The sequence below is a fragment of the Streptomyces racemochromogenes genome (genome assembly GCF_044129415.1).
In the GTDB taxonomy this organism is placed as follows: domain Bacteria; phylum Actinomycetota; class Actinomycetes; order Streptomycetales; family Streptomycetaceae; genus Streptomyces; species Streptomyces racemochromogenes_A.
The window spans coordinates 1-47,083 of record NZ_JBBDHD010000053.1 but is presented as its reverse complement, the minus strand read 5'-3'; the positions used below and the strand labels follow the sequence as shown (position 1 = coordinate 47,083).

Sequence of the window (47,083 nt, the reverse complement as noted above, 5' to 3'; positions counted from 1 at the left end):
CCCCCCCCCCCCCCCCCCCCCCCCCCCCCCCCCCCCCCCCCCCCCCCCCCCCCCCCCCCCCCCCCCCCCCCCCCACGGCGCGACCGCGGATGAGGACCTAGCCGAGGGCCGACTTCACCACGTCCGCGAGGCGCCCGGCGACCGCGCGGGCCTGCTCGATGTCGGCGGCCTCCACCATCACCCGTACGAGCGGCTCGGTGCCCGAGGGGCGCAGCAGCACCCGTCCGGTCGTGCCGAGCTCGCGCTCCGCCTCGGTGACGGCGTTGGCCAGCTCGGCGGAGGTGGAGACACGGGACTTGTCGACGTCCTTGACGTTGATCAGGACCTGCGGCAGCCGCGTCATGACCCCGGCGAGGTCGGCCAGGGAGCGGCCGGTGGCGGCGATCCGGGCGGCCAGCATGAGGCCGGTGAGGGTGCCGTCGCCGGTGGTGGCGTGGTCGAGGATGATCACGTGGCCGGACTGCTCGCCGCCGAGCGCGTAGCCGTGCTCCTTCATCGACTCCAGGACGTACCGGTCGCCGACCGCGGTCTGGACGAGCTGGACGCCCTCGCCCTCCATGGCCAGCTTGAAGCCCAGGTTCGACATGACGGTGGCGACGACGGTGTTCTCGCGCAGCCCGCCGGCCTCGCGCATGGCGAGGGCGAGCACGGCGAGGATCTGGTCGCCGTCGATCTCGTTGCCGTCGGCGTCCACCGCGAGGCAGCGGTCGGCGTCGCCGTCGTGGGCGATGCCCAGGTCGGCGCCGTGCTCGACGACCGCCTGCTTGAGCAGGCCGAGGTGGGTGGAGCCGCAGCCGTCGTTGATGTTGAGCCCGTCGGGCTCGGCACCGATGGTGACGATCTCGGCGCCGGCCCGGGCGAAGGCCTCGGGCGAGACGCGGGCGGCCGCGCCGTGCGCCTCGTCCAGGACGATCTTCAGGCCGTCGAGGCGGTTGGGCAGGACGCCGATCAGGTGGGCGACGTACTTGTCGAAGCCCTCGTCGTAGTCGGAGACCCGGCCGACGCCGGCACCGGTGGGCCGGTCCCAGGGGGCGCCGGTGCGGTGCTCCTCGTAGACGGACTCGATCCTGTCCTCCAGGTCGTCGGCGAGCTTGTGGCCGCCGCGCGCGAAGAACTTGATGCCGTTGTCGGGCATGGCGTTGTGGCTCGCGGAGAGCATCACGCCGAGGTCGGCGCCCAGCGCACCGGTGAGATACGCCACCGCCGGGGTGGGCAGCACACCGACGCGCAGGACGTCCACGCCGGCGCTGGCGAGGCCCGCGACGACCGCGGCCTCCAGGAACTCGCCCGAGGCGCGGGGATCACGGCCGACCACGGCCGTGGGGCGGTGGCCGGCGAAGGTGCCCGCCTCGGCCAGTACGTGTGCGGCCGCCACGGAGAGGCCGAGCGCGAGCTCAGCCGTCAGATCCGCGTTGGCGACGCCTCGTACACCGTCCGTCCCGAAGAGTCGTCCCACTGTTGTCCTCCCGAGTTCACGCATCGCTTGGTGACCGCTAGTGACAGTTGTTTGCCGCTTTTGGCGGTAAACGAACCGCCCCGGCAGCACAGAGAGTGCTGCCGGGGCGGTTTCGTTGCTGAACAGCAGGCGCAGATTAACGCTTGCTGTACTGCGGAGCCTTACGGGCCTTCTTGAGACCGGCCTTCTTGCGCTCGACCGCACGGTCGTCGCGGGAGAGGAAGCCGGCCTTCTTCAGCGCCGGGCGGTTGTTGTCCACGTCCGCCTCGTTCAGCGCGCGGGCCACGCCGAGGCGCAGGGCGCCGGCCTGGCCGGAGACGCCGCCACCCGAGATGCGGGCGATGACGTCGTAGCGGCCGTCGAGCTCCAGGAGCTTGAAGGGCTCGTTGACTTCCTGCTGGTGCACCTTGTTGGGGAAGTAGTCCTCAAGGGTGCGACCGTTGATCTTCCACTTGCCGGTGCCCGGAACGATCCGGACGCGGGCGATGGCGTTCTTGCGACGGCCCAGGCCGGCGGCCGGCTGGGGGTCGCCGAAGCGACCGGCAAGGGACTCGGAGGTGTAGTCGCCCTCGACGACGACGTCCGACTCGGTGGTGTACTCCTCGACGCCCTCGAACTCGTCGACGGGGGTCTCGGCGGTGGTCTCGGCCACGATGCTCCTCAGAATTCTCTGTGTTTAGGGGGTGGCCGGAACTACTGCGCGACCTGGGTGATCTCGAACGGCACCGGCTGCTGGGCAGCGTGCGGGTGCTGGTCGCCCGAGTAGACCTTCAGCTTCGACAGCATCTGACGGCCCAGGGAGTTCTTGGGGAGCATGCCCTTGACGGCCTTCTCGACGGCCTTCTCCGGGTTGTTCGCCAGCAGGTCGTCGTAACGCACGGAGCGCAGACCACCCGGGAAACCGGAGTGGCGGTAGGCCATCTTCTGCGAGGCCTTGTTGCCGGACAGGTGAACCTTGTCGGCGTTGATGACGATGACGAAGTCGCCCATGTCCATGTGGGGGGCGTAGGTCGGCTTGTGCTTGCCCTTCAGGAGGGCAGCGGCCTGGGTCGCCAGACGGCCGAGGACAACGTCCTGGGCGTCGATGACGAGCCACTGGCGCGAGATGTCGCCGGGCTTGGGGCTGTACGTACGCACGCGTATGCCTTCGCTTCTTCAGTGGTGGGTCATCCCACTAGGGCGCTAGCCCTGCGGGAAGGGTCCTGACAGGGTCACCACGGACGATCACGACAGCCCTCGTTCACATCGGGGACGCACCCGAGTGAAAACCGCTGGTCATCGGTCCGGTGGACCGGGCGTAAGGCCCTTTCACGTGAGAATGAGAAAGCCCATACGCATAACAAACCAGCAGGATACCCAAGCAGACCCGTACGGGTCAAAACGCGGTCCGCGATGCCGATTCTGCTGGCGTCGCGGCGCACTCCGGTTCGGTCCTGGGTGGGGACCCCGCAGTTGTTACGGGCTCCAGGATAACCCGACCGGAGAGCAGTGCACGACGCCCGAGCAGAGCGGCGAGCGCGCACAGCGCCACACAGTCCCGGAAGGCCCGCCGCTTGTGCTGCAACTCCGAGGGCCACGGGATCCCCGCCGCCTGCGGCACCAGGGCCGCCCAGAACCAGCCCGAGCGGGGCAGCGAGCCCTCCCGCACCCCCGACGCGAGCAGCAACGGCAGCACCACCAGCAGGTAGTGGTCGAAGGACGGCCGTGAGACGAGGAACACGGCCAGCATCACCATGCAGGCGGTCTCCACCAGCCGCTGCTCGTCCCCCTGCCCCTGCGGATCGGGCCGCCGCCACCGCCGCCAGGCCGCCCACAGCCCCGCCGCCGCCCCTGCGCCCGCCACCGCCACCGCCACCGGCTGCGGCACCCCCAGCCGGGGCAGCACCGCGATCGGCGAGGCGTCCCAGGGCAGCGCGTACCCGTCCTGCCCCTGGAACAGGAACGGCAGCGTCTTGGTGAAGAACAGCGTCGGGCTCGGCATCAGCAGCGCCCCCGCCAGCGACAGCCCCACCGGCACCGCCACCGCCACCGCCAGCCCCCGCCACCGCCGGGCCAGCACGAAGAGCAGCCCCACCGGCACCAGCATCGGCTTGCAGGCGATCGCCAGCCCCACCACCAGCCCCGCGGCCACCCACGCCCTGCGGTGCGCGAACAGCAGCGCCACCGGCAGGGCCGCCGCCGAGATCGCCGTCCAGTTCCCGATCAGCACCAGGTTCAGGTACGGCTTGTACGCCAGCCCCAGCAGCCCTAGCCCGCCGACCGCGAACCGCGAGCACACCGGCACCGAGAACAGCCGCAGCGCCGCCCACCAGCCGAGGCCGACCAGCCCCGACATCCCCGCCGGCAGCAGCCAGCGCAGCACGCCCGTCGGCACCAGCGCCTCCGGCACCGCCATGAGCACGGCACTGGGCAGGTACAGGAAGCGCTTGTCCTCGTACGGGGAGACCCCCTCCAGCAGCGCGTCCGCCGCCTTGACCACGAACGCGTTGTCCGAGCCCCAGTTCGCCCGCAGGCTCGTCGACACCGAGACGCCCAGCAGCACCACCAGCCCCACCGCACGCCAGGACCACGGCGCCGGACCCAGCAGCCAGGCCAGGAGCCGGTCCCCCGTGACCCGCCGGCCCCTGCGCGTCAGCCGGATGCGCATGAGCCAGGTGCCAGGTCGCAACTCCACGACGCCTCCCCCTCGATACGCGCGGGGGTGGTCGGCCCCCTAGCGCTTCCGGTCGACCCTACGTTCGTCCCAGACGGGCTCCTGAGTCTCCCGCACCACACCGTCCGAACCGAAGACCAGAAAACGATCGAATGTCCGTGCGAACCAACGGTCGTGCGTCACACACAGCACCGTCCCCTCGTACGCCTCCAGCCCGTCCTGCAGGGCCTCCGCCGACTCCAGGTCGAGGTTGTCGGTCGGCTCGTCCAGGAGCAGCGCCGTGGTCCCGGCCAGCTCCAGCAGCAGGATCTGGAACCGTGCCTGCTGACCGCCCGAGAGCCTCTCGAACGGCTGCTCCGCCTGCCGCTCCAGCTCGTAGCGGCGCAGCGCCCCCATCGCCTGGCCGAGCGGCTTGGCCGCCTCCGTCCACAGGATGTCGACGAGCGTGCGGCCGAACAGCTCCGGATGGGCGTGGGTCTGCGCGAAATGACCGGGGATCACCCGTGCGCCCAGCTTCCAGTCACCGGTGTGCTTGACGTCCTCGCCCGCCAGCAGCCGCAGGAAGTGCGACTTCCCGGAGCCGTTCGACCCCAGCACCGCAACCCGCTCGCCGTAGAAGACCTCCAGGTCGAACGGCTTCATCAGGCCGGTCAGCTCAAGGTTCTCCACCGTCAGCGCGCGCACGCCCGTCCGGCCGCCCTTGAGCCGCATCTTGATGTCCTGCTCCCGCGGCGGCTCCGGCGGGGGGCCGGCCTCCTCGAACTTCTGGAAGCGCGTCTGCATCGCCCGGTAGCGCGAGGCCATGTCCGGGCTGCTCGCCGCCTGGTTGCGCAGCCGCAGCACCAGGGCCTTCAGCCGGGCGTGCTCCTCGTCCCACCGCCGCTTGAGCTCCTCGAACCGGGCGAAGCGCTCCTTGCGGGCCTCGTGGTACGTACCGAAGCCCGCACCGTGCACCCAGACGTCGGAGCCCATCGGGCTCGCCTCCAGGCTGATGATCTTCTCGGCGGCCTGGGTCAGCAGCTCGCGGTCGTGGGAGACGAACAGGACCGTCTTGCGGGTGGCCCGCAGCTGCTCCTCCAGCCAGCGCTTGCCCGGCACGTCGAGGTAGTTGTCCGGCTCGTCGAGCAGCAGCACCTCGTCCGGCCCGCGCAGCAGCGCCTCCAGGACCAGCCGCTTCTGCTCACCGCCGGAGAGCGTGCGCACCTGCCGGAACTGGGCCTGGTCGTAGGGGATGGCCAGCGCGGCCATGGTGCAGACGTCCCAGAGGGTCTCCGCCTCGTAGCCCTGGACGTCGGCCCAGTCGCTGAGCGCCTGGGCGTAGGCCATCTGCGCGGCCTCGTCGTCGACGGTGAGGATCAGCTCCTCGGCCCGGTCCACGGCCTCGGCCGCCTCCCGGATCCGCGGCTGCGACACGGAGACCAGCAGGTCCCGTACGGTCGTCTCGTCCCGCACCGAGCCCACGAACTGGGACATCACGCCGAGGCCGCCGCTGATGGTGACCCCGCCGCCGTGCGGCTGGAGCTCACCGGAGATCAGCTTCAGCAGGGTGGTCTTGCCGGCGCCGTTCGCCCCCACCAGGGCCACCACCGACCCCTCCCCCACGCGGAAGGAGACGTCGGGGAGCAGGACCCGCCCGTCGGGAAGGTAGTACTCCAGGTGGCTGGCTTCGAGATGTCCCATGCGGGGCATTGTCGCCGTCCGGCGGGGCCGGACCCAAACCGGTTACGGGGTCAGCAGCAGCCCTTGCCCGGCAGGGTGCGCATGTTCCGCGCCTCCTTGCTGCGGGCGGCCAGCAGCTCGTCCGCCGGGTAGCCGACCTCCTCCAGGGTCAGCCCGTGCGGCTTGACCACGTGCACCGAGGAGTCCCGTACGGCCGCGGCCAGGACCCGGCCGGGCCACTCGACGGGCCGGTGCCCGTCGCCGACGTGCAGCAGGGCGCCGACCAGGGAGCGGACCATGTTGTGGCAGAAGGCGTCGGCGCGGACGGTCGCGGTGACGATTCCGTCCCCGCCCCGCACCCAGCTCAGCTCCTGAAGGGTGCGGATGGTCGTGGCGCCCTCGCGCTTCTTGCAGTACGCGGCGAAGTCGTGCTCGCCGAGCAGCGCGCGGGAGGCCTCGTTCATGGCGTCCACGTCCAGCGGCCACTGGTGCCACAGCACGTGCCCGCGGCGCAGCGGGTCCACGCCGCCCTGGTGGTCGCCGACGCGGTAGGCGTAGCGGCGCCAGATGGCGGAGAACCGCGCGTTGAACCCCTCCGGTGCCTCGGCGACCTTCCACACCCGGATGTCGTGCGGCAGCCGCCCCGCGAGGCGCCGCAGCAGCTTGTCGTGGTGCTCGGCCCACACCTCCTCGGCCAGGTCGAACTGCGCGACCTGGCCGCGCGCGTGCACGCCGGCGTCGGTGCGCCCGGCGACGGTCAGCTCGACCGGCTCCGGCAGCCGCATCACGGTCTTCAGGGCCGATTCCAGCTCGCCCTGGACGGTCCGCAGCGTGCGCTGCTTCGCCCAGCCGGAGAAGTCCTTGCCGTCGTAGGACAGGTCCAGCCGTACCCGGACGTGCCCGGGCTCCACCTCGTCACTCACGTGACAGATCCTCTCAGACGCACAGAAATGCAGAACGGGCCCGCCCCGGGAAGGGGCGGGCCCGTTCAGAGCCGATCAAGCAAGCTCGATCCCTTGGCGGGATCAGGCCTCCTTGGTCTCCTCGACAGCCTCGGTCTCGGCGGCCTCGGCCTTGGCCTCCGCCTCCTTGACCGCACGCTTGGTGGCGGCCTCGGCCTCGCCGGTGGCCTGCTGGGCGACCGTGAGGGCCTCGACCAGCTCGATCACGGCCATCGGGGCGTTGTCGCCACGACGGTTGCCGATCTTGGTGATGCGCGTGTAACCACCGGGGCGGTTCTCGTAGCGCGGGGCGATCTCGGTGAACAGCGTGTGCACGATGCTCTTGTCCGTGATCGTCTGCAGCACCAGGCGACGGTTGTGGATGTCGCCCTTCTTGGCCTTGGTGACCAGACGCTCGGCGTAGGGACGCAGGCGGCGGGCCTTGGCCTCGGTGGTGGTGATGCGGCCGTGCTCGAAGAGCGCCTTCGCGAGGTTCGCGAGAAGGTGCTTCTCGTGCGCGGCGGAGCCGCCCAGACGGGCACCCTTAGCGGGACGCGGCATGGTGTTACTCCTTCATATCTGCACCGGCCGTGTCAGGTACCGGTGTCAGTTCCCCCGGGGCGGATGCCCCGGGAAAGTCTTTTCCTAGTACTGCTCGGTCTCGACGAAACCGGCGTCCGCGTCGTCGTCGGCGCCGAAGGCGTCGGCGGCGGCGGTCGGGTCGAATCCGGGCGGGCTGTCCTTGAGGGCCAGGCCCATGCCGGCCAGCTTCGCCTTGACCTCGTCGATCGACTTCGCGCCGAAGTTGCGGATGTCGAGCAGGTCGGCCTCGGAGCGGGCGACGAGCTCACCCACGGAGTGGATGCCCTCGCGCTTGAGGCAGTTGTACGACCGAACGGTGAGCTCCAGCTCCTCGATCGGCAGCGCCAGGTCGGCGGCCAGGGCGGCGTCCGTCGGGGACGGGCCCATGTCGATGCCCTCGGCGTCGATGTTGAGCTCGCGGGCCAGACCGAACAGCTCGACCAGGGTCTTGCCGGCGGACGCCATGGCGTCGCGCGGGCGCATGGCCTGCTTGGTCTCGACGTCGACGATGAGCTTGTCGAAGTCGGTGCGCTGCTCGACTCGGGTCGCCTCGACCTTGTAGGTGACCTTCAGAACCGGCGAGTAGATGGAGTCGACCGGGATGCGGCCGATCTCCTGGCCCACCTGCTTGTTCTGGACGGCGGAGACGTAGCCGCGACCGCGCTCGACGGTCAGCTCCATCTCCAGCTTGCCCTTGCCGTTGAGCGTGGCGAGGACCAGGTCCGGGTTGTGCACCTCGACACCGGCCGGCGGCGCGATGTCGGCAGCGGTGACCAGGCCGGGACCCTGCTTGCGCAGGTACATCACGACCGGCTCGTCGTGCTCCGAGGAGACGACCAGCTGCTTGATGTTGAGGATGATGTCCGTGACGTCTTCCTTGACGCCCGGCACGGTGGTGAACTCGTGCAGGACGCCGTCCACGCGGATGCTGGTGACAGCGGCACCCGGGATGGAGGACAGGAGGGTACGGCGCAGGGAGTTGCCGAGGGTGTAGCCGAAGCCCGGCTCCAGCGGCTCGATCACGAACCGCGAGCGGTACTCGTCGACGACCTCTTCGGTCAGCGAAGGACGCTGAGCGATAAGCATGTCTGTTCCTTCAGTCGTGGACGCCCACTATTTGACGCCCGACATGTACTGCTTGGTACTGCAAGGGTACGGGCGGCACGTCCCCCGGAGGGGTCGTGCCGCCCGGACACTCAAGAACGCACAGGTGCGTCCGCTGCGTCAGACGCGGCGGCGCTTCGGCGGGCGGCAGCCGTTGTGCGGGGTGGGGGTGACGTCCTGGATCGAGCCGACCTCAAGACCGGTGGCCTGGAGGGAGCGGATCGCGGTCTCACGGCCGGAGCCGGGACCCTTGACGAAGACGTCGACCTTGCGCATGCCGTGCTCCTGCGCGCGGCGGGCGGCCGACTCGGCGGCCATCTGCGCGGCGAAGGGGGTGGACTTGCGCGAGCCCTTGAAGCCGACGTGGCCGGCGGAGGCCCAGGAGATCACGTTGCCGGACGGGTCCGTGATCGAGACGATCGTGTTGTTGAACGTGCTCTTGATGTGGGCGTGCCCGTGAGCGACGTTCTTCTTTTCCTTGCGGCGCACCTTCTTGGCAGCGCCCTGACGACCCTTGGGGGGCATCTCTTACTCCTACGGGAGGTGGTCGGTCCTACAGCGCAAGACCGCTGAACAGGACTACTTCTTGCCCGGCTTCTTCTTGCCGGCGATCGCGCGACGCGGGCCCTTGCGGGTACGCGCGTTCGTGCTGGTGCGCTGACCGTGCACGGGCAGGCCACGACGGTGGCGGATGCCCTGGTAGCACTGGATCTCGATCTTGCGGCGGATGTCGCCCTGGATCTCGCGGCGGAGGTCACCCTCGGTACGGAGGTTGGCGTCCACGTACTCGCGGATCTTGACGAGGTCCTCTTCGGCCAGGTCACGAACGCGGGTGTTCGGGTTCACGCCGGTGGAGGCGAGGATCTCCTTGGACCGGGTGCGCCCGATACCGAAGACGTAGGTGAGTGCGATCTCCACACGCTTTTCGCGCGGGATGTCAACACCGGAAACGCGTGCCATTCAATGGCTCCTGTGTGTTCGGGGGTCTGCAACAGAACCGCTCCCGACCGCCGACCACCCGTATGGGTGATGGTACGTCCGGGTCCCCGGCCCCCGCCGGAGGTACCGCCGGCCCCTGGGGGCTGGGCGGGTTCTGCTTATGTACGTTTTCTTACGTCGCGCGAAGAACTGCGTTAAGGCAGGTCGGTCGGCGTGCGTCAGCCCTGGCGCTGCTTGTGGCGCAGGTTGTCGCAGATGACCATGACCCGGCCGTGACGGCGGATCACCTTGCACTTGTCGCAGATCTTCTTGACGCTCGGCTTGACCTTCATGTTGGTGAGGTTCTCCGGGTCAGTGCCACCACCCGCGCCGGAGCGGGGTGCGGGGGCAAGATCTACTTGTATCGGTAGACGATCCGGCCACGCGTCAGGTCGTAGGGAGACAGCTCCACAACGACCCGGTCATCGGGAAGGATGCGGATGTAGTGCATGCGCATCTTGCCGCTGATGTGCGCGAGGACCTTGTGACCGTTCTGGAGTTCCACCTTGAACATGGCGTTCGGGAGGGACTCGATCACGGTGCCCTCGATCTCGATGGCACCTTGCTTCTTGGCCACGCTTCGCCTTTCGAATCGGCTACCTTGATCGGCTCACGGACATGCGAATGCACGTAAGCCGACGAGTCAGTCTACGTCAGGGCACCCAGAAAGACGAATCCGGAAAGTTTGCCCCAGAGTCTAGATCATTAACCGACGGCTACCCGAGGGGGTCCGGCGCCGTGGTGACGCCGTACTCCGCGAGCTTCGCCTTGCCGCAGTCCGGGCTGGTCAGAACGATCGGACCGGCCTCGGTGAGGGCCACCGAGTGCTCCCAGTGCGAGGACCAGGTGCCGTCCGTGGTGATGACCGTCCAGTCGTCGGCGAGTACCTCCGTCTGGGCGGTCCCCAGGGACACCATCGGCTCGATCGCCAGGCAGACGCCCGGGACCAGCTTGATGCCCTTGCCCCGCTTGCGCGAGACGTAGTTCAGCAGGTGCGGGTCCATGTGCATCTCGGTGCCGATGCCGTGGCCGCCGTAGTCCTCGATGATCCCGAACTTTCCGAGGCTGTGCTCACCGGTGGCCGGGCGGGGCTGGCGCTTGATGTAGCCCTCGATCGCCTTCGAGATGTCCACCAGGCGGTTGCCCGCCTTCATGGCCGCGATACCGGCCCACATGGACTCCTCGGTCACCCGGGACAGCTCGACCAGCTCCGGAGCGTGACCAGTGCCCACGAAGGCCGTGTACGCCGCGTCGCCGTGCCAGCCGTCCACGATGGCACCGGCGTCGATGGAGATGATGTCGCCGTCCTTGAGGACCGTCTTGTCGTCCGGGATGCCGTGGACGACGACCTCGTTCACCGACGTACAGATGGTCGCGGGGAAACCGCCGTAGCCGAGGAAGTTCGACTTCGCCCCGGCGTCCGCGATGACCTTGCGGGCCACCATGTCCAGGTCCCGCGTCGTGGCGCCCGGAACGGCCGCCTCACGGGTCGCCGCGTGGATCGCGGCGACGACCAGCCCTGCCTCGCGCATCTTCGCGATCTGCTCGGGGGTCTTGAGCTGAACCATGGACGGACCTTCCACCTTCGAAAACGGGTCGCTTCAACAGTACGGCCGCGATGTCCTGGGGACACCGCGGCCGTACCGGCACTACTGGGGGGTGACTACTTCTTCAGGGCGTCCATCGCCCGCTTGGTGATCTCGTGCACCTCGCCGAGGGCGGAGATGGTCACCAGCAGACCCTGGGCCTTGTAGTAGTCGATGATCGGCTCGGTCTGCGTGTGGTAGACCTCCAGCCGGTTGCGGACCGTGTCCTCGGAGTCGTCGCCCCGCTGGTACAGCTCGCCGCCGCACTGGTCGCAGACGCCCTCGGTCTTCGGAGCCGCGTAGATCACGTGGAAGACGTGCGCGGAGTTCTGGCGGCAGATCCGCCGGCCGGCGATGCGCTTGACGACCTCGTCCTCCTCGACCTCCAGGTCGAGGACCGCGTCCAGCTTCATGCCGGCCTCGGTGAGCATCGCGTCCAGAGCCTCGGCCTGGGCGACGTTGCGCGGGAAGCCGTCGAGCAGGAAGCCGTTCGCCGCGTCCGGCTGCTGCATCCGGTCCTTGGCCATGCCGATGGTGATCTCGTCCGGGACGAGCTCGCCGGCGTCCATGAACGCCTTGGCGCGCACGCCGAGCTCCGTGCCCTGGCTGATGTTGGCCCGGAAGAGGTCGCCCGTGGAGATGTGCGGGATCGACAGGTTCTTGGCGAGGAACGCGGCCTGCGTTCCCTTGCCCGCCCCGGGGGGTCCGACGAGGACGATTCGCATCAGCGGAGGAACCCTTCGTAGTTGCGCTGCTGGAGCTGGCTCTCGATCTGCTTCACGGTTTCCAGACCCACACCCACGATGATCAGGATGCTCGTCCCGCCGAACGGGAAGTTCTGGTTCGCTCCGAAGCCGGCCAACGCCATTGTCGGCACTAGAGCGATGAGACCCAGGTACAGCGACCCCGGCCAGGTGATCCGGTTGAGTACGTAGCTCAGGTACTCAGCGGTAGGCCGGCCGGCGCGGATGCCCGGGATGAACCCACCATACTTCTTCATGTTGTCGGCAACTTCCTCGGGGTTGAACGAGATCGCCACGTAGAAGAACGCGAAGAAGACGATCAGGAGGAAGTAGGCGGCGATGTAGTACGGGTGGTCGCCCTTGACGAAGTGCTTCTGGATCCAGGTCGCCCAGCCGGCGGTCGAACCGCTGAACTGCACGATCAGGGCCGGGATGTACAGCAGCGACGAGGCGAAGATGACCGGGATGACACCGGCCTGGTTCACCTTGAGCGGGATGTAGGTGGACGTGCCCCCGTAGGCACGGCGGCCGATCATGCGCTTCGCGTACTGGACGGGGATCCTGCGCTGGGCCTGCTCGACGAAGACCACCAGGGCCACCATCGCGAGACCGACGAGGATGACGACGGCGAACTCCACCCAACCGTCAGCGATCTTGCCCTGCAGCTTGATCGTCCAGAGGGCGGAGACGAAACCGGCGGCGATCGAGATGAACATCAGGATCGACATGCCGTTGCCGATGCCGCGGTCGGTGATCAGCTCACCGAGCCACATGACGATGCAGGTACCGGCGGTCATGGTGATCACCATGGTGATGGTGGTGAAGATCGAGCGGTCCGGGACGATCTCGCGAGCGACCGGGCAGGTACCGAACAGGGCGCCGGTACGCGCGGTGGCGACCAGGCCGGTGCCCTGGAGGATCGCGAGCGCGACCGTCAGATAGCGCGTGTACTGAGTGATCTTCGCCGTGCCGGCCTGTCCCTCTTTCTTGAGGTTCTCCAGCTTCGGGATGACCACGGTCAGCAGCTGCAGGATGATGCTCGCGGTGATGTACGGCATGATCCCGAGCGCGAAGATCGTGATCTGCAGCAGCGCACCGCCGCTGAACATGTTGACGAGACCGAAGAGGCTGTTGCTGCTCCCCATCTGGTCCACACAGATCTGAACGTTCTTGTAGCTCACGCCGGGTACCGGGATGTGGGACCCGAGCCGATACAGCACGATGATGCCGAGCGTGAAGAGCAGCTTCTTGCGCAGGTCGGGCGTCTTGAACGCCCGGGCGAACGCGGTGAGCACGGTGCCTCCTGCGACCCCCGCGCTACTGCGTCAGAGGTGACGGTCTGAGGATCGACGAATACGTACAAGCAAAGGTGCAGGCCACCTTACCGGCGACTGCGCCCCCCGTGGAACGACCGACCGGGGATGCCCCATATGTGAGGCATCCCCGGTCGGGTTTCTAGCTATTTGTCACAGAGTTCGTCTTAGACGAGCTCGGTCACGGTGCCACCAGCGGCGGCGATCTTCTCCTTGGCGGAGGCGGAGACGGCGTCAACCGAAACCGTCAGCGCCACGGAGATCTCGCCCTGGCCCAGGACCTTGACGAGGCTGTTCTTGCGAACCGCGCCCTTGGCGACCAGGTCGGCCACCGTGACCTCTCCACCCTCGGGGTAGAGGGCACCGAGCTTGTCCAGGTTGACCACCTGGAACTCGGTGCGGAACGGGTTCTTGAAGCCCTTCAGCTTCGGCAGGCGCATGTGGAGGGGCATCTGCCCACCCTCGAAGCGCTGCGGAACCTGGTAGCGGGCCTTCGTACCCTTCGTACCACGACCAGCCGTCTTACCCTTCGACGCCTCACCACGACCGACACGGGTCTTCGCGGTCTTGGCACCGGGGGCGGGACGGAGGTTGTGGGCCTTCAGCGGGCTGTTCTCAGCCATGATTAGTCAACCTCCTCAACCGTCACGAGGTGGCGGACGGTGTGCACCATGCCGCGGAACTCGGGACGGTCCTCCTTGACGACGACGTCGTTCAGGCGCTTGAGCCCGAGCGAACGCAGCGTGTCGCGGTGGTTCTGCTTGCTGCCGATGTACGACTTCGTCTGCGTGATCTTGAGGCGAGCCATCACACACCCGCCCCTGCACGCGCACGGAGCAGAGCCGCGGGGGCGACGTCCTCAAGCGGCAGACCACGGCGAGCCGCGATCTCCTCGGGACGCTGCAGGCCCTTGAGGGCCTCCACGGTCGCGTGCACGATGTTGATCGCGTTGTCGGAGCCGAGCGACTTCGACAGGATGTCGTGAACGCCGGCGCACTCCAGAACGGCGCGCACCGGGCCACCGGCGATAACACCGGTACCGGGGGAAGCAGGCTTCAGCAGGACAACGCCGGCCGCCTTCTCGCCCTGGATCGGGTGCGGGATGGTGCCCTGGATGCGGGGAACCTTGAAGAAGTTCTTCTTGGCTTCCTCGACGCCCTTGGCGATGGCCGCGGGAACTTCCTTGGCCTTGCCGTAACCGACACCTACGGTGCCGTCACCGTCACCCACCACGACGAGCGCGGTGAAGCTGAAGCGACGACCACCCTTGACAACCTTGGCGACGCGGTTGATCGCGACAACGCGCTCAACGTAAGCGGTCTTCTCGGCGGCAGCGCCACCGTCGCGACCCTTCCGGTCCCGCCGCTCGCCGCCACCGGCACCGCTGCCGCGGCGCTGGGGTCCAGCCATTGGATTACCTCTCTCTGTTACGTCCGTTAGTCCCGGAACCGGGGCTTAGAACTTCAGCCCGGCTTCGCGGGCGGCGTCAGCCAGAGCGGCAATGCGCCCGGCGTATCGGTTGCCACCACGGTCGAACACGACGGCCTCGACACCGGCAGCCTTGGCGCGCTCGGCGACCAGGGCGCCGACCTGCTTGGCCTGCGCGGACTTGTCGCCCTCGCCACCACGGACCGACGCGTCCAGGTGGGACGCCGACGCCAGGGTGTGACCCTTGAGGTCGTCGATCACCTGAGCGGTGATGCCGCGGTTCGAACGCGTCACGACGAGGCGCGGACGCTCCGCCGTACCCGACATGTTCTTGCGAATGCGGATGTGGCGGCGCGCCTTCGCAGCGCGCTTGTAAGCGTCGCCCTTGGCGATCTTCACACCGTATGCCATGGCTTTACTTACCAGCCTTTCCGACCTTGCGGCGGATGACCTCGCCGGCGTACTTGACGCCCTTGGCCTTGTACGGGTCGGGCTTCCGCAGCTTGCGGATGTTCGCCGCGACCTCGCCGACCTTCTGCTTGTCGATGCCCTCGACCGAGAACTTGGTCGGAGACTCGACCTTGAAGGAGATGCCCTCGGGCGCCTCCACCAGGATCGGGTGGCTGTAGCCGAGCTGGAACTCCAGGTCGGAGCCCTTCGCGGCCACGCGGTAACCGACACCGCTGATCTCAAGCGCCTTGGTGTATCCCGTGGTCACACCGGTGATCATGTTGGCCACCAGCGTGCGGGACAGGCCGTGGAGGGCCTTGTTCTGACGCTCGTCGTTCGGACGGGTGACGTTCAGAACGCCGTCCTCGCCCTTAACGATCTCGATGGGGGCGGCGACGGTGTGCGTCAGGGAGCCCTTGGAGCCCTTGACGGTGACCGTGCGGCCATCGATGGTGACGTCCACGCCGGCGGGAACCGGGATGGGGAGCTTGCCGATACGAGACATAGCTTTTCCTCCGTTCCCGACTACCAGACGTAGGCGAGGACTTCCCCACCCACGCCCTTCTTCTGCGCCTGCTGGCCGGTCAGGAGACCGTGGGACGTGGAGATGATCGCCACGCCCAGGCCGCCGAGGACCTTCGGCAGGTTGGTGGACTTCGCGTAGACACGCAGACCCGGCTTCGAGATCCGCTTGATGCCGGCGATCGAGCGCTCGCGGTTCGGGCCGAACTTCAGCTCAAGGACGAGGTTCTTACCGACCTCGGCGTCCTCGACCTTCCAGCCGGTGATGAAACCCTCCTGCTTGAGGATTTCCGCGATGTGCGACTTGATCTTGCTGTGCGGCATCACGACCTGGTCGTGGTACGCCGAGTTTGCGTTACGCAGACGAGTCAGCATGTCTGCGATCGGGTCAGTCATGGTCATGAATCGGCCTTCGGCCTCTCTCGCCGGGGTTTCCTGTATGCGCCATCCCTCTCCCCACACATGGGCGGGACGGGTGCGGCGCGGGGACCTACGGCGTAGTAAGTCGACGGGCGGCGGACGCCCAACCCCACTAGCCTACGGCATGGGGGATGGGCCTCCGCCGACCCAGATGCTTACCGAGAGCGTCTGGAAAACCTCAACACCCAAAGGGTGAAGGGATTTACCAGGAGCTCTTGGTCACGCCCGGCAGCTCGCCACGGTGAGCCATCTCACGAAGGCACACGCGGCACAGGCCGAACTTGCGGTACACGGAGTGGGGGCGACCGCAGCGCTGGCAGCGGGTGTACGCACGCACACCGAACTTGGGCTTGCGGGCAGCCTTCGCGATGAGAGCCTTCTTCGCCATCTCGCTTACGCCTCCTTGAACGGGAAGCCGAGGTGACGGAGGAGCGCGCGGCCCTCAGCGTCGTTGGTCGCCGTGGTCACCACGGTGATGTCCATACCCCGGACGCGGTCGATCTTGTCCTGGTCGATCTCGTGGAACATGACCTGCTCCGTGAGACCGAAGGTGTAGTTGCCACGGCCGTCGAACTGCTTGGGGGACAGGCCGCGGAAGTCGCGGATGCGCGGCAGCGCGAGCGACAGGGTGCGGTCCAGGAACTCCCACATGCGGTCGCCACGGAGGGTGACGTGCGCACCGATCGGCTGACCCTCGCGCAGCTTGAACTGCGCGATGGACTTGCGGGCCTTGGTGACGGCCGGCTTCTGACCGGTGATCGTGGTGAGGTCGCGGATGGCGCCGTCGATCAGCTTCGAGTCACGGGCGGCGTCGCCGACACCCATGTTCACGACGATCTTGACGAGGCCGGGAATCTGCATGACGTTCTCGTAGGAGAACTCTTCACGCATCTTGCCCGCGATCTCCTCGCGGTACTTCGTCTTCAGACGCGGAGTGGTAGCCATCAGATGTCCTCACCCGTGCGCTTGGCAACGCGGATCTTGTTGCCCTCGTCGTCGAAGCGGTAACCGACGCGGGTGACGACCTTCTTGCCGTCCTTCTCCACGACCAGCTGGACGTTGGAAACGTGGACGGGGGCCTCGGTGATCACGATGCCGCCGGCCTGGTTCTGCCCAGCCTTGGTGTGCTTCTTGACCCGGTTGACACCCTCGACGAGGACGCGGGACTCGGTCGGGAAGGCCGCGATGACCTTGCCCTGCTTGCCCTTGTCCTTACCGGTGATGACCTGGACCAGGTCGCCCTTCTTGATCTTCATGCTTACAGCACCTCCGGCGCGAGCGAGATGATCTTCATGAACTTCTTCTCGCGCAGCTCACGGCCGACGGGGCCGAAGATACGGGTGCCGCGAGGGTCGCCGTCGTTCTTCAGAATGACGGCGGCGTTCTCGTCGAAGCGGATGTACGAGCCGTCCTGGCGGCGGCGCTCCTTGACGGTGCGAACGATGACCGCCTTGACGACGTCACCCTTCTTCACGTTGCCACCGGGGATCGCGTCCTTGACGGTGGCGACGATGACGTCACCGATGCCCGCGTAGCGGCGGCCCGAGCCACCGAGAACACGGATGCAAAGGATCTCCTTGGCACCAGTGTTGTCGGCGACGCGAAGCCGCGACTCCTGCTGGATCACGTCTATCTCCTGTTTGTCTGCCGGTTCCCGGCCGGGGCCCTGCGTGAGGGCCCCGGCCGAGCCTGGCGGAACGAATCCGAGGGAAGGCCCCTCGGACTAATTACTTGGCCTTTTCGAGGATCTCGACGATGCGCCAGCGCTTGCTCGCCGACAGCGGACGCGTCTCCATGATGAGGACGCGGTCGCCGACGCCGGCAGCGTTCTGCTCGTCGTGAGCCTTGAGCTTGTTCGTACGGCGGATGACCTTGCCGTACAGCGCGTGCTTGACGCGGTCCTCGACGGCGACGACGACGGTCTTGTCCATCTTGTCGCTGACGACCAGGCCCTCACGGGTCTTGCGGAAGCCGCGCTCGGTCTTCTCAGTCACGTTGTTCTCGCTCATCAGGCGTTCTCCACCGTCTCGATACCGAGCTCACGCTCGTGCATCAGGGTGTAGATGCGAGCGATGTCCTTACGGACGGACTTGAGCCGGCCGTTGTTCTCCAGCTGACCGGTGGCCGCCTGGAAACGGAGCTTGAACAGCTCTTCCTTGGCCTCGCGAAGCTTGGCAACGAGCTCCTCGTTGCCGAGCTCGCGGAGCTCGGACGCCTTGGTTCCCGTCGCCATCACGACTCACCTGCCTCGCGCTTGACGATGCGGCACTTCATCGGCAGCTTGTGGGCCGCACGAGTGAGAGCCTCACGCGCAATCTTTTCGTTCGGGTAGGACAGCTCGAACATGACCCGGCCCGGGTGCACGTTCGCGATCCACCACTCGGGGGAACCCTTACCGGAACCCATGCGGGTCTCGGCGGGCTTCTTCGTCAGCGGGCGGTCCGGGTAGATGTTGATCCAGACCTTGCCGCCACGCTTGATGTGGCGGGTCATCGCGATACGAGCCGCCTCGATCTGGCGGTTCGTCACGTAGGCGGGGGTGAGCGCCTGGATGCCGTACTCGCCGAACGAGACCTCAGTACCGCCCTTGGCCATACCGCTGCGCTTCGGGTGGTGCTGCTTGCGGTGCTTGACCCTACGAGGGATCAGCATGTCGGTCAGGCCTCCGTTCCGGTGCTCTCAGCCGGAGCGGCGGCGGGAGCGTCGGCCTTGGGGGCCTCGGCACCAGCAGCCTGCTGCGGCTTGCGGCCACCACGGCCGCCGCGCTCGCCACCACGGCCACCACGGCCGGCGGGACGGTCGCCAGCGCCGGCACCACGGGCCGGGCGGTTACCCGCACGGGCCGCAGCGTTCTCGGCGCGAACCTCGGCGATGTTCTTGACGTCGCCCTTGTAGATCCAGACCTTCACGCCGATCCGGCCGAAGGTGGTCTTGGCCTCGAAGAAGCCGTAGTCCACGTTCGCGCGCAGCGTGTGCAGCGGCACACGACCCTCGCGGTAGAACTCGGAGCGGGACATCTCGGCGCCGCCGAGACGGCCGCCACACTGGATCTTGATGCCCTTGGCGCCGGCCTTCATCGTGCCCTGCATGCTCTTGCGCATGGCACGACGGAAGGAGACGCGGGAGGAGAGCTGCTCGGCAACGGCCTGAGCAACCAGCTGAGCGTCGAGCTCGGGGTTCTTGACCTCAAGGATGTTCAGCTGGACCTGCTTGCCCGTGAGCTTTTCGAGGTCACCGCGGATGCGGTCGGCCTCGGCGCCACGGCGGCCGATGACGATGCCGGGACGGGCGGTGTGGATGTCCACACGCACGCGGTCACGGGTGCGCTCGATCTCAACCTTCGAGATGCCGGCGCGCTCCATGCCGGACGTCATCATCCGACGGATGGCGACGTCTTCCTTGACGTAGTCCTTGTACAGCTTGTCGGCGTACCAGCGGGACTTGAAGTCCGTGGTGATGCCGAGTCGGAACCCGTGCGGGTTTACCTTCTGGCCCATTACCGGGAACCTTCCTTGCTGCTGACGACCACGGTGATGTGGCTGGTCCGCTTGCGGATCCGGTAGGCACGGCCCTGGGCACGCGGACGGAACCGCTTCAGGGTCGGGCCCTCGTCCACGTACGCCTCGCTGATGACCAGCGTGGAGGCGTCCGGGTGGTTGTAGTTGTGCGCGGCGTTGGCGATGGCGCTGTCCAGCACCTTGCCGACCGGCACGCTCGCGGCCTGCGGGGCGAAACGCAGGACCGCCTGAGCCTCCGTGGCGTCCATGCCACGGATGAGGTCCACCACGCGGCGGGCCTTCATGGGCGTGACGCGGATGTACCGCGCCTGGGCCCTGGCTTCCATGGTTGTCCCTTCGGTGTTAGTCATAGTCGTAACCACCCCGCGATTAGCGGCGCTTCGACTTCCGGTCGTCCTTGACGTGGCCGCGGAAGGTGCGAGTCGGCGAGAACTCGCCGAGCTTGTGGCCGACCATCGACTCGGTGACGAACACCGGGACGTGGGTCTTGCCGTTGTGCACCGCGATCGTGTGACCCAGCATGGCCGGGATGATCATCGAGCGACGGGACCAGGTCTTGATGACGTTCTTGGTGCCGGCTTCGTTCTGGGCGTCCACCTTCTTTACGAGGTGGTCGTCGACGAAGGGCCCCTTCTTGAGACTGCGCGGCATCTAAACCCGCTCCTAGCGCTTCTTGTTCGTCTTGCGGCGGCGGACGATGTACTTGTTCGAAGCCTTCTTCGGCGAACGAGTACGACCCTCCTTCTGACCCCACGGGGAGACCGGGTGGCGACCACCGGAGGTCTTGCCCTCACCACCACCGTGCGGGTGGTCAACCGGGTTCATCGCGACACCGCGGACGGTCGGGCGGACGCCCTTCCAGCGCATGCGGCCGGCCTTGCCCCAGTTGATGTTCGACTGCTCGGCGTTGCCGACCTCGCCGACCGTGGCGCGGCAGCGGGCGTCGACGAGACGGATCTCACCGGACGGCATGCGGAGGTGGGCCATCACGCCCTCCTTCGCGAGCAGCTGCACGGAGGCACCGGCCGAACGCGCGAACTTGGCGCCGCCACCGGGGCGGAGCTCGATCGCGTGGATGGTGGTACCGACCGGGATGTTGCGGAGCGCGAGGTTGTTGCCCGGCTTGATGTCGGCCGTCGGGCCGTTCTCGATCCGGTCACCCTGCTGCAGACCGCGCGGCGCGATGATGTAGCGCTTCTCGCCGTCGGCGTAGTGCAGCAGCGCGATGCGCGCGGTGCGGTTGGGGTCGTACTCGATGTGCGCGACCTTGGCCGGCACGCCGTCCTTGTCGTGACGACGGAAGTCGATCACGCGGTAGGCGCGCTTGTGGCCACCGCCCTGGTGGCGAACGGTCACACGACCGGTGTTGTTACGGCCGCCCTTGCTGTGCAGGGGGCGGACCAGCGACTTCTCCGGCGTGGACCGCGTGATCTCGACAAAGTCGGCGACGCTGGAGCCACGACGGCCCGGGGTCGTCGGCTTGTACTTGCGGATACCCATTTCTCAGTCCTCGTCCGATTCCGGACGACTAGACCTCCGTTAGGAGGCCTGGCCGCCGAAGATGTCGATACGGTTGCCCTCGGCAAGGGTCACGATGGCGCGCTTGGTGTTGGCGCGCTTGCCGAAACCGGTCTTGGTGCGCTTGCGCTTACCCTGACGGTTGATCGTGTTGACCCCGGTGACCTTGACCGAGAAGACCGCCTCGACGGCCTGCTTGATCTGGGTCTTGTTGGCGCCGGGCGCGACGATGAACGTGTACTTGTTCTCGTCCAGCAGCGCGTAGCTCTTCTCCGAGACGACCGGCTTGATCAGCAGGTCGCGCGGGTCGGTGAAGGTCTTGCTGGTAACGGTCGCCTCAGACATCAGGCCTCGTTCCCTTCGGTCTCATCGGCCTTGGGGCCAGACACGAAGGACTCCAGCGCAGCCTGGGTGAAGACCACGTCGTCAGAGACGATCACGTCGTACGTGTTCAGCTGGCCCGGCTCCAGGATGTGAACCTGGGGCAGGTTGCGGGCGGACAGCCACGCCAGCTCGTCAGAGCGCTCGGCGACCAGGAGCAGGTTCTTGCGCTCCGAGATCTTGCCGAACAGCGTCTTGGCGGCCTTGGTGGAGGCGGCACCCTCGACCACGCCGGTGACGACGTGGATGCGGGAGTGACGCGCGCGGTCCGAGAGGGCACCGCGGAGAGCGGCGGCCTTCATCTTCTTCGGGGTGCGCTGCGAGTAGTCACGCGGCACGGGGCCGTGGACGACGCCACCGCCGGCGAACTGCGGAGCGCGGGTCGAACCCTGACGGGCGCGGCCGGTGCCCTTCTGGCGGTACGGCTTCTTGCCACCACCACGGACTTCGCCACGGGTCTTGGTCTTGTGCGTGCCCTGACGGGCAGCGGCCAGCTGGGCGACGACGACCTGGTGGATCAGCGGAACGCTGGTCTTCGCGTCGAAGATCTCCGCGGGGAGCTCGACGGTACCGGCCTTGTCGCCTGCCGGCGAAAGGATGTCAATGGTGCTCATTACCTCAAGCCCCCTTGGCCGCGGTACGGACCAGGACGAGGCCGCCGTTCGGACCGGGGACCGCGCCCTTGATGAGGAGCAGACCCTTCTCCGCGTCAACCGCGTGGATGGTCAGGTTCTGGGTGGTGACGCGCTCGTTACCCATGCGACCGGCCATGCGCATGCCCTTGAAGACACGCCCAGGGGTGGCGCAGCCACCGATCGAACCGGGGGAGCGGTGCTTGCGCTGCACACCGTGACCGGCGCCGAGGCCCCGGAAGTTGTGGCGCTTCATGACACCGGCGAAGCCCTTGCCCTTGCTGTTGCCCGTGACGTCAACCTTGACGCCGGACTCGAACACGGCGGCCGTGATCTCCTGGCCGAGCGTGTACTCGCTGGCGTCGGAGGTACGGAGCTCCACCAGGTGGCGGCGCGGGGTCACGTCGGCCTTGGCGAAGTGGCCCTTGAGGGGCTTGTTCACCTTGCGCGGGTCGATCTCGCCGAAGGCGATCTGGACCGACTCGTAGCCGTCGGTGTCGTTGGTACGGACCTGGGTAACGACGCAGGGCCCGGCCTTGACGACGGTCACCGGGACGACACGGTTGTTCTCGTCCCAGACCTGGGTCATGCCGAGCTTCTCGCCCAGGACGCCCTTGATCTGCTTAGCCATCTTCTCGACGCCTCTCAGAGCTTGATCTCGATGTCAACGCCGGCCGGAAGGTCCAGGCGCATCAGCGAGTCAACGGTCTTGGGCGTCGGGTCGAGGATGTCGATCAGGCGCTTGTGCGTGCGCATCTCGAAGTGCTCGCGCGAGTCCTTGTACTTGTGCGGCGACTTGATGACGCAGTACACGTTCTTCTCAGTGGGCAGCGGCACCGGGCCCGCGACCGACGCACCAGTGCGGGTCACCGTCTCGACGATCTTCTTCGCCGAGGAGTCGATGACCTCGTGGTCGTAGGCCTTGAGCCGGATGCGGATCTTCTGTCCCGCCATGGCTACTCCGTAGTCCTGTCTCTATGTGGAAACGCTCTGGCGCCCGGCCGGCTGCGGAACGGGGTTCCGCGGCCTCTCCTCCGACCCACGCGGTCGGGCGTGTCGCACTCCCTCCGAGAAAATTCCCATACGGGATTTCCCTCATCCAAGGGGGTGCGGTCCTGGACCGCGCATCGGGGGGAGAAACACCCACCGAGTGCCTGGTGCGCACCGTGCAGACGCTTCCCAGAAGATTCCCGTACGTCCGCCCTCATTGCTGCCCCGAGAGGCAGATTAAGGACGACGAGTACTGTGGGACTCGCTTCCGGTCCTCCCGGCGGGAGGCGCGCAGCATCGGCACACAGCCGAGCAACTTGAGTAGTCTGCCATACGAGACACGTACCTGGCCAATCGGGCCGAAGAGAATACCCCTCCGGGCGATCACGTCAAACCGCGGGCCCCCTCGGCGCGCCGGAGTTCTCCCAGGCCAGAGGGACCTCTCCCGGCCCGCCACCGGCCCCTCGCCGTCCTCCCGGCCCGCGGCACCGCCACGTGGCCCCCCGAGGCGCCCCCCGTACGCGGAAGGGCCCCTTCCCCGCCGCCGGAGCGGTGGGGAAGGGGCCCTTCCGTCAAACATGGTGCCCGCTGGTGCGAGCTACCAGGTCAGAACACGAATTACTTCGTGATCTTGGTGACCTGGCCGGCGCCGACCGTACGGCCACCCTCACGGATGGCGAACTTCAGGCCCTCCTCCATGGCGACCGGCTGGATCAGCTGGACGGACATGTCGGTGTTGTCGCCCGGCATGACCATCTCGGTGCCCTCGGGGAGGGTCACGACGCCGGTCACGTCCGTGGTACGGAAGTAGAACTGCGGGCGGTAGTTGTTGAAGAACGGGGTGTGACGGCCACCCTCGTCCTTCGACAGGATGTACGCGGCGGCCTCGAACTCGGTGTGCGGCGTGACCGAACCGGGCTTGATGATGACCTGACCGCGCTCGACGTCCTCGCGCTTGATGCCACGGAGGAGCAGACCGACGTTCTCACCGGCCTGGCCCTCGTCGAGCAGCTTGCGGAACATCTCGATGCCGGTGACCGTGGTGGTGGTCTTCTCCTGCTTGATGCCGATGATGTCAACGGTCTCGTTGACCTTCAGGACACCACGCTCGATGCGGCCGGTGACGACGGTGCCACGACCGGTGATCGTGAAGACGTCCTCGACGGGCATCAGGAACGGCTTGTCGGTGTCACGCGGCGGGGTCGGGATCGCGGCGTCCACGGCGTCCATCAGGCCGAGGAGCTTGTCACCCCACTCCTTGTCGCCCTCAAGCGCCTTCAGCGCGGAGACCTGGACGACCGGCAGGTCGTCGCCCGGGAAGTCGTACTCGGAGAGCAGCTCACGGACCTCGAGCTCGACGAGCTCCAGGATCTCCTCGTCGTCCACCATGTCGGCCTTGTTCAGGGCGACGACGATGTACGGAACGCCGACCTGGCGGGCCAGGAGCACGTGCTCCTTGGTCTGCGGCATCGGGCCGTCGGTGGCGGCGACCACGAGGATGGCGCCGTCCATCTGCGCGGCACCGGTGATCATGTTCTTGATGTAGTCCGCGTGACCCGGGCAGTCGACGTGGGCGTAGTGACGCGCCTCGGTCTGGTACTCGACGTGCGCGATGGAGATGGTGATACCGCGCTGGCGCTCCTCAGGAGCCTTGTCGATCTGGTCGAACGCCGACGCCGCGTTCAGGTCCGGGTACTTGTCGTGCAGCACCTTGGTAATGGCGGCCGTGAGGGTCGTCTTACCGTGGTCAATGTGACCGATGGTGCCGATGTTGACGTGCGGCTTAGTCCGCTCGAACTTCGCCTTCGCCACGGGGGTCCTCCTGAGAGTGGTTCTGTACGCCTTGATGATCGTCGGCGCCAGGTGATCTTTGCTGGATAGCCGGTTCCCCCGGGGCAACGGGAGGGTTGCTCCTGTTGCCCCAGAGGCTCCGGTGGCAAGCCTAAAGCGTGTACTCGGAAGAGTTACTCGCCCTTGGCCTTCGCGATGATCTCCTCAGCGACGTTCCGGGGAACCTCGGCGTAGGAGTCGAACTGCATCGAGTAGCTGGCGCGACCCGAGGTCTTGCTGCGGAGGTCTCCGACGTAGCCGAACATCTCCGAAAGCGGCACGAGGCCCTTGACGATCTTGGCTCCGTGACGGTCCTCCATGGCCTGGATCTGGCCACGGCGGGAGTTGATGTCACCGATGACGTCGCCCATGGACTCCTCGGGCGTGGTGACCTCGACGGCCATCATCGGCTCAAGGAGCACGGGAGAAGCCTTGCGCGCGGCCTCCTTGAAGGCCTGCGAACCGGCGATCTTGAAGGCGAGCTCGGAGGAGTCGACCTCGTGGTAGCCACCGTCGAGAAGCGTGACGCGGACGCCCGTCATCTCGTAGCCGGCCAGGATGCCGAACTGCATGGCCTCCTGCGCACCGGCGTCGACCGAAGGGATGTACTCCTTCGGCACGCGGCCACCGGTGACCTTGTTCACGAACTCGTACGCCGGACCATCGGCGTCCGTGATCGGCTCGATCGCGATCTGCACCTTGGCGAACTGACCGGTACCACCGGTCTGCTTCTTGTGGGTGTAGTCGTGACGCTCGACGGCCTTGCGGATCGTCTCACGGTACGCGACCTGCGGCTTGCCGACGTTGGCGACGACCTTGAACTCGCGCTTCATACGGTCGACCAGCACCTCAAGGTGCAGCTCGCCCATACCGCCGAGGATGGTCTGGCCGGTCTCCTCGTCCGAGTGGACGTGGAACGACGGGTCCTCTTCCGCGAGGCGCTGGATGGCGACACCCAGCTTCTCCTGGTCGCCCTTGGAGGCGGGCTCGATGGCGACCTGGATGACCGGAGCCGGGAAGTCCATGGACTCCAGGATCACGGGCGCCTTCTCGTCGCACAGCGTCTCACCGGTGGTGGTCTGCTTCAGGCCCATGACGGCGACGATGTCGCCGGCGCCCACCGCGTCGATCTCCTCACGCTTGTTCGCGTGCATGCGGTAGATCTTGCCGATGCGCTCCTTCTTGCCCTTGACGGAGTTCAGCACCGCGGTGCCGGCCTCCAGGCGGCCCGAGTAAACCCGGACGAAGGTGAGCTTGCCGAGGTGCGGGTCGCTCATGATCTTGAACGCGAGGGCGGCGAGGGGCTCCTCGTCCGACGGCTTGCGCTTCACGACGACCTCGGCGTCCTTGACGTCGTGGCCCTCGATGGCCTCGATGTCGAGCGGCGACGGGAGGTAGCGCACGACGGCGTCGAGCAGGGGCTGGACGCCCTTGTTCTTGAACGCCGTACCGCAGAAGACCGCGGTGATCGTGGGCTCGCCCTTGCCCTTGCCGGAGCCGAGGATGATGCGGCGCACGGCCGCGTGCAGCTGCTCTTCGGTGGGCTCGGTGCCCTCCAGGAACAGCTCCATCATCTCTTCGTCGTTCTCGGCGACCTGCTCGACGAGGGTGGCGCGCCACTCCTCGGCCAGCTCGGTGTGCGAGGCCGGGATGTCGACGACGTCGTACATCTCGCCCTTGGTGGCCTCGGCGGACCACACGAGGGCCTTCATGCGGACGAGGTCGACGACGCCCTTGAAGTCCGCCTCGGAGCCGATCGGCAGCTGCATGACGATCGGAACCGCGCCGAGGCGGTCCTTGATCATGTCGACGCAGCGCATGAACTCGGCGCCCGTACGGTCGAGCTTGTTGACGAAGCAGATGCGCGGGACGCCGTAGCGGTCCGCCTGACGCCAAACGGTCTCGGACTGGGGCTCGACGCCGGCCACACCGTCGAACACGGTGACGGCGCCGTCGAGGACGCGGAGCGAACGCTCCACCTCGACGGTGAAGTCGACGTGACCCGGGGTGTCGATGATGTTGATGGTGTGGTCGACATCTTCGAGCGGCCAGTGGCAGGTGGTAGCGGCAGACGTGATGGTGATACCACGCTCCTGCTCCTGCTCCATCCAGTCCATCGTCGCGGCGCCGTCGTGGACCTCACCGATCTTGTACGACACACCGGTGTAGAACAGGATGCGCTCGGTGGTGGTCGTCTTGCCCGCGTCGATGTGGGCCATGATGCCGATGTTGCGCACCTTGGCCAGGTCAAGCGAAGTGGTAGCCATAAGGCTTCAGTCTTCTCTCGGTCTCGATGTGGGTTGCGACTACCAGCGGTAGTGCGCGAAGGCCTTGTTGGACTCGGCCATCTTGTGCGTGTCCTCGCGCTTCTTGACGGCCGCACCGAGGCCGTTCGAGGCGTCGAGAAGCTCGTTCATCAGGCGCTCGGTCATGGTCTTCTCGCGGCGGGCGCGGGAGTAACCCACGAGCCAGCGGAGGGCCAGGGTCGACTGGCGACCCGGCTTGACCTCGACGGGAACCTGGTAGGTCGCGCCACCGACGCGGCGGGACTTGACCTCAAGCGACGGCTTGACGTTCTCCAGCGCGCGCTTCAGCGTGATGACCGGGTCGTTGCCGGTCTTCTCGCGGAGGCCTTCCATGGCGCCGTAAACGATGCGCTCGGCGGTGGAGCGCTTGCCGTTCAGGAGGATCTTGTTGATGAGCGACGTCACCAGAGGAGAGGCGTAGACCGGGTCGATGATGACCGGGCGCTTCGGGGCGGGGCCCTTACGAGGCATTCTTACTTCTCCTTCTTGGCGCCGTAGCGGCTGCGGGCCTGCTTGCGGTTCTTGACAGCCTGGGTGTCAAGCGCACCGCGGATGATCTTGTAACGAACACCCGGCAGGTCCTTCACACGGCCACCACGCACGAGCACGATCGAGTGCTCCTGCAGGTTGTGACCCTCACCCGGAATGTAAGCGGTGACCTCGATGCCGGAGGTCAGACGCACACGCGCGACCTTACGGAGCGCCGAGTTCGGCTTCTTCGGGGTGGTCGTGAACACACGCGTGCAGACACCACGACGCTGGGGCGAAGCCTCAAGCGCGGGGGTCTTCGTCTTCTCGACCTTGTCCTGCCGGCCCTTCCGGACCAGCTGCTGGATCGTAGGCACTACTTCTCCGGTTTCTGTGTGCCGTGTAGTGAAGCTAACCTGGAACTTTTCCGACCCACGCGGTCGGGTGTGTCGGATCCGGCGGAGCTCCTCGCAAGCGTGGAGACGCATGAATCTCGGTGGCCGATGCGGCTCGCCGTGCGGTTGATGGACACGCACAGGAGCCCAGGCACACCCCAGGCACAAGGTCTGAGCGTACCCACCGCATCCACTCCGGTCAAAACATAGGCCCCGCCGCCACCGCCCGCGCGGCCGCGCAGCTCAGACGCCCCTTGGGTGTGGCCCTCCCGAGCCGGGGCGGCCGCGCGCAGGCCACACCGGCGTGGTAGGGCGGGCGAACTACACTGCCCAGCGAATCCCGCGAGTCAGTTCAAAAACGTACGAGCGCCAGGAGCAGGACATTGGGGACGGTCACCTCGGAGCCGACGACGGCCGGATCCCCGCCCTCCGGCGCCGTGCCACGGCGGCGCGCCGCCCTCTCGCGCCTGTACGGGCCCCTGCTCGCCTTCCTCGTCACCTCGGGCGCCTTCTGCGCCGCCTGGGCGGCCCGCGGCAGCTTCCCGTTCGGCAACACGGGCCGGGCCGTCAACGACCAGGCCAACCAGTACGTGCCGTTCCACCGCGCCCTGTGGGACCTGGTGCACGGCCAGGCCGCCGGCGACGTCGTGTTCAGCTGGCGCGGGGGCTTCGGACAGCAGTTCCTGTCCGACTACTACACCTACCTCGGCAACCCGTTCTCCTGGCTGGCCGTGCTCGTCCCGCGCGCCCACGTCGACCTGGCCGTCTTCCTGATCACCCCGGTGACGATGGGCGCGGCCGCCGCCCTGATGACGGTCTACCTGGGCAGGCTCCAGGCCGGCCCGTGGTGGCAGCGCGGGGTCCTCGGCGCCTGCTACGGCCTGTGCGGGTGGGCGCTGAGCGACGCCTCGTACATTCCGATGTGGCTGTGGGGCCTGGTCGCCCTCCCCCTCCTCGGCATCGCCGTCGAATGGTGCCTGGAGGGCCGCCGCTGGCCGGGGGCCGCCCTCCTGGTCGCCCTCGCCTGGTACGGCAACTTCTACACGGCGATGATGGCCACGATGGCCGCCTGCGTGCTGCTGGCCGTCCGCCTGCTGACCCTGGAGATGACGGGGGCGCAGCGGATGCGGGCGCTGTGGCGGGCGGCCACCGCCGCCGCGACGGGCATCCTCCTCACCCTCCCCCTCCTCCTGCCTTCCTTCCTCTCCAGCGGCGCCTCGCAGCCGACGAAGGCCGCGGCCTTCGACCCGGTGCGCATCGACGTCTTCCTGGCCGGCATGCTCCCGGCCACCCACCTGTGGGGCGGCCGGCCGCGTCTGTACGTGGCCTCGCTGGGCCTGATCCTGGCGGGGAGCTTCCTCCTCGACAGCCGCATCGCCGCCCGCACCCGCCTGGTCTGGGGCGCGGCGACGCTCCTCGTCCTGCTCTCCTTCCAGTTCCCCCCGACCCAGTACGTCTGGCACGGCCTGGCCGTCCCGAACGGCAACCCCTACCGCGAGACCTTCGTGTTCAGCGGCATGGTCGTGGTCCTGGCCTGGCTGGCCCTGGCCCACCGCCCCCGCCCCCTCCACCTGGCCCTGGCGGCCGGCCTGCTCGTCGTCGCCACCTTCGTCCTGCGCCACACGAACGACTTCGGCGGCTGGACCTGGCCCGCGGTCCTGGCCGGCGGCGCCCTCTCCCTCCTGGCCCTGACGCTGCTCTCCCTCTCCGGAAAGCACCGGGCCCTCCTCCCGCTCGCCGCACTGCTCATGATCGGCGTGGTCTTCGCCGAATCCACGGTCGCGGCGGCGAACGCGGACGCCCGCCGCTCCCGCGAACGCTGGGCGGCGCCCGCCCCGACCTCCAACCGCTCGATCACGAACCACTACGAAGCGGTCCGGAAGGTGGACGGCTGGCCCGCGTACCGGACGGATTCCGGCGCGCCCCAAACCTCGTACAACGACGCCCTGGCCCTCCGGGCCGAAGGCCCGCAGTACTACAGCAGCTACCTCCCGGAGGCCACGTACCGGGCGCTGGAGCCCCTGGGATACGGCTACAAGAACGACGGCCGCACCTTCTTCGGCGCCGACAACCCGGTCCTCGACGCGATCTTCTCCATCGGCGCCCGCGTCCGCCCGGGCACGGCCGCCGGGACCTGGACGGCGACGAAGCAGCCGGCCCCTCCCCTGGTCACGGTCCGCCCCACCACCCCGTACACCTCCCCCAACCCGGCGGCGAGCGTCTACGCCCGCCAGGAGACGGTCCTGGGCGCCACGGTCTACGAGGTCCCCGCGACCACCCGTGCCGGCTCGCAGACCTCCCAGACGTACACGGCCACCTGCACCCCGGGCTCGGAGGCCTACTGGTACTCCCCCGAGCTCTACGGCACCCTCCGCACCGACGGCGACCGCTCCCTCCCCCTGGAGGACCGCATGACCGGGGTCGTGCCCCTGGGCCCGGTCCCCGCGTCCGGCACGGTCACCGCGACGGTCGAGACCCGCACCGAAAACGCCACGGCCGGCCCGAACCCGATCGGCTGCCTGAACCGCACGGCCCTGGACACCCGCGTCCGGGACCTCACCACGACGGGCGCCACCGCGGTCCACATCGGCGGCCACACCATCGAGGCCACCCTCCCGACGACCGCCACCGGCACGGCCGTCTTCGCGATGACGGACATCCCCGGCTGGCAGTGCTCGGCCCCCACGACGGACTTCCACGGCCTCCTGGCCCTCCCCCTCACCCCGGGCACCCGCCACCTCTCCTGCACCTACACCCCCAAGGGCCTGACCCCAGGCCTGGCAGCAGCCACCCTGGCCCTCCTGACCCTGACCTCGGTCACGACAGCCGGCTACGTCCGCCGCCGGCGCGAGCGCGCATGACCGCCGGAGGGACCCGTCGTCCGGGTGCCAATCCCGCCGTTTCCGCAGCCCGGAGGCCCCTCGGTCAGTAGATTGACCGCCCGCGATTGATCGGGGGGCCACATGGATCCGGCATATCTCCCGGGCGACGGAGGACTGGACGACCGCGTCCCGTTCCTGGCCCGCCTGGAGAACGAGGACAGCACGGCGTTACGCAAGCTGGGGCGCGAGCTGCAGTTCGCCCCGCGCTCCCCGTTGATCCAGCAGGACGAACCGTCGACGCACGTCCTGCTCATCCTCACCGGCTGGACCAAGGTGACCGCCTCGGCGCCCACCGGCTATCAAGCCCTCCTGGCGCTGCGCGGGCCCGGTGACATCGTCGGCGAATCGGCCGCCGTCACGGGCAGCCCACGGTCGGCCACCGTCACCGCCCTGGAACGCGTCAGGGCGGTGGCCATCGACCACCGCGCGTTCCGCGCGTTCCTGGCCGACTGTCCGTCGGCCGCCTTCACCCTCCTCGGGCTGACCGCCGAGCGGACCCGGGCGTCGGACCGTCGGCAGCTGGCGCACGCCTCGACGAGCGTGCGCGAGCGCCTGGCGACGCTGCTGCTCGACCTCGCCCGTACCCACGGCCGCCGCAGCACGGGCGGGGTGGAGATCGCCGTGCCGCTGACCAAGCAGGAGCTGGCCGGTGCGGTCGGGGCCTCGCGCGAAATGGTCCAGCGCGCGCTCAAGGACCTCCGCGACCGGGGCGTCGTCTCCACGGGACGCCGCACGGTGGTGATCGCCCGTCCGGACGTCCTGCGGCGGATCGGCCGCCTCGACGCCTGAGTTCAGTGCACACGGTCACAGTCGCAGTGCGTCATCTGCCCTCACACCGTGCCCGGCCGCGCCCCCACTCTGGTGCGGCACCGGCACACGACCCGTGAGAGGCAGTCATGACGCACCCGCTCAACCGCACCCTGCTCCTGCTCGACATCGAGAAGTTCAGCGACCGCGACGACGTGGAACAGACCTATCTGCGCCGCATGCTCTACGACGTCGTCGAACGCGTCCTCCAGTCGGCCGGCATCGACCAGACCCTCCACCTGCGCGCCGACCGGGGGGACGGGGTGCTGGTGATGATCGACGCGAACGCCTCGCTGCCCCTCCTGCTGCGCGTCCTGCTCACCGAGGCCCCGGCCCGGCTGAGGGAGGTCAACCGGATGGCGTCGAGCGCGGCCCAGATCAGGCTGCGCGCGGTGGTGGCCACCGGCTTCGTCACCGTCGATGCCATCGACGGCTGGGTCGGCACAGACCTCAACCAGGCCTGCCGCCTCCTGGACGCCGACACCCTGCGCGCCGCACTGCGCGAGGGCAACTCGGACATCGCCCTGTGCGTATCCGAATCCGTGCACGCGGGGATCGTGCGCCACGACCACCAGGGCATTCCGGCGGACGCCTTCCACCCCATCACGGTGCAGAGCAAGAACGGCCCCCTGAAGGCCTGGCTCCACGGCCCCGTGCCCGCGGCCGCCGCCACCGCCCCGCCTGCGCAGGAGCCCACGCCCGCGCGGCAGCAGGAACGGGCAGCCGCCGAGGGCGGTGGCGCGGTCGAGTTCCACGGCACGAACAGCGGGGTGGTCGCGGGCCGGATCAACGGTCCGATGATCCAGGGCGGGGTGATCAACGGCGGAGTCACCTTCCACGGGAACCCGGGTGACGGCCGATGACCACGCCCGCCCCGGCAGATCACACCGACTCCAGGACCGAACCGGGCAAGCCGGCCGAACCCGCTGATCAGGACGGCCCGGACCAGAGCTCCGACGAGAAGGGCACCCCCAGGCGGGAGGAAGCCCCGCCGCAACGCGCCTGGGACACACTGCGCGACATCACCCGGCACGCCCCGGCCTCCGCCCGGTTCACCGGCCGCAACAGCGGGGTCGTCGCCGGCGAGATCAACGGCAACGTCACCAAGACCGAGCACCACTACTACGGCTCCTCCGGCCCCACCCGGACCTCCGGAGAGATTCCGGCTGACGAGCTGGACCGGCTGGCCCTCACGTTCGTCACCGAGAACACCCCGTTCGAGGAGCTCGTGGAGCGCCTGCGCAAGGAGCGGGTCCTGGTACTGACCGGCGTTCCCTTCACCGGACGACGTACCGCCGCACTGATGCTGCTGCGGCGGGCGGGTGCGACCCCAGTGCACGCGATCGACCGGGAGACGAGCCCGGGCACGCTCCTGGAGCAGATCCAGAAGGGTGAGGCCCCCGGCCACGTGCTGTGCGACCTGGTGACCTCCCGCGAGGAGCCGCTCCGCGAGACACATCTGCTGTCGCTCCACGACCACCTCCTGAAGCACGACGGGCACCTCGTGATCACCACGGGTCTGCGGCCCTGGACCGAGGAAGACGTCCGCACCTGGTCCTGGACCGCACCGAAGACCGAGGTGCTCCTGCGTTCCCACCTGGAGCGGGCCGTCGGCGAACCCACCGCACACCGGCTGCTGGAACTGTCCGAGACCCGCACGTTCCTCACCCGCGCCCACCAGCCGCGCGAGGTGGTCGCGTACGTCCACCAGCTCCGGCGCTTCGTTCAGGGGGAGATCCAGGAGAACGCCCTCGGGGAAAGGACCGCGGAACTGCTGGACGAGCAGGTGCGCGAGTGGTTCGAGGCCGACGAGGACACGCTCCACCTGCGGGAGAAGGCCTTCCTCATCGCCCTCGCCGCGTTCGACGCCGGCCCCTACGCCCTGACCGCCGAACTGAGCGACCTGCTGTTCCAGGAGCTCCAGGCGACCGCCGACTCCGGCCGGCCCAAGGCCGTCCCCGTCTTCGGCACCCACATCGGCAACCGGCTGAGGACGGCCCGCGCACAGCCGTACCCGGCGCAGGAGATGACCGAGTGGGGTCCCGTGGAGCAGCTCAAAGCCGAGTTCCTGGACAGCCGCACCGCCTTCGTCCTGCTGCGCGAAGTGTGGACGGGCCACCCTTCGGCCCGTCCCGCCCTGGTGGCCTGGCTCGGGAAGCTCATCGTCGACGGACGGCCCTTCGTCCGTACCCGGGCCGCGGCCACCGTCGGGGCGCTCGCCTTCACGGACCTGCCGTCCGCGATGGCCCTGGTCATCGAGCCCTGGGCCCTGTCCCGCAACCCCCAGCAGCGCGTCGGCGCGGTCAGCGCGCTGGCCCTGGCACACCGGGTGGGAGCTCCGAACATCCTGCGGATCACCGACAGCTGGACCGCGGACGACGACCGGCGGCTCTCCTGGGTGGGCATCCGGGTCCAGGGCCTTCTGGGCGCCGAACGCCCCCGCGAGGCGCTCGCCGCGCTCCGCGTACAGGCGCGCAAGCAGTACGACCCCGACGGGACCGGCCCCCTGGAGAACGACATCGCCCAGTCGGTCGAGCTGCTGTTGCTCTCCGAGGAATCCGAGGACGTCCTCTCCGAGGTCCTTCGCACCCTGGACGACCACCGCTCGGTGTTCCAGATCTCCGTGGCCGGGTTCCTCGGCGCCTGCCTGCACACGGCAGAAGAGGCACCCGACCTGCCGCTCGTCCTGCGCACCTACCGGCAGTCGCGCCTCGACGGCACACCGGCCGCCCACGGGATCCCCAGGCTGTGGAGGGCCGCCCTCGGCGATCCCGCGTTCACCACCAAGGCGCTGGACGTCCTGCGCGGCTGGGTCCTCGCGGCCGACCGGGACGACGCCACCTCCTGGGCCCTCGCCGACCTGCTGCCGAAGCTGGCGGACGACACCACCGCGCGGCAGCGCATCGAGCACCTCCTGCGGACGGTGCGCGGCGACGACGGCGGACCGCGCCCGGCCGCGGCCGACGACCTCCTCACGGCCCTGCACCGTGCCTGACCCCAAGGAGCCCCCTGTGTCACCGGCCCACTTCGATTGGTTACAGGCCGCCGACCGGCACACCGAGCTGGTCGACCCGGTCATCAGCGTCCGCCAGCTCCCCCGGTGGGACCTGCGCCGAAAGCGCCACACCCGGTTCGACCACTGTCTGGTCTACGCGACGCACGGGGGCGAGTACGTGGAGTTCCACCCACCCCACCGCCCCAGAGCCACCGCCCGCTACAGCGCCGTGTACGAGGTGGACCTGGGCGTCCACCTCGTCCGCACGGAGCTCGCTCTGCCCAGCTCGAACGACGCCCTGGAGTTCCAGGCCGAGGTCGAGTTCCGCTGGCAGGTCGCAGATCCGGTCGTGTTCGTCCGCAGCGGGGAACGCAACGTCCCCCGCATGCTGCGGGGCGAACTCGAACAGCACGCGCGGGGTCTCGTACGGCTCCACCCCGTCACCGACAGCGCCGCCGCCGAAGCGGAGCTGCTGGAATCCGCAGCCGGCTGGCCCCGGCTGGGGGCCGCGGCGGGCCTCAAGACCGACTGGACCCTGCGGCTGCGCCGCAACCAGCAAGCGATCACCCACCAGATCCGGCTCCAGGCCATCGGGCAGGAAGCCGAAGCGAAGATCCTCGGCAACGTGCTCGGCAAGGACGTGGACGCCGCGGCGGAGCAGCGCGAGGCGGCCCTCCTCCGGCTACAGGCCGAGAAGGTCGGCCTGTACGAGGAGTACCTGGAGCAGGGCGGGGCACGCGCCTCGGCCTGGTACCTGAGCCGGAATCCCCAGGCGGGCAAGGAGGTCATGGACAACCTGCGGGAGGATCAGCGACAGCTCGTCGAGAAGCAGCTGGAACTGGTCACGAAGCTGTTCGAGTCGGCGGAGGCCGAGACCCACGAGCTGGCAGAGCCCCGCAGGCACGCAGTCCGTGCGCTGACCGAGGTACTCACCCAACGGTTCCCGGGCGGCTCGGCCGGCACGGCCGCGGCGGTGCCCGACCAGCCGCCCTCCAAGGACCTGCCTCCCGGCTACGGCCTGACACCCGTCGACCCGGCCAAGGGGTGAGCGTGGACAAGAACTCCGAGCCCGGCGACGACCTCGACTACCGGCACGCTCCCGGCACCCGGATCCACTACCGGGCCCGCAGCCGCGCCACCGACCTGGCGGCCGTCGGCCGCCTCGCCCTCCACCTGCCCGGGGCACTGTGCGGCCTGCTGCTGATCGGCCTGCTGGCCCGTGGTCTCCAGGCGGCCACGGGCATCCCGTACGCGGTACCCGTCGGGCTGTGGCTGGCGGCCGGAGCCCTCGCCTTCCATCCCCCCTCCGAAGCCCTGCTGGCCCGGTATGTGCTGCGGCTCGGCCGCCCCCTGCCGCACGAGCTCGCCGTACTGGCGCCCGTGTGGCGCGAGGTGACGGCCCGCGCCGGGGTGGACGGCAGCCGCTACCAGCTGTGGATCGAGGACAGCGGGGGCCCGACGGCTTCGGGTGCCGGCGGCCACCTCGTCATCGTGACCCGGCAGGCGCTGGAGACGCTGCCCACGTCGCAGCTGGCGGCCGTCCTCGCCCACGAGCTCGGACACCACACGGCGGGCCACTCCTGGGCCCGGCTGCTGGGCTGGTGGTACGCGCTGCCCGGCCGGCTCGCCGGCTGGGCCCTGGCCGCGACGGCCCGTTCCGGCCGACGGGTGGCCAAGAGCGTGCCGACGTACGCCGTCGTGGGGGCGGCCCTGCTCGTGGTGCTGCTCTCCTACCGGGTCCTGGCCCTCACCTTCGGCCTGCCGCTGCTCCTGGCCGCCCTGCCCTTCCTGGTCGCCGCCGTGGGCCGCCGCACCGAACTGCGGGCGGACCGGCACGCCGCCGGCCTGGGGTTCGGTCCCGACCTCGCCCGGGTGCTCACCGCTCAGCCCGAAGAGGACGGGCCCGGGCTCCTCCGGCTGCTGCTCTCCCCGCACCCGCATCCCCGCACCCGCCTCCACCACCTCCAGCGGTACCTGGAGCCCCGGGGCCGGTAACGCCGCAGGGCGGCCACCCTCTCGGGTGACCGCCCTGCGGTTCATCGCTTCAGACCTCAGCCGTTGTACGGGCCGTAGTCGTAGTCCTCCAGCGGGACAGCCTGGCCGGAGCCGGTGCCGAAGGGGGAGTAGTCGATGTCGTCGTAGCCGACGGCCGAGTACATCGCGGCCTTGGCCTCCTCGGTCGGCTCGACCCGGATGTTGCGGTAGCGGGACAGGCCCGTACCGGCCGGGATGAGCTTACCGATGATGACGTTCTCCTTGAGGCCGATGAGGCTGTCGGACTTGGCGTTGATCGCCGCGTCCGTCAGGACTCGGGTCGTCTCCTGGAAGGAGGCGGCCGACAGCCAGGACTCCGTCGCCAGCGAGGCCTTGGTGATACCCATCAGCTGCGGACGGCCGGAGGCGGGGTGACCGCCCTCGGTGACCACACGACGGTTCTCGGTCTCGAAGCGGGAGCGCTCGACGAGCTCGCCCGGGAGGAGCTCCGCGTCGCCGGACTCGATGATCGTCACGCGGCGCAGCATCTGCCGGATGATGATCTCGATGTGCTTGTCGTGGATCGACACGCCCTGCGAGTTGTAGACCTTCTGGACCTCGCCGACCAGGTGGACCTGGACGGCACGCTGGCCGAGGATGCGCAGCACGTCGTGCGGGTTGGTGGCACCCATGGTGAGCTTCTGGCCCACCTCGACGTGGTCGCCCTCGTGCACGATGACCTTGGCGCGCTTGGAGATCGGGAACGCCGTCTCCTCGCTGCCGTCGTCGGGCGTGATGACGATCTTCTTCGTCTTCTCGGTCTCCTCGATCCGCACGCGGCCGGCGGCCTCGGAGATCGGGGCGACACCCTTCGGGGTACGGGCCTCGAAGAGCTCGACGACACGCGGCAGACCCTGCGTGATGTCGTCACCGGCCACACCACCGGTGTGGAAGGTACGCATCGTCAGCTGGGTACCGGGCTCACCGATGGACTGGGCGGCGATGATGCCGACCGCCTCACCGATGTCGACCAGCTTGCCGGTGGCCAGCGAGCGGCCGTAGCAGAAGGCACAGGTGCCGACGGCGGACTCACAGGTCAGGACCGAGCGGGTCTTGACCTCCTCGACGCCGTTCGCGATGAGGGCGTCGATGAGCACGTCGCCGAGGTCCACGTTCGCCGGCGCGATGACCTTGCCGTCGATGACGACGTCCTCGGCCAGCATGCGGGCGTACACGGAGGTCTCGACGTCGTCCGCCTTGCGGAGGACACCCGCCTCGTCCTTGACACCGATCTTGAGCTTGAGGCCGCGCTCGGTGCCGCAGTCCTCCTCGCGGATGATGACGTCCTGCGAGACGTCCACCAGACGACGGGTGAGGTAACCCGAGTCGGCGGTACGCAGGGCGGTGTCCGCGAGACCCTTACGGGCACCGTGGGTGGAGATGAAGTACTCCAGCACGGAGAGGCCCTCACGGAACGAGGCCTTGATCGGACGCGGGATGGTCTCGTTCTTCGCGTTCGACACCAGACCACGCATACCGGCGATCTGCCTCATCTGCATCATGTTTCCTCGGGCACCCGAGTCAACCATCATGAAGATGGGGTTGGTCTTGGGGAAGTTCGCGTTCATCGCCTCGGCGACCTCGTTGGTCGCCTTGGTCCAGATCGCGATGAGCTCCTGCGTGCGCTCGTCCTTGGTGATCAGACCGCGCTCGTACTGCTTCTGGACCTTCTCGTCCATCGCCTCGTAGCCCGCGACGATGGCCTTCTTGGCCTCGGGCACGACGACGTCGGAGATGGCCACGGTGACGCCCGAACGGGTCGCCCAGTGGAAGCCGGCCGCCTTCAGGTTGTCGAGCGTCGCCGCCACGATGACCTTGGGGTAGCGCTCCGCCAGGTCGTTGACGATCTCGGAGAGCTGCTTCTTGCCCACCGAGTAGTCGACGAACGGGTAGTCCTCGGGCAGCAGCTCGTTGAAGAGCGCGCGGCCCAGGGTCGTCTTCAGACGGAAGCTGTCGCCCGGCTGGAACTCCTGCTCGCCCTCCTCGGCAACCGGCGGCACCCAGCCGCGCGGCGGGATGGTGCCCACCGGGAAGCGGATGTCGACGGACGACTGCAGCGCGAGCTCACCGGCGTCGAACGCCATGATCGCCTCGGCGGTGGAGCCGAACGCGCGGCCCTCGCCCTTGACGTCACGGAGCTCACCGTCGGTGGTCAGGAAGAACAGACCCAGGACCATGTCCTGCGTCGGCATCGTGACCGGACGGCCGTCGGCCGGCTTGAGGATGTTGTTCGAGGACAGCATCAGGATGCGGGCCTCGGCCTGCGCCTCCGCGGAGAGCGGCAGGTGGACGGCCATCTGGTCACCGTCGAAGTCCGCGTTGAACGCGGTGCAGACGAGCGGGTGGATCTGGATGGCCTTGCCTTCGACCAGCTGGGGCTCGAAGGCCTGGATGCCGAGACGGTGCAGCGTGGGCGCACGGTTCAGCAGGACCGGGTGCTCGGCGATGACCTCTTCGAGCACGTCGTACACGACCGTGCGGCCGCGCTCGACCATGCGCTTCGCCGACTTGATGTTCTGCGCGTGGTTCAGGTCGACCAGGCGCTTCATCACGAACGGCTTGAAGAGCTCCAGCGCCATGGCCTTGGGCAGACCGCACTGGTGCAGCTTCAGCTGCGGACCGACGACGATCACGGAACGCGCGGAGTAGTCCACACGCTTACCGAGAAGGTTCTGACGGAATCGACCCTGCTTGCCCTTCAGCATGTCGCTGAGGGACTTCAGCGGACGGTTGCCGGGGCCCGTCACCGGGCGGCCGCGACGACCGTTGTCGAAGAGCGCGTCCACGGCCTCCTGGAGCATGCGCTTCTCGTTGTTCACGATGATCTCGGGCGCACCGAGGTCGAGAAGGCGCTTCAGGCGGTTGTTGCGGTTGATGACGCGGCGGTACAGGTCGTTGAGGTCGGAGGTCGCGAAGCGGCCACCGTCGAGCTGCACCATCGGACGCAGGTCCGGCGGGATGACCGGCACGCAGTCGAGCACCATGCCCTTGGGGCTGTTGCTGGTCTGCAGGAACGCCGAGACGACCTTGAGGCGCTTGAGCGCACGGGTCTTCTTCTGGCCCTTGCCGGTACGGATGATCTCGCGGAGGCGCTCGGCCTCCTCCTCCAGGTCGAAGGACTCCAGGCGCTTCTGCAGCGCCGCGGCACCCATCGAGCCGTCGAAGTACGTGCCGAAGCGGTCACGCAGCTCGCGGTAGAGGAGCTCGTCGCCCTCCAGGTCCTGGACCTTGAGGTTCTTGAAGCGGTTCCACACCTCGTCGAGGCGGTCAATCTCGCGCTGGGCGCGGTCGCGGAGCTGCTTCATCTCGCGCTCGGCGCCTTCGCGCACCTTGCGGCGCACGTCGGCCTTGGCGCCCTCGGCCTCCAGCTCGGCCAGGTCGCTCTCAAGCTTCTTGGCGCGGCCTTCGAGGTCGGCGTCGCGGCGGTTCTCGATCTGCTGGCGCTCGACGGAGACGTGGGCCTCCAGCGACGGCAGGTCGCGCTGACGGCGCTCGTCGTCGACGAACGTGATCATGTACGCGGCGAAGTAGATGACCTTCTCAAGGTCCTTCGGCGCGAGGTCCAGCAGGTAGCCCAGGCGCGACGGGACGCCCTTGAAGTACCAGATGTGGGTGACGGGAGCGGCGAGCTCGATGTGGCCCATGCGCTCACGACGCACCTTGGCGCGCGTGACCTCGACGCCACAGCGCTCACAGATGATGCCCTTGAAGCGGACACGCTTGTACTTGCCGCAGTAGCACTCCCAGTCCCGGGTCGGACCGAAGATCTTCTCGCAGAAGAGTCCGTCCTTCTCGGGCTTGAGGGTGCGGTAGTTGATGGTCTCCGGCTTCTTGACCTCGCCGTGCGACCAGGTTCGGATGTCGTCCGCGGTGGCAAGGCCGATCCGCAGCTCGTCGAAGAAGTTGACGTCGAGCACTGTGCGTCAATCCCTCTTTCGGGGTCGAGTCTCAATCATGGTCTGAACGGTCCCGGGGACGGCCGGGGGATCACGCGGATCCCCCGGCCAGGCCCGTCAGACCTCTTCGACGCTGCTCGGCTCACGCCGGGACAGGTCGATACCGAGCTCCTCCGCCGCGCGGAAGACGTCCTCGTCGGTGTCGCGCATCTCGATGGACATGCCGTCCGAGGACAGCACCTCCACGTTGAGGCAGAGCGACTGCATTTCCTTGATGAGCACCTTGAAGGACTCGGGAATGCCCGGCTCGGGGATGTTCTCGCCCTTGACGATGGCCTCGTAGACCTTCACGCGGCCGGTCACGTCATCGGACTTGATCGTCAGGAGTTCCTGGAGCGCGTACGCGGCGCCGTAAGCCTCAAGCGCCCACACCTCCATCTCACCGAAGCGCTGACCACCGAACTGCGCCTTACCACCCAGCGGCTGCTGCGTGATCATCGAGTACGGACCGGTCGAACGGGCGTGGAGCTTGTCGTCGACCAGGTGGTGCAGCTTGAGGATGTACATGTACCCGACCGAGATCGGGTCCGGGAACGGCTCGCCGGAGCGGCCGTCGAACAGGCGCGCCTTACCGGTCGGGAGCACCATGCGCTCGCCGTCGCGGTTCGGGATGGTGTGCTGGAGCAGGCCGGCCAGCTCGTCCTCACGCGCACCGTCGAAGACGGGGGTGGCGACGTTGGTGCCGGGGGCGACCTGGTCGGCGCCGATCGCCTGGAGGCGCTGCGCCCACTCGTCCGCGAGGCCGGAGACGTCCCAGCCGCGGCTGGCGAGCCAGCCGAGGTGGATCTCCAGGACCTGTCCCGGGTTCATTCGGGACGGGACACCCAGCGGGTTCAGGATGATGTCGACCGGGGTGCCGTCCTCAAGGAAGGGCATGTCCTCGATCGGGAGGATCTTGGAGATGACACCCTTGTTGCCGTGACGGCCGGCGAGCTTGTCACCATCGGTGATCTTGCGCTTCTGGGCCACGTAGACGCGGACCAGCTGGTTCACGCCCGGAGGAAGCTCGTCGCCCTCCTCGCGGTCGAAGACGCGGACACCGATGACCTTGCCGATCTCACCGTGCGGCACCTTGAGCGAGGTGTCACGCACCTCGCGGGCCTTCTCACCGAAGATCGCGCGGAGCAGGCGCTCCTCGGGCGTCAGCTCGGTCTCACCCTTCGGGGTGACCTTGCCGACGAGGATGTCGCCGGCGACGACGTCCGCACCGATGCGGATGATGCCGCGCTCGTCGAGGTCCGCGAGGACCTCCTCGGAGACGTTCGGGATGTCCCGGGTGATCTCCTCGGGGCCCAGCTTGGTGTCACGGGCGTCGACCTCGTGCTCCTCGATGTGGATCGAGGAGAGGACGTCGTCCTGCACGAGGCGCTGCGACAGGATGATCGCGTCCTCGTAGTTGTGGCCTTCCCACGGCATGAACGCGACGAGCAGGTTCTTGCCGAGGGCCATCTCGCCCTCTTCGGTGGCCGGGCCGTCGGCGAGGACCTGGGCCTCGACGATCCGGTCGCCCTCGTTGACGATGACCTTCTGGTTGACCGAGGTGCCCTGGTTCGAGCGGGAGAACTTGGCGACACGGTACGTGGTGTACGTGCCGTCGTCGTTGGCGACGGTGATGTAGTCGGCCGAGACCTCCTGGACGACACCGTCCTTCTCCGCCTTGATCGAGTCGCCGGCGTCGACCGCACAGCGGTACTCCATGCCGGTGCCGACGAGCGGGGCCTCCGCCTTGATGAGCGGAACGGCCTGGCGCATCATGTTCGCGCCCATGAGGGCGCGGTTGGCGTCGTCGTGCTCAAGGAAGGGGATCATCGCGGTCGCGACGGACACCATCTGGCGCGGCGAGACGTCCATGTAGTCCACGTCGGACGGCTCGACGTAGTCGACCTCGCCACCACGCTTGCGGACCAGCACACGGCCTTCGGTGAAGCGCAGGTCGTCGTCCAGGCGGGCGTTCGCCTGGGCGATGACGAAGCGGTCTTCCTCGTCGGCGGTGACGTAGTCGACCTCGTCGGTGACGACACCGTCCACGACCTTGCGGTACGGGGTCTCGATGAAGCCGAACGGGTTGATGCGGCCGTAGGAGGCCAGCGAGCCGATCAGACCGATGTTCGGGCCTTCGGGCGTCTCGATCGGGCACATGCGGCCGTAGTGCGACGGGTGGACGTCACGGACCTCGAAGCCGGCCCGCTCACGGGACAGACCACCCGGGCCGAGGGCGTTGAGACGACGCTTGTGCGTCAGGCCCGACAGCGGGTTGTTCTGGTCCATGAACTGCGACAGCTGGCTGGTGCCGAAGAACTCCTTGATGGAGGCCACGACCGGCCGGATGTTGATCAGGGTCTGCGGCGTGATCGCCTCGACGTCCTGGGTGGTCATGCGCTCGCGCACGACGCGCTCCATACGGGCGAGACCCGTACGGACCTGGTTCTGGATGAGCTCGCCGACGTTGCGGATACGACGGTTGCCGAAGTGGTCGATGTCGTCGGTCTCGACGACGATCTCCCGGCCCGACTCGCCGACGGTCTCGGTCTCGCCCGCGTGGAGCTTCACGAGGTACTTGATCGTGGCGATGATGTCGTCGGTGGTGAGCACACCGGCGTCGAGCGGCTCGTCGGCGCCGAGCTTCTTGTTCACCTTGTAGCGGCCGACCTTCGCGAGGTCGTAGCGCTTCGGGTTGAAGTAGAGGTTCTCCAGCAGCGTCTGAGCGGCCTCACGGGTCGGCGGCTCGCCCGGGCGCAGCTTGCGGTAGATGTCGAGCAGCGCGTCGTCCTGGCCCTGGGTGTGGTCCTTCTCCAGGGTGGCGCGCATGGACTCGTACTCGCCGAACTCCTCCAGGATCTGCTCGGTGGTCCAGCCGAGGGCCTTGAGGAGGACGGTGACGGACTGCTTGCGCTTGCGGTCGATGCGGACGCCGACCATGTCGCGCTTGTCGACCTCCATCTCCAGCCAGGCACCCCGGGAGGGGATGATCTTGGCGGAGAAGATGTCCTTGTCGGACGTCTTGTCGATGGAGGAGTCGAAGTAGACACCCGGGGAACGGACGAGCTGCGACACGACGACGCGCTCGGTGCCGTTGATGACGAAGGTGCCCTTGTTGGTCATGAGCGGGAAGTCGCCCATGAAGACCGTCTGAGACTTGATCTCACCGGTCTCGTTGTTCGTGAACTCGGCGGTGACGAAGAGCGGCGCCGCGTACGTGAAGTCGCGCTCCTTGCACTCGTCGACGGAGTTCTTCGCCGGCTCGAACCGGTGGTCGCGGAACGTCAGCGACATCGACCCGGAGAAGTCCTCGATCGGCGAGATCTCCTCGAAGATCTCTTCCAGACCGGACTTGGTGGGGACGTCCTGTCCACTCTCAAGCGCCGACTCGACGCGAGACTTCCAGGCGGCATTGCCGAGCAGCCAGTCAAAGCTCTCGGTCTGCAGCGCCAGGAGGTTCGGAACCTCAAGGGGCTCCTTGATCTTTGCAAAGGAGATGCGCAGCGGGGCGGTGCTGGCACCGGTGTTCGTATTGGTCGAGGCGTTGCGCGAGGCGGCCAAGAGGGGGTCCTTCCGAGGGCTCGGACTCACTACGCGCGTACCGGTCCCAGCCGACACAGAAGACAGAATCTCCCCAGCTGGACTAAAAGACCAGGTCAGGGCGTATCAATCCGGTGTGCTCTAGCGTGGGCATGCCCCTGGCGACGGGCAGGGGACAGCTAACAGGCAGCGCAAAGGGTCAGTGTAGCCACTTGGCTCACTGATGTCCAGACCAGGTTTCCGGAAACCGGCAACAGGCCCTTCCCCACGTCCTCAACCAACACCGCGTCCAACCAACACCGCGGCCGTTGCCACGGCGCCCGCACACAGAGCGCGTATCAGTACTGCCCTCTTCGTAGTCGATCCATGCCTCGGATCTCGGATCGAACCGGGCGACCTCACGACGGGACTGAGAATTGCGCGCCGCTGGCCGTTCGTCAAGGCCCCGTGCTCCGAGCGGATCATCTCCGGACCCTGCGTCGGGGCAACGAAGATCACCCTACTCCCCAACGAGAGCAGGGCAAGTCAGGCACTGCGGATACGCCGAAGGGCGACCACCCTTACGGGTGATCGCCCTTGGCTGAGGCCGTCAGGCGGCCTCAGAGGTGTTACTTGACCTCGACCGAGGCGCCAGCGGCCTTGAGGGCCTCAGCGGCCTTGTCAGCGGCTTCCTTGTTGGCCTTCTCCAGGACCGGCTTCGGGGTGCCGTCGACGAGGTCCTTGGCCTCCTTCAGACCCAGGGAGGTCAGCTCGCGCACGACCTTGATGACCTGGATCTTCTTGTCACCGGCGCCGGTGAGGATGACGTCGAACTCGTCCTTCTCCTCAACGGCGGCACCGGCGTCGCCACCACCGGCGGCCGGGGCGGCAACGGCGACGGCCGCGGCGGCGGTGACGTCGAACTTCTCCTCGAAGGCCTTCACGAACTCGGAGAGCTCGATGAGGGTCATCTCCTCGAACTGGGCGAGGAGGTCTTCCTGAGAGAGCTTCGCCATGATGGGCGATCCTTCCACTAATTCGGCAGGTGCCGGATGTATAGAGAGGCGGGCGTAACGGCCCGCTACGACCCACGCACTAGGCGGCGTAGATCAGTGCGCGAGCCGAATTACTCGGCACCGCCCTGCTCGGCGAGCTTGACGCGAAGGGCGTCCGCGGTGCGGACGAACTTCGACGGCAGCGCCTGGAAGAGCGAGGCAGCCTGGGACTGCTTGCCCTTGAACGCGCCGGCCAGCTTGCTGAGCAGAACCTCGCGGGACTCAAGGTCCGCAAGCTTCTTGATCTCATCGGCGGACAGCGCCTTGCCATCAAGGACACCGCCCTTGATGATGAGGTTCGGGTTCTCCTTGGCGAAGTCACGAAGACCCTTGGCCGACTCCACCGGGTCACCGGTGATGAAGGCGGCACCCGTCGGACCAGTGAACTGGTCGTCGAGCGAGGTGATCCCGGCGTTGTTAGCCGCAATCTTGGTCAGCGTGTTCTTCACCACGGCGTACTGGGCGTTCTCACCGAGCGAACGACGCAGCGTCTTGAGCTGCTTCACGGTGAGACCCCGGTACTCGGTCAGCACAACGGCGTTCGAGCTGCGGAACTTGTCCTCAAGCTCGGCTACGTCGGCAGCCTTGTCGGGCCTTGCCATAGAGCGTCGGCCTCCTTCCGGGTGATGAGGACCGCTCAGAAGGGGCTGACATACAAAACGCCCCGACGCAGGCGTCAGGGCGTAGCTCAACCGGATGTACATCCAGGAACGATTCCACAGTCACCTGCGCGGGTCGTCCGCAGTAGCGGATCCTTCGGCCACCACACCCTCTACGGGCGCAGCAACGACCAGCGGTCTTTGGCTTCTGTGGAAGCGTACGCGAAGCAATGCACACGGAGCAAATCCGCCCCCGGACCCGCCCCCGACGGGCCCGGGGCCGGCCCTCAGCCCTGGTCGGAACCCTTGGCGCCGAGGTCCACGACCTGGTCGGCCGGCGGGGCGGCGATGTCGACCGGCTGGTTGTAGTCCAGGAACTTCATCGTCATGTCCATGGGGCCCTTGGTCGCCTCGGCGCGGGTGCGGACCTGCTTGGTGTGGTCGCCCTCGTCGATCCACATGTCCATGTTCATGCTCTTGATGCCCTCGCCCTCCAGCTTCCGGATGGACTTCTCCTGGCGCTCCCTGGCTTCGGGGGCGAGGGTGGCGAGGGAGGCGCGCATCTGCTCGACGGTGACCGTGCCGGAGACGTGCCGGGTCCTCACCCCGTCGATGGTCTCCTCGCCGACCGTCTTGAGGTCCTTGGCGCCCAGCAGGTCGCCGGCGCGGTCGCCGGGGTTCTCGCCGGCGTTGGCCGACCCGGCGCCGAGGCCGTCCAGCTGCTTGGCGGCATCCGGATTCGCGCTCTTCACGTCGATCTTCAGGTACGCGCCCTCGGAGCCCATGTACATGACCCCGTCGACGAGACGGAGGTCCACCCCCGCCGCCTCGCCCTGAGCGGTCATCTTCATGGACATGGCCACGGACGGCTTGATGCGCAGGGAGACGTCCGCGTTGACCGGCCGGCCCTGCGCGGTGCCGGTCATCGTGTAGCGGAGCGAGGTGATCTCCTCGGACTTCTTCTTCGCCTTCTCCAGGTAGGTCGCCGGCGTGGCGTCCGCCGCGCCCCGGGCCGGCTTCCCGGCGGCCGGCGCGGCGGCGGAGGGCGTCGCGGCCGCCGCCTTGCCCCCGTCGTCCTTCTTGCCGCCCTCGCAGGCGGTCGTGGCGCCGCCCACGAGGAGTACGCCGGCCAGTGCGGCCATGGCGGTGTTCTTGCGGTGCACGAGCATGGAGTCCCCACCCCTGGTGTGATCGATCAACCGTCCGACCCTACGGTGCGGAGTCGGCAGAGGCGTACCGGATATCGGTCACGGGGGACGACGAAACGGGCCCCGCGCCCCCCCCGGGGGGGGGGGGGGGGGGCCGGCGGCCGGCCGTCGGCATCACCTTCAGGGCCACCTCGGGTTCCGCCCCGGGCCCCCGGTCCCGGTCCGCCGCCCGGCCC

The 47,083-nt window shown here is 68.1% G+C and carries 51 protein-coding genes; 6 read left to right on the top strand and 45 right to left on the bottom strand.

The window, feature by feature from the left end; translation table 11 throughout:
- Nucleotides 1-97: 97 nt before the first annotated feature.
- The 40 genes from glmM to rpsL all read right to left on the bottom strand — a co-directional run bounded on the left by glmM (nt 98) and on the right by rpsL (nt 27,855).
- Nucleotides 98-1,456 carry a phosphoglucosamine mutase gene (glmM, locus tag WDV06_RS20545; protein ID WP_395511212.1) on the bottom strand — a complete coding sequence of 453 codons (1,359 nt, stop codon included), beginning with the start codon at nt 1,454-1,456 and terminating at the stop codon, nt 98-100.
- A 136-nt stretch (nt 1,457-1,592) separates the two neighbouring features.
- Nucleotides 1,593-2,108 carry a 30S ribosomal protein S9 gene (gene rpsI, locus WDV06_RS20540; protein WP_045945298.1) on the bottom strand — a complete coding sequence of 172 codons (516 nt, stop codon included), beginning with the start codon at nt 2,106-2,108 and terminating at the stop codon, nt 1,593-1,595.
- Between the two features lie 41 nt (nt 2,109-2,149).
- Nucleotides 2,150-2,593: a 50S ribosomal protein L13 gene (rplM, locus tag WDV06_RS20535; protein ID WP_045945297.1), complete on the bottom strand. Its 444-nt coding sequence runs from the start codon at nt 2,591-2,593 to the stop codon at nt 2,150-2,152.
- Nucleotides 2,594-2,831: 238 nt separating this feature from the next.
- Nucleotides 2,832-4,130 (bottom strand): glycosyltransferase family 87 protein, encoded by a 1,299-nt coding sequence (locus WDV06_RS20530; RefSeq protein WP_395511211.1) that lies wholly within the window; start codon nt 4,128-4,130, stop codon nt 2,832-2,834.
- 39 nt (nt 4,131-4,169) lie between these two features.
- Nucleotides 4,170-5,789, bottom strand: coding sequence for an ABC-F family ATP-binding cassette domain-containing protein (locus WDV06_RS20525; RefSeq protein ID WP_395511210.1), 1,620 nt, complete (start codon nt 5,787-5,789; stop codon nt 4,170-4,172).
- A gap of 50 nt (nt 5,790-5,839) precedes the next feature.
- Entirely contained in the window at nt 5,840-6,691 is an 852-nt protein-coding gene (truA, locus tag WDV06_RS20520) for a tRNA pseudouridine(38-40) synthase TruA (protein ID WP_395511209.1), read from the bottom strand.
- Between the two features lie 102 nt (nt 6,692-6,793).
- Entirely contained in the window at nt 6,794-7,270 is a 477-nt protein-coding gene (rplQ, locus tag WDV06_RS20515) for a 50S ribosomal protein L17 (RefSeq protein ID WP_389609996.1), read from the bottom strand.
- An 84-nt stretch (nt 7,271-7,354) separates the two neighbouring features.
- Nucleotides 7,355-8,377, bottom strand: a complete 1,023-nt coding sequence (locus WDV06_RS20510; RefSeq protein ID WP_030201531.1) for a DNA-directed RNA polymerase subunit alpha — start codon at nt 8,375-8,377, stop codon at nt 7,355-7,357.
- 138 nt (nt 8,378-8,515) lie between these two features.
- Nucleotides 8,516-8,920, bottom strand: coding sequence for a 30S ribosomal protein S11 (gene rpsK, locus WDV06_RS20505; protein WP_003956432.1), 405 nt, complete (start codon nt 8,918-8,920; stop codon nt 8,516-8,518).
- Nucleotides 8,921-8,974: 54 nt separating this feature from the next.
- Nucleotides 8,975-9,355: a 30S ribosomal protein S13 gene (rpsM, locus tag WDV06_RS20500; protein ID WP_007265919.1), complete on the bottom strand. Its 381-nt coding sequence runs from the start codon at nt 9,353-9,355 to the stop codon at nt 8,975-8,977.
- A 197-nt stretch (nt 9,356-9,552) separates the two neighbouring features.
- Nucleotides 9,553-9,666: a 50S ribosomal protein L36 gene (rpmJ, locus tag WDV06_RS20495; protein ID WP_003956441.1), complete on the bottom strand. Its 114-nt coding sequence runs from the start codon at nt 9,664-9,666 to the stop codon at nt 9,553-9,555.
- A gap of 62 nt (nt 9,667-9,728) precedes the next feature.
- Nucleotides 9,729-9,950 carry a translation initiation factor IF-1 gene (gene infA, locus WDV06_RS20490; RefSeq protein WP_003956442.1) on the bottom strand — a complete coding sequence of 74 codons (222 nt, stop codon included), beginning with the start codon at nt 9,948-9,950 and terminating at the stop codon, nt 9,729-9,731.
- Nucleotides 9,951-10,089: 139 nt separating this feature from the next.
- The gene (gene map, locus WDV06_RS20485) at nt 10,090-10,941 is read right to left on the bottom strand and encodes a type I methionyl aminopeptidase (protein ID WP_395511208.1); all 852 of its coding nucleotides are present in this window, start codon (nt 10,939-10,941) and stop codon (nt 10,090-10,092) included.
- Nucleotides 10,942-11,036: 95 nt separating this feature from the next.
- Entirely contained in the window at nt 11,037-11,684 is a 648-nt protein-coding gene (locus tag WDV06_RS20480; RefSeq protein WP_395511207.1) for an adenylate kinase, read from the bottom strand.
- A complete protein-coding gene (secY, locus tag WDV06_RS20475; protein ID WP_395511206.1) occupies nt 11,684-12,997 on the bottom strand; it encodes a preprotein translocase subunit SecY in 1,314 nt (437 codons plus the stop codon). The genes WDV06_RS20480 and secY overlap by 1 nt, the downstream gene beginning before the upstream one ends.
- Before the next feature lie 185 nt (nt 12,998-13,182).
- Nucleotides 13,183-13,638 carry a 50S ribosomal protein L15 gene (gene rplO, locus WDV06_RS20470; RefSeq protein WP_344163495.1) on the bottom strand — a complete coding sequence of 152 codons (456 nt, stop codon included), beginning with the start codon at nt 13,636-13,638 and terminating at the stop codon, nt 13,183-13,185.
- 2 nt (nt 13,639-13,640) lie between these two features.
- A complete protein-coding gene (gene rpmD, locus WDV06_RS20465; RefSeq protein ID WP_005313525.1) occupies nt 13,641-13,823 on the bottom strand; it encodes a 50S ribosomal protein L30 in 183 nt (60 codons plus the stop codon).
- Nucleotides 13,823-14,425, bottom strand: a complete 603-nt coding sequence (gene rpsE / locus WDV06_RS20460; protein WP_007265914.1) for a 30S ribosomal protein S5 — start codon at nt 14,423-14,425, stop codon at nt 13,823-13,825. The genes rpmD and rpsE overlap by 1 nt, the downstream gene beginning before the upstream one ends.
- Nucleotides 14,426-14,470: 45 nt before the next feature.
- Nucleotides 14,471-14,854 (bottom strand): 50S ribosomal protein L18, encoded by a 384-nt coding sequence (rplR, locus tag WDV06_RS20455; protein WP_042812338.1) that lies wholly within the window; start codon nt 14,852-14,854, stop codon nt 14,471-14,473.
- A 4-nt stretch (nt 14,855-14,858) separates the two neighbouring features.
- Nucleotides 14,859-15,398, bottom strand: a complete 540-nt coding sequence (gene rplF, locus WDV06_RS20450) for a 50S ribosomal protein L6 (RefSeq protein ID WP_042812337.1) — start codon at nt 15,396-15,398, stop codon at nt 14,859-14,861.
- Nucleotides 15,399-15,418: 20 nt separating this feature from the next.
- Entirely contained in the window at nt 15,419-15,817 is a 399-nt protein-coding gene (gene rpsH, locus WDV06_RS20445) for a 30S ribosomal protein S8 (RefSeq protein ID WP_079429302.1), read from the bottom strand.
- A 220-nt stretch (nt 15,818-16,037) separates the two neighbouring features.
- Nucleotides 16,038-16,223 (bottom strand): type Z 30S ribosomal protein S14, encoded by a 186-nt coding sequence (locus WDV06_RS20440; RefSeq protein WP_003956452.1) that lies wholly within the window; start codon nt 16,221-16,223, stop codon nt 16,038-16,040.
- A 5-nt stretch (nt 16,224-16,228) separates the two neighbouring features.
- Nucleotides 16,229-16,780 carry a 50S ribosomal protein L5 gene (gene rplE / locus WDV06_RS20435; RefSeq protein WP_042812334.1) on the bottom strand — a complete coding sequence of 184 codons (552 nt, stop codon included), beginning with the start codon at nt 16,778-16,780 and terminating at the stop codon, nt 16,229-16,231.
- Nucleotides 16,780-17,091, bottom strand: coding sequence for a 50S ribosomal protein L24 (gene rplX / locus WDV06_RS20430; protein ID WP_042812332.1), 312 nt, complete (start codon nt 17,089-17,091; stop codon nt 16,780-16,782). The genes rplE and rplX overlap by 1 nt, the downstream gene beginning before the upstream one ends.
- 2 nt (nt 17,092-17,093) lie before the next feature.
- The gene (rplN, locus tag WDV06_RS20425) at nt 17,094-17,462 is read right to left on the bottom strand and encodes a 50S ribosomal protein L14 (protein WP_003956455.1); all 369 of its coding nucleotides are present in this window, start codon (nt 17,460-17,462) and stop codon (nt 17,094-17,096) included.
- 100 nt (nt 17,463-17,562) lie between these two features.
- Entirely contained in the window at nt 17,563-17,844 is a 282-nt protein-coding gene (rpsQ, locus tag WDV06_RS20420) for a 30S ribosomal protein S17 (RefSeq protein ID WP_030008467.1), read from the bottom strand.
- The gene (gene rpmC, locus WDV06_RS20415) at nt 17,844-18,068 is read right to left on the bottom strand and encodes a 50S ribosomal protein L29 (protein ID WP_007265907.1); all 225 of its coding nucleotides are present in this window, start codon (nt 18,066-18,068) and stop codon (nt 17,844-17,846) included. Before rpmC ends, rpsQ begins: the two co-directional genes overlap by 1 nt.
- Nucleotides 18,068-18,487 carry a 50S ribosomal protein L16 gene (gene rplP / locus WDV06_RS20410; RefSeq protein ID WP_007265906.1) on the bottom strand — a complete coding sequence of 140 codons (420 nt, stop codon included), beginning with the start codon at nt 18,485-18,487 and terminating at the stop codon, nt 18,068-18,070. Before rplP ends, rpmC begins: the two co-directional genes overlap by 1 nt.
- A gap of 5 nt (nt 18,488-18,492) precedes the next feature.
- A complete protein-coding gene (gene rpsC / locus WDV06_RS20405; protein ID WP_007265905.1) occupies nt 18,493-19,332 on the bottom strand; it encodes a 30S ribosomal protein S3 in 840 nt (279 codons plus the stop codon).
- Entirely contained in the window at nt 19,332-19,679 is a 348-nt protein-coding gene (rplV, locus tag WDV06_RS20400) for a 50S ribosomal protein L22 (RefSeq protein WP_007265904.1), read from the bottom strand. Before rplV ends, rpsC begins: the two co-directional genes overlap by 1 nt.
- Before the next feature lie 43 nt (nt 19,680-19,722).
- Nucleotides 19,723-20,004 (bottom strand): 30S ribosomal protein S19, encoded by a 282-nt coding sequence (gene rpsS, locus WDV06_RS20395; RefSeq protein WP_249767356.1) that lies wholly within the window; start codon nt 20,002-20,004, stop codon nt 19,723-19,725.
- A 12-nt stretch (nt 20,005-20,016) separates the two neighbouring features.
- Nucleotides 20,017-20,853 carry a 50S ribosomal protein L2 gene (gene rplB, locus WDV06_RS20390; RefSeq protein ID WP_045945287.1) on the bottom strand — a complete coding sequence of 279 codons (837 nt, stop codon included), beginning with the start codon at nt 20,851-20,853 and terminating at the stop codon, nt 20,017-20,019.
- A 39-nt stretch (nt 20,854-20,892) separates the two neighbouring features.
- On the bottom strand, nt 20,893-21,216 hold the full coding sequence (gene rplW, locus WDV06_RS20385) for a 50S ribosomal protein L23 (RefSeq protein WP_007265901.1): 324 nt from the start codon (nt 21,214-21,216) through the stop codon (nt 20,893-20,895).
- Nucleotides 21,216-21,866: a 50S ribosomal protein L4 gene (gene rplD, locus WDV06_RS20380; RefSeq protein ID WP_042812330.1), complete on the bottom strand. Its 651-nt coding sequence runs from the start codon at nt 21,864-21,866 to the stop codon at nt 21,216-21,218. The genes rplW and rplD overlap by 1 nt, the downstream gene beginning before the upstream one ends.
- Nucleotides 21,867-21,870: 4 nt before the next feature.
- Nucleotides 21,871-22,515, bottom strand: coding sequence for a 50S ribosomal protein L3 (gene rplC, locus WDV06_RS20375; RefSeq protein ID WP_042812328.1), 645 nt, complete (start codon nt 22,513-22,515; stop codon nt 21,871-21,873).
- Between the two features lie 14 nt (nt 22,516-22,529).
- Nucleotides 22,530-22,838 carry a 30S ribosomal protein S10 gene (rpsJ, locus tag WDV06_RS20370; protein ID WP_003948644.1) on the bottom strand — a complete coding sequence of 103 codons (309 nt, stop codon included), beginning with the start codon at nt 22,836-22,838 and terminating at the stop codon, nt 22,530-22,532.
- 654 nt (nt 22,839-23,492) lie between these two features.
- Entirely contained in the window at nt 23,493-24,686 is a 1,194-nt protein-coding gene (gene tuf, locus WDV06_RS20365; RefSeq protein WP_395511205.1) for an elongation factor Tu, read from the bottom strand.
- Between the two features lie 152 nt (nt 24,687-24,838).
- Nucleotides 24,839-26,971, bottom strand: coding sequence for an elongation factor G (fusA, locus tag WDV06_RS20360; RefSeq protein ID WP_045945283.1), 2,133 nt, complete (start codon nt 26,969-26,971; stop codon nt 24,839-24,841).
- A gap of 39 nt (nt 26,972-27,010) precedes the next feature.
- On the bottom strand, nt 27,011-27,481 hold the full coding sequence (gene rpsG, locus WDV06_RS20355; protein ID WP_007265894.1) for a 30S ribosomal protein S7: 471 nt from the start codon (nt 27,479-27,481) through the stop codon (nt 27,011-27,013).
- A gap of 2 nt (nt 27,482-27,483) precedes the next feature.
- Nucleotides 27,484-27,855: a 30S ribosomal protein S12 gene (gene rpsL / locus WDV06_RS20350; protein WP_007265893.1), complete on the bottom strand. Its 372-nt coding sequence runs from the start codon at nt 27,853-27,855 to the stop codon at nt 27,484-27,486.
- A gap of 401 nt (nt 27,856-28,256) precedes the next feature.
- Here rpsL and WDV06_RS20345 point away from each other — a divergent pair, with 401 nt between their 5' ends.
- The 6 genes from WDV06_RS20345 (at nt 28,257) to WDV06_RS20320 (ending at nt 36,552) form a co-directional block, all read left to right on the top strand.
- Nucleotides 28,257-30,734 (top strand): YfhO family protein, encoded by a 2,478-nt coding sequence (locus WDV06_RS20345; RefSeq protein ID WP_395511204.1) that lies wholly within the window; start codon nt 28,257-28,259, stop codon nt 30,732-30,734.
- A gap of 102 nt (nt 30,735-30,836) precedes the next feature.
- The gene (locus tag WDV06_RS20340; RefSeq protein WP_395511203.1) at nt 30,837-31,544 is read left to right on the top strand and encodes a Crp/Fnr family transcriptional regulator; all 708 of its coding nucleotides are present in this window, start codon (nt 30,837-30,839) and stop codon (nt 31,542-31,544) included.
- Nucleotides 31,545-31,651: 107 nt separating this feature from the next.
- Nucleotides 31,652-32,425: a hypothetical protein gene (locus WDV06_RS20335; protein ID WP_395511202.1), complete on the top strand. Its 774-nt coding sequence runs from the start codon at nt 31,652-31,654 to the stop codon at nt 32,423-32,425.
- The gene (locus WDV06_RS20330) at nt 32,422-34,557 is read left to right on the top strand and encodes a hypothetical protein (RefSeq protein ID WP_395511201.1); all 2,136 of its coding nucleotides are present in this window, start codon (nt 32,422-32,424) and stop codon (nt 34,555-34,557) included. Before WDV06_RS20335 ends, WDV06_RS20330 begins: the two co-directional genes overlap by 4 nt.
- Before the next feature lie 16 nt (nt 34,558-34,573).
- Nucleotides 34,574-35,605, top strand: a complete 1,032-nt coding sequence (locus tag WDV06_RS20325; protein WP_395511200.1) for a hypothetical protein — start codon at nt 34,574-34,576, stop codon at nt 35,603-35,605.
- Between the two features lie 2 nt (nt 35,606-35,607).
- A complete protein-coding gene (locus WDV06_RS20320) occupies nt 35,608-36,552 on the top strand; it encodes a M48 family metalloprotease (protein ID WP_395511199.1) in 945 nt (314 codons plus the stop codon).
- 56 nt (nt 36,553-36,608) lie between these two features.
- Here WDV06_RS20320 and WDV06_RS20315 read toward each other — a convergent pair whose 3' ends face one another.
- The 5 genes from WDV06_RS20315 to WDV06_RS20295 all read right to left on the bottom strand — a co-directional run bounded on the left by WDV06_RS20315 (nt 36,609) and on the right by WDV06_RS20295 (nt 46,898).
- Entirely contained in the window at nt 36,609-40,508 is a 3,900-nt protein-coding gene (locus WDV06_RS20315) for a DNA-directed RNA polymerase subunit beta' (RefSeq protein ID WP_362144131.1), read from the bottom strand.
- A gap of 96 nt (nt 40,509-40,604) precedes the next feature.
- A complete protein-coding gene (gene rpoB, locus WDV06_RS20310) occupies nt 40,605-44,087 on the bottom strand; it encodes a DNA-directed RNA polymerase subunit beta (protein WP_045945278.1) in 3,483 nt (1,160 codons plus the stop codon).
- 587 nt (nt 44,088-44,674) lie between these two features.
- The gene (rplL, locus tag WDV06_RS20305) at nt 44,675-45,061 is read right to left on the bottom strand and encodes a 50S ribosomal protein L7/L12 (protein WP_395511198.1); all 387 of its coding nucleotides are present in this window, start codon (nt 45,059-45,061) and stop codon (nt 44,675-44,677) included.
- A gap of 110 nt (nt 45,062-45,171) precedes the next feature.
- Complete coding sequence (gene rplJ / locus WDV06_RS20300) at nt 45,172-45,702, bottom strand: 50S ribosomal protein L10 (RefSeq protein ID WP_395511197.1); 531 nt, start codon at nt 45,700-45,702, stop codon at nt 45,172-45,174.
- Between the two features lie 284 nt (nt 45,703-45,986).
- Nucleotides 45,987-46,898 (bottom strand): SCO4651 family lipoprotein, encoded by a 912-nt coding sequence (locus WDV06_RS20295; RefSeq protein WP_395511196.1) that lies wholly within the window; start codon nt 46,896-46,898, stop codon nt 45,987-45,989.
- Between the last annotated feature and the right edge of the window lie 185 nt (nt 46,899-47,083).

What these genes read in the sequence shown, in the direction of transcription:
- rpsC (WP_007265905.1), bottom strand. Translation starts at nt 19,332, where the DNA reads ATGGGCCAGAAGGTAAACCCGCACGGGTTCCGACTCGGCATCACCACG.
- rpmC (WP_007265907.1), bottom strand. Translation starts at nt 18,068, where the DNA reads ATGGCGACGGGAACCAAGGCGTCCGAGCTCCGCGAGCTCGGCAACGAG.
- rplX (WP_042812332.1), bottom strand. Translation starts at nt 17,091, where the DNA reads ATGAAGATCAAGAAGGGCGACCTGGTCCAGGTCATCACCGGTAAGGAC.
- WDV06_RS20525 (WP_395511210.1), bottom strand. Translation starts at nt 5,789, where the DNA reads ATGGGACATCTCGAAGCCAGCCACCTGGAGTACTACCTTCCCGACGGG.
- WDV06_RS20440 (WP_003956452.1), bottom strand. Translation starts at nt 16,223, where the DNA reads ATGGCGAAGAAGGCTCTCATCGCGAAGGCTGCCCGCAAGCCCAAGTTC.
- rplO (WP_344163495.1), bottom strand. Translation starts at nt 13,638, where the DNA reads ATGGCTGAGAACAGCCCGCTGAAGGCCCACAACCTCCGTCCCGCCCCC.
- rplF (WP_042812337.1), bottom strand. Translation starts at nt 15,398, where the DNA reads ATGTCTCGTATCGGCAAGCTCCCCATCCCGGTTCCCGCCGGCGTGGAC.
- rpsG (WP_007265894.1), bottom strand. Translation starts at nt 27,481, where the DNA reads ATGCCTCGTAAGGGCCCCGCCCCGAAGCGCCCGGTCATCATCGACCCG.
- rpsH (WP_079429302.1), bottom strand. Translation starts at nt 15,817, where the DNA reads ATGACCATGACTGACCCGATCGCAGACATGCTGACTCGTCTGCGTAAC.
- rpsE (WP_007265914.1), bottom strand. Translation starts at nt 14,425, where the DNA reads ATGGCTGGACCCCAGCGCCGCGGCAGCGGTGCCGGTGGCGGCGAGCGG.
- rplD (WP_042812330.1), bottom strand. Translation starts at nt 21,866, where the DNA reads ATGAGCACCATTGACATCCTTTCGCCGGCAGGCGACAAGGCCGGTACC.
- rplR (WP_042812338.1), bottom strand. Translation starts at nt 14,854, where the DNA reads ATGGCATACGGTGTGAAGATCGCCAAGGGCGACGCTTACAAGCGCGCT.
- rplW (WP_007265901.1), bottom strand. Translation starts at nt 21,216, where the DNA reads ATGTCTGAGGCGACCGTTACCAGCAAGACCTTCACCGACCCGCGCGAC.
- WDV06_RS20330 (WP_395511201.1), top strand. Translation starts at nt 32,422, where the DNA reads ATGACCACGCCCGCCCCGGCAGATCACACCGACTCCAGGACCGAACCG.
- rplQ (WP_389609996.1), bottom strand. Translation starts at nt 7,270, where the DNA reads ATGCCGCGTCCCGCTAAGGGTGCCCGTCTGGGCGGCTCCGCCGCGCAC.
- WDV06_RS20340 (WP_395511203.1), top strand. Translation starts at nt 30,837, where the DNA reads ATGGATCCGGCATATCTCCCGGGCGACGGAGGACTGGACGACCGCGTC.
- WDV06_RS20335 (WP_395511202.1), top strand. Translation starts at nt 31,652, where the DNA reads ATGACGCACCCGCTCAACCGCACCCTGCTCCTGCTCGACATCGAGAAG.
- rpmD (WP_005313525.1), bottom strand. Translation starts at nt 13,823, where the DNA reads ATGGCTCGCCTCAAGATCACGCAGACGAAGTCGTACATCGGCAGCAAG.
- rplC (WP_042812328.1), bottom strand. Translation starts at nt 22,515, where the DNA reads ATGGCTAAGCAGATCAAGGGCGTCCTGGGCGAGAAGCTCGGCATGACC.
- rpsQ (WP_030008467.1), bottom strand. Translation starts at nt 17,844, where the DNA reads ATGAGCGAGAACAACGTGACTGAGAAGACCGAGCGCGGCTTCCGCAAG.
- rpsJ (WP_003948644.1), bottom strand. Translation starts at nt 22,838, where the DNA reads ATGGCGGGACAGAAGATCCGCATCCGGCTCAAGGCCTACGACCACGAG.
- rpmJ (WP_003956441.1), bottom strand. Translation starts at nt 9,666, where the DNA reads ATGAAGGTCAAGCCGAGCGTCAAGAAGATCTGCGACAAGTGCAAGGTG.
- rpsK (WP_003956432.1), bottom strand. Translation starts at nt 8,920, where the DNA reads ATGCCCCCCAAGGGTCGTCAGGGCGCTGCCAAGAAGGTGCGCCGCAAG.
- rplP (WP_007265906.1), bottom strand. Translation starts at nt 18,487, where the DNA reads ATGCTGATCCCTCGTAGGGTCAAGCACCGCAAGCAGCACCACCCGAAG.
- rplV (WP_007265904.1), bottom strand. Translation starts at nt 19,679, where the DNA reads ATGGAAGCCAGGGCCCAGGCGCGGTACATCCGCGTCACGCCCATGAAG.
- rplL (WP_395511198.1), bottom strand. Translation starts at nt 45,061, where the DNA reads ATGGCGAAGCTCTCTCAGGAAGACCTCCTCGCCCAGTTCGAGGAGATG.
- WDV06_RS20480 (WP_395511207.1), bottom strand. Translation starts at nt 11,684, where the DNA reads ATGCGAATCGTCCTCGTCGGACCCCCCGGGGCGGGCAAGGGAACGCAG.
- rplE (WP_042812334.1), bottom strand. Translation starts at nt 16,780, where the DNA reads ATGGCTACCACTCCGCGTCTGAAGACGAAGTACCGCGAGGAGATCGCG.
- rpsM (WP_007265919.1), bottom strand. Translation starts at nt 9,355, where the DNA reads ATGGCACGCGTTTCCGGTGTTGACATCCCGCGCGAAAAGCGTGTGGAG.
- rplB (WP_045945287.1), bottom strand. Translation starts at nt 20,853, where the DNA reads ATGGGTATCCGCAAGTACAAGCCGACGACCCCGGGCCGTCGTGGCTCC.
- WDV06_RS20510 (WP_030201531.1), bottom strand. Translation starts at nt 8,377, where the DNA reads ATGCTTATCGCTCAGCGTCCTTCGCTGACCGAAGAGGTCGTCGACGAG.
- rpsS (WP_249767356.1), bottom strand. Translation starts at nt 20,004, where the DNA reads ATGCCGCGCAGTCTCAAGAAGGGGCCCTTCGTCGACGACCACCTCGTA.
- rplJ (WP_395511197.1), bottom strand. Translation starts at nt 45,702, where the DNA reads ATGGCAAGGCCCGACAAGGCTGCCGACGTAGCCGAGCTTGAGGACAAG.
- fusA (WP_045945283.1), bottom strand. Translation starts at nt 26,971, where the DNA reads ATGGCTACCACTTCGCTTGACCTGGCCAAGGTGCGCAACATCGGCATC.
- map (WP_395511208.1), bottom strand. Translation starts at nt 10,941, where the DNA reads ATGGTTCAGCTCAAGACCCCCGAGCAGATCGCGAAGATGCGCGAGGCA.